We start from the raw sequence: 57,130 nt of genomic DNA on the forward strand, positions 1-57,130 counted from the left end.
AGCGCACGTAGGTCTCCTGCACGACGTCCTCGGCGTCGGCCAGCGTGCCGGTCATCCGGTAGGCGAGCGCCAGCAGGCGCCGCCGCTCCTGCGCCACCTCGGCGAGCGTCTCCTCGGCCACGGGTCCCCCTTCGTCATCGGGCATCTTCCTCCGTACGACGACGCAGCGCCCCGAGACGTGAGGTCGTCCGGCGGTTTGCGCCCCCCGCACGACGGGCACGGGGCTGCGCATGGCTTCCCACGCGCGCAACGAGTTCGACGTCCCCGCCGCTCCCGCCGCCGTCGCCGACGCGGTGCAGCGCGTCGTGCACGACCAGGGCCACCGCCCGGTGGGCCAGAGCCCCGACGGGCGGCAGCTGTCGTTCGTCACCAAGAAGACGGCCCTCAACTGGGAGCTCGACACGACCGTGCTCATCACCCCGACGCCCCAGGGCTCGCACGTGACCATCGACCTCGACGTGCAGCAGGGCCGCCCGAAGGCGCTCCTCGACGGCCGCAAGAACAAGAAGGCCGCGCAGCGGCTCGCCGACCAGATCCAGGCCGCGATCGCCTGACCGCTTGGCCGCCTCGCCCATGCTGGCGTCATGGTGACCGAGTCCGACGTCGTCGTGGTGGGTGCCGGCCTGGCCGGCCTGCGGTGTGCGCACGAGCTGGAGCGCGCCGGGCTCGACGTCGTCGTGCTCGAGCGTTCCGACGCGCCCGGCGGCCGGATCCGCACGGAGTCCGTCGACGGCCACCTCCTCGACCGCGGCTTCCAGCTGCTCAACCCGGGCTACCCCGCCGTACGGCGCTGGGTCGACACCGACGGCCTCGACCTCCACGCGTTCGACGCGGGCGTCGCCCTGCGGGACGCGACCGGGACGCGGCGGCTCGGCCACCCCTGGCACGCGCCGCACCTGCTCGGCGCGTCGGCCGCGGCGGTGGCGGGCGACGTGCCGTCGGGCCTGCGGCTCGCCCGCTGGCTCGCGCCGGTCCTGCGCCCGTCGCGCCGGACGCTGACCGAGCGCCTGCTGGTGAAGCCCGACGGCGACCTGGCGGGCAGCCTCGACGCCGCCGGGGTGCGCGGCGTGCCGCGCACGGTGCTCGACCGGTTCCTCGCGGGCGTGGTGCTCGACGACACGGGCGCGTCGTCGGCGCAGTTCGCGCGGCTGCTCATCAGCTCGTTCGTCGCCGCCACCCCGGCCCTGCCGCGTGAGGGGATGGAGGCGCTCCCCCGCCAGCTCGCGGCGCGCCTGGCCGCACCCGTGCGCACGGGCGTCGAGGTCGACGGGGTCGTGCGGGGTCGCACCCCCGTCGTACGGACCTCCGGTGGCGAGCACCACGCCCGCGCCGTCGTCGTCGCGACGGCCGCCCCGGCGGCGGAGGACCTGCTGGGCACGCCGGCGCCGCCGCAACGCGGGGTCGTGACGGAGTGGTACACCACCGACGAGCCGCCCGCGCCTCCCGAGCGGGCGCGGCTGCTCCACGTCGACGGCCACGACCGCCCGACCGGTCCGCTCGTCAACACGGCGGTGATGTCGACGGCGGCGCCGAGCTACGCGCCGCCCGGGAAGCACCTGGTCGCGGCCTCGGCGCTCCTCGGGCCCGACCGGCCCGTCCCGTCGTCCGCGGCGATGCGGGCCCACGCCGGCGCGCTGCTCGGCACGGACCCCGGGTCGTGGCAGCTGCTCCGACGCGACGACGTGCCCCACGCGCTACCCGCCCAGCTGCCGCCGCTGACCCACCGGCGTCGTACGGACCTCGGCGACGGGATCTTCGTCGCCGGCGACCACCGCGACACCGCCTCCATCCAGGGCGCGCTCGTCAGCGGACACCGCGCCGCGGCGGCCGTGCTCACGGCGCTCGGGGTGGCCCGGTGAACCCCGTGCTCGTCGTCGGCGCCGGCATCGCGGGCGTCGCCTGCGGCCGCGCGCTCACCGACGCCGGCGTGCCGGTACGGGTCGTCGACCGCGGCCACCGCGTCGGCGGGCGGATGGCGTCGCGGACGATCGCGGAGCGGCCGGTGGACCTGGGCGCGTCGTACTTCACCGTCCCCCGCGACGACGCCGAGTTCGCCGCGGTGGTCGAGCGGTGGCGCACGACGGGGCTCGCGCGGGAGTGGACGGACACCTTCCACACCACCGCCGACGGCGCCCTCACGACGAAGCCCGGGCCCGTGCGCTGGGGTGCCCCCGGCGGGCTGCGCTCCCTGGTCGAGGACCTGGCGGCTCCCCTCGACGTACGCCGCGGGACCGTCACCTCCGTCGACGTCGGTTCGGAGGGGCCGGTGGTCGACGGCGAGCCGGTGCGCGCGGTCGTGCTGGCGATGCCGGACCCGCAGGCCCACCGCCTGCTGGCCGATCCGCTCGCGGACGTCGCGGCCCGGTTGGACCGGGAGTTCGAGCCGGTGCTGGCGCTCGTGGCGTCGTTCGCGGAGCGCACCTGGGCCGTCGACGGCGTCTTCGTCGACGGTCCGGAGCTGTCGTTCGTGGCCGACGACGGACGGCGTCGCGGCGACGATGCCCCCGTGCTCGTCGCCCACTCGACCCCGGAGCTCGCGCGGTCGCACCTCGACGAGCCCGACGGGGCCGCGCCCGCGATGGTGGCGGCGCTGCGTCGTCTGCTCGACCTGCCCGAACCCGCGGACACCATCGTCCACCGCTGGTCGTTCGCGCGGCCGACGGGGGACCGCGACGCGCCGTACCTCCTCGACGACCGCGGCATCGGCGTCTGCGGCGACGGGTGGGGTCCGACCCCACGCGTCGCGACCGCGTGGCGGTCGGGGCACGAGCTCGGGACGGCGATGGCGGAGCGCCTCGGCTGACCCCCGGTCCGGCGGGAACGACGCCGGCTGGTAGCAACGTCCCGTGCCCGACCCCGTGCCCTTCGCCGACTCGCCGAACCGTCTCGTCGCGGTGACGGTCGCGCGCCGGGAGCAGCTGTCGCCGGCCTTCGTGCGGCTCGGCCTCACCGGTCCCGGTCTCGCCGCCTTCGCGCCGGCGGGCCGCGACCTGCGCGTCAAGATCCTGCTGCCGGGACCGGACGGCCACCCGGTGTGCCTCGCCGACGGCCTCACCGAGGCCGCGTGGCGCGCGGCCTGGCGCGCGCTCCCGCTGGCGGAGCGACCGGTGATGCGCAGCTACACCGCGCCGCGCGTCGACCCCGCCGCCCGGTGGCTCGACCTCGACGTCTACCTCCACGAGCCCGCCGGCCCGGCGAGCGCGTGGGCGGCGAGGGCCGCGCTCGGCGATCCCCTGCTCGTCTCGGGACCGGCCCAGGGGGCGGGCGACCCGGACCACGGCGTGCAGTGGCACCCCGGCGCCGCCACCCGTGTCGTCATCGGCGCCGACGAGACGGCGTTCCCCGCCGTCGCCGGCATCCTCGCCACGCTCGGGCCCGACACGCGCGCGACGCTGCTGCTCGAGGCCGCCGACCCGGCCGACACTGCTCCGTTCGTCGACGCCGCCGACCCCCGCCTCGAGGTGCACCACGTCGCGCGGGACGGGCGACCCGGCGGCGTACCGCTCCTGGAGGCGGGGGGCGCCTGGGCGCGACGGTACGGCGCGGGTGCCGCCGCCGCGGGCGCGGCGTTCTACGGGTGGTTCGCCACGGAGAGCGCGCGGGTGGCGGAGCTGCGGCGGTCGCTGCTGGAGGTCGGGCTCGGCGCGGAGCGGGTGCACACGCAGGGCTACTGGATCGACCGGGCCGGGCGCGCCCGCGACTGACGTGGGGGCGGGCGCGGGGCGCGGGTCGCCGCGAACTTAGGTATTGCTAACCTTCCCTGCCGTCCGCTCGTCCCACCCGAAAGGGTCCCCGTGAACCTGCACCGCCGCGCGACCGCGCTCACCGTCTCCGCCCTCACCTGCCTGGCCCTCGCCGGCTGCGGCAACCCCGCCGACGCGGGCGACGACGCCACGGACGAGAAGCGCGCGGTCACCCACGCGCGCGGCGAGACGGAGGTGCCGGCCGACCCGCAGCGCGTCGTCGTGCTGGAGCCGGTGCAGCTCGACACCGCCGTCGCGCTCGGCGCGACCCCGGTGGGCGCCGCGGTGCTCAACGAGGCGGCGGGCGTGCCGGCATACCTCGGCGACGAGGCCGCCGACATCGAGACCGTCGGCACCGTCACCGAGCCCGACGTGGACCGGATCGCGGCGCTCCGCCCCGACCTCATCATCGGCACGGAGTCGCGGCACTCGGCGCTCTACGACCAGCTGAGCGACGTGGCGCCGACCGTCTTCATGGCGTCGCAGGCCGACCCCTGGCAGGACAACGTGCGCTTCGTCGCCGAGGCGCTGGGCGACACCGACGGCGCCGACGAGCTGCTCGACGGCTACCAGGAGCGCTGCGACGAGATCGCCGATGAGTTCACGACCGAGGGGCAGACCGCGCAGCTCGTGCGGCCGCGGGACGGGCTCGTGACGCTCTACGGCCCGACGTCGTTCGCGGGCAGCACGCTCGAGTGCGCCGGCTTCACGACCCCCGACCGTCCGGAGTGGGCCGACGAGATCTCCGCCGACCTGTCGCCGGAGCGGGTGCTCGAGGCGCAGGCCGACCTCGTGCTCGTCACGACGACGGACGTCGACGACCCGTCGACGCTGCCGACCGCCTTCACGGCAAACGCCGACGCGTTCCCCGACCTCCACCTCGTCGACCAGTCGTTCTGGATCACCGGCGTCGGCCCCCTCGGCGGCCAGGCCGTGCTCGACGACCTCGAGCGGATCCTGTCCGGCTCGTGACCCGTCGGCGGTTCCCGCTGCTGCTGCTGCTGCTCGTCGCCGCGATCCCGGCGGCGGTGGCGCTGTCCCTGTTCGTCGGCTCCAACCCGGTGCCGCCGGGCGACGTCTGGGCGGCACTTACGGGCGGCGGGGACCCCACCGCGGCGTACGTCGTCGACCACCAGCGGCTCCCGCGCACCGTCGCGGGGGTCGTCGTCGGCCTCGCGCTCGGCGTCGCGGGGGCGCTCATGCAGGCCTACACGCGGAACCCGTTCGCCGACCCCGGCCTGCTCGGCGTCAGCGCGGGGGCGTCGTTCGCGGTCGCGATCGCGGTGGCGTACGTCGGCGTGACGCAGCCAGCGGCGTACGTCTGGTTCGCCGTCGTCGGCGCCCTTCTCGCGAGCCTGCTCGTGGTGCTGCTCGGGCGGCCGACGGACCCGCGCGTGCCGCCCACCCGGCTCGTGCTCACCGGCGTCGCCGTCGGCGCCGTGCTCGCGGGCCTCACCACGGGCATCTCGCTGAGTGACCCCGACGCGTTCGAGCGGATGCTGACGTGGCACGCGGGGAGCCTGATCGACCGGGGGTACGACGTCACGCTCGCCGTCCTCCCGCTCCTCGTGCTCGGCGGGATCGCCGCCGCCCTCACCTCGCCGGCGCTCAACGCGGTCGCCCTCGGGCGAGACGTGGCCCAGGCGCAGGGCGTGGACCTGCGCCGGGCCGACGCGCTGACCTTGGTCGCGGTCACGCTGCTGGCGGCCGGGGCAGCGGCGGTCGCGGGACCGGTCGCGTTCGTCGGCCTCGTGGTGCCGCACGTCGTGCGGTGGTGCGTGGGCGTCGACCAGCGGACGATCCTCGCGGTCTCGGCCGTGGCCGGGATCGTGCTGGTGCTCGTCGCCGACGTCGTCGGGCGGGTCGCGGTGCTGCCCGGGGAGATGCCGGCGGGGATCGTGACGGCGTTCCTCGGGGCGCCCGTGCTCGTGCTGCTCGCGCGTCGGTCGAAGGCGACGGGGCTGTGAGCGGCCCCCTGCTCCTGGGGAGCGAGCGCGTCCACGTCGGTCTCGTCCGGCGGGAGCTCGTGGTGTGCGCGGTGCTGCTCGTCGCGGCGCTCGGGCTCGGGTTCGTCGGGCTGTGGGCGGGTGACTTCCCGCTGACCCCGGCCGAGGTGGGCGGCGCGCTGCTCGGTGCGCCGTTCCCGGCGGTCGAGCCGATCGTCTACACGGTCGTCGTCGAGTGGCACCTGCCCCGCGTGGTCGCGGCCCTCGTGTTCGGGGCGGCGCTGGCGGCGTCGGGCGCGATCTTCCAGACGATCACCCGCAACCCGCTGGCGAGCCCCGACGTCATGGGCCTGGCGAACGGGTCGTTCACCGGGATGCTGCTCGGGCTCGTGCTCCTCGGCGGCGCGTGGGCCGGGATCATGGCGGGCGCGCTGGTGGGCGGGCTGCTGACGGCGGCCCTCATCTACGTGCTGGCGTTGCGGGACGGGTTGCGCGACTTCCGGTTCATCGTGGTCGGGATCGGCGTCTCCGCGTTCCTGGCAGCGCTGAACTCGTGGATCCTCCTGCGGATCGACGTCGAGACCGCGCTGTTCGCCTCGGCGTGGGGCGCGGGGACGCTCAACAACGCGACGGCGGGGGCGGTGTGGCCGGCCGCGGCCTTCCTGGTCGTCCTCCTGCTCCTCCTGCCGTGGGGCGTCGCCTCGCTGCGCCAGCTGGAGCTCGGCGACGACCTGGCCCGGTCGACCGGCCTCGCGCTCGACCGCCACCGCGCGGCGCTGCTGCTGCTCGCCGTCGCGCTCGTGAGCGCGGTGACGACGGTGGCCGGCCCGATCGCGTTCGTGGCGCTGGCGGCGCCGCAGATCGCGCGGCGGCTCGTGCGCTCGCCGGGCATCCCGCTGGCGGCGAGCTGCTGCACCGGGGCCGTGCTGCTGCTGGGGGCCGACCTCGTGGCCCAGCACGTCGTCCCCCTGACCGTGCCCGTCGGCGTCGTCACCGTGGTGATCGGCGGGGCATACCTGACCTGGCTCCTGCGACGAGAGATGCGGACCGACCGATGACCCCTGCTCCTTCCCGTCTGGTGGCCGAGGGCCTGACGCTGCGGTACGACGAGCGCACCGTCGCCACCGACCTGAGTGTGGTCGTGCCGGACGACCGGTTCACCGTCATCCTCGGCCCCAACGCCTGCGGCAAGTCGACCCTGCTGCGGGCGCTGTCGGGACTGCTGGCCCCGGCCGCGGGGCGGGTGCTGCTCGACGGAGCGCCGCTGTCGTCGCTGCCGGCGAAGGAGCGGGCTCGGCGGATGGCGCTGCTGCCCCAGACGATGAGCGCCCCGGAGGGGATCACCGTGCGGGAGCTGGTGCACCGCGGCCGGTTCGCCCACCAGCGCGTGCTGCGGCGCCATTCCTCTGCTGATCGCGAGGCCGTCGCGGTCGCCCTGGAGGAGACCCACGTGGCCGACCTGGCGGACCGCCGGCTCGACGAGCTGTCGGGCGGCCAGCGCCAACGGGTCTGGATCGCGATGACGCTCGCCCAGGACACCCCGCTCGTGCTGCTCGACGAGCCCACGACCTTCCTCGACCTGCCCCACCAGATCGAGGTGCTCAACGTGCTGCACCGGCTCGTGGCCCGCGGCCGCACGGTCGTCGCGGTGCTCCACGACCTCAACCTGGCCGCGCGGTACGCCGACCACGTCATCGCGATGCGCGCGGGATCGGTGGTGGCGGAGGGACCGCCTTCCCTGACCGTGACGGAGCCGCTGCTGCGGTCGGTGTTCGGGTTGGACGCCACCGTCCTCCCCGACCCCCTCACCGGCTCCCCCCTGGTCGTACCGGCCGACTCCCGCACCTGACGCCGCGTCGAGCTGGGTTGTACGGCGCGGCAGATGCGTCGAGTTGGGAGAAACGCGCACGGCGGGTCGCGGGTCCGCGCAGCATGTCTCCATGGGGGACGCATCCGAGAAGGTCCTGCGGCTCCGCCGCGACGACACGTGCCGGGTGTGCGCCGCGCCGCTCGCTGCCGGCGTCACCGCGACGTACGAATGCGCCGGCCGCACCGTCCGCTGCCTCACCTGCCCGGCGGAGGACGCCGTCGTCGACCCCGGTACGGCGGGGGCGTCCGCCCGCCGCGAGCACGAGCGGCGCCGGGACCGACGCGAGCGGCGCGTGCGGGAGAAGCACCCGCGGATCGGAGGCTTCCTGCTCGCGGTGACCGACGACCCCGCGTCGACGCGGTCCTGGGAGACCGGCGCCGCCGGGGAGGAGCGCCTCGGCGTGCGGCTCGACGGCATCGCCTCGGAGGCGGTCCGCGTGCTGCACGACCGGCGCATCCCGGGTAGCCGCGCCAACATCGACCACCTCGTCGTCACCGCGGGAGGGGTGTGGGTGGTGGACGCGAAGCGGTACGCCGGCCGCCCGACCCTCCGCATCGAGGGCGGCCTGCTGCGCCCCCGCGTCGAGAAGCTCGTCGTCGCGGGCCGCGACCGGACGAAGCTCGTCGACGGCGTGCTCCGGCAGGTCGAGGTGGTCACCGACGTGCTGGGCGATGCCACGCCCGTGCGCGGGGCACTCTGCTTCGTCGAGGCCGACTGGCCCTTGATCGGCGGCGCGTTCACGACCCGCGGCGTCGAGGTGCTGTGGCCGAAGAAGCTGGCGGCGACGGTGACCGCGCCGGCCGCGGCAGTGCTCGACGTCGCTGCGGTTCACCAACGGCTCGCGATCGCGCTCCGACCGGCTTGACGGGGCCACGAGGTTCTGCGGAACGGATGCAGTTCTGGCCTCTCCAGAACGGCATCCGTTCCGCAGAACTCGTCGCCGAGCTGGTCTGGGCGTCGGCCGTACCGGCCGACCTCCCCCACAGGGTCACGAACGACAGCCGCCCGCCCCTGCTCGCCGTCGTACGTGACCCCTTCCGGAGCCGCGTAGCGCGCCACCGCCCGACCCTCCCCGGACGTCATACGCACCGGTCGCCCCGCGCGCCGCTTCGCATGACGTCCTGCGGCACCCCTCGCGGACGTCATACACGCCGACCACCCCGACGACCGCTTCGCATGACGTCCCGGGCCACCGCGACCACCCCAGAAAAACTTTCTTGTCAATCTGACCCAAACCCCTTGCCTCCCAATTAATTGTCACGCAGACTATTAGTCATGAGCACCGACACGGACCTCCTCCAGAAGGTCGAGGCGGCCACCACCCCGGCGGACCTCTTCGGCCCGCAGGACGGCTCGGACCAGGTGCGGCGGCGCGCGCGTCGTACCCACCGCGTCATCGCCACCGCCCTCCACCCCGACCGCCGCGACCCGGCGATCGACGCCGCCCGCGGGGACGCCGCCTTCGCCAAGGCCACGACCTTCTTCGAGCAGTGGAGCAACGGCGTCGAGGCAGTGGACGACGCGACGATCATCGGCACGCGCGGCATCTGGACGATCGGCGCCCAGGTGGGCCGCGGCACGGTCGCGAACCTCTACGCCGTCTCCGGCGGCGACGCGGTCGTCAAGATCGCCCGTCGGCGCTCGTCGTCGCGGTACCTCCGCAACGAGCGGACGGCCCTGACCCGGCTGGCTGAGCTCACCGACGACGAGCGCTGGCTCGCGCCGTACCTCCCCCGCCTCCTCGACACCGCGACCCTGCGCAGCCCCGACGGGAGCACGAGCGAGCAGCGCGAGGCCAACGTGCTCGGCTCGCTGACCCGCGCCGACGGGTTCGTCCCGCTGACCGCCGTGCAGGCGGCGGCCCCCGGCGGGCTCGACGGCCGCGACTGGGCCTGGATGCAGCGGCGGATCATCCGCGCGCTCGCCGCGGTCCACGCGATCGGGATCGTCCACGGCGCCCTGCTGCCGGAGAACGTCCTCATCCATCCCGAGGAGCACGGGGTCGTCCTCGCGGGCTGGTCGTTCGCGACCCGGCCCGGCCGCCCGGCCGAGGGGGTCGTCGCGTCGCAGGCCGCGGCGTACCCGCCCGAGGTCACCGGCGGCGTCGTCACCCCGGCGACGGACGTCGCGATGCTCGGCGCGCTCGGGCTGGCGATGCTGCGGCCCGACCAGCGGGTGCAGCGGCGGTTCTCCGCCGGCCTGCGGCAGGACGCCCCGGGCATGCGGCCGCGGGCCGCTGACCTGCAGGGGGAGTACGACGAGCTGCTCGACCGGCTCTACGGGCCGCGGCGGTTCCGCCCCCTCGACCTGGCCGTCTGAACGGCCCCCACCCACCCACACCGAAGCGACAGACACGAGAGGAACAGGACAATGGGCAACGGAGCATGGAGCGACCGGACCTTCGCCGCATCGGCGGGCGCGCGCCGGCGCAGCGGTCAGGCGGCGTTCGGCTACAGCGACGACGTACGCCGCAAGCCGACCTCGCAGTGGAAGGCACACCCGACGCTCGACCCCAACGGCGTCACCCTCCGCGAGTCGCGCGACTCGGCGGAGCACCCCAACAGCACCCCGATCGCCGTCTTCTTCGACGTGACGGGCTCGATGGGCACGGTCCCGCAGCAGATGCAGGGCGAGCTGTCGAAGCTGCACGGGCTGCTGCAGCGGAAGGGCTACGTCGACGACCCGCAGATCATGTTCGGCGCGATCGGTGACGCGGACACGGACTACGTGCCGCTGCAGGTCGGCCAGTTCGAGTCGGACAACCGCATGGACGAGCAGCTGCGCTCGATCTTCCTCGAGGGCAACGGCGGCGGCCAGATGAGCGAGTCCTACGAGCTCGCGGCCTACTTCATGGCCCGCCACACCGCGACCGACGCGTGGGAGAAGCGCGGCAAGAAGGGCTACCTGTTCGTCATCGGCGACGAGATGGGCAAGCGCAAGATCCGGGCGCGGCAGCTGCGCGACATCCTCGGCGTGAAGACGCGGGAGGACGTGCGCTCGGAGGACCTGTGGCGCGAGGTCGAGGAGCGCTGGGAGGTGTTCTTCATCCTGCCGCGGCAGACGGCGCACTACGACAACCCGCAGGTCAACGGCTACTGGCGCGACATGCTCGGCGAGCGCCTGCTGCGCCTCGACGACCCGCGCGCGGTCTGCGACCTGATCGCCCTGACGGTCGGCCTGCTCGAGGACGCCATCGACCTCGACGAGGGCCTCGAGGACCTGCGCGACGTCGGCAGCACGAGCGGCGGCGCGGTCTCGCGGGCGCTCGCCACGGTCGGTACGGCGCGGGGCACCGCCACGCTCCCCGCTCGGGTCGCGCGCGACCTGGGCACGGAGCCGGACGACCTGGCCTGAGCCGGGCCCGACCACTCGAACGAGAGGAGGAGCGAGATGACCACCCAGCCGCACCGCATCGTCATTGGCCTCGGCTTCGGCGACGAGGCCAAGGGCGCGACCGTCGACCGGCTCTGCGCGGAGGGCGGTGTGGCGGCGGTCGTCCGCTTCTCCGGCGGGCCGCAGGCGGCGCACAACGTCGTCGTGGGCGGGGTCCACCACACGTTCCGGCAGTTCGGGAGCGGGACGCTCGCGGGGGTGGCGTCCTACCTGAGCCGGTACGTGTTGGTGAGCCCCGAGGCGCTGGGGGCCGAGGCGGACGAGCTGGCCGCGTGCGGCGTACCGGATCCCCTCGCCATGATCGCCGTCAGCCCGGACGCCCTGGTCGTCACGCCGGTGCACCGCGCCGCGAACCGCACACGGGAGGACCTGCGCGGCGATGCGCGCCACGGGTCGTGCGGCCTGGGGGTCGGGGAGACGCAGCTCTACGCGCTGCCCGAGAACGGGGGTGCGGCGGCGATCCGCGTGCGGGACTGCCTCACGCCGGACGTGCTGCGGGTGAAGCTGGCGGCGCTGCTGGAGCACTACGCGCCGCTCCTCGCGCAGGGCACGCACGAGGTGCCGTCCCTGCGGGAGATGGCGGTGGACCTGCTGGAGTTCGGGGCGGCGGTGGAGATCGTCCCCGACGTCGCCTACCTGACGGCGGCGGCCGCCGCCGGGTCGCTCGTGTTCGAGGGCTCGCAGGGCGTGCTGCTCGACGAGTGGCGCGGGTTCCACCCGCACACGACGTGGTCGACGGTGACGCCGGCGCCGGCGCAGGCCCTGCTGGCGGAGGCGGGCCTCGGCCGGGGCGAGGTCTGGGGTGCCGTGCGGTCCTACGCCACGCGCCACGGCGCCGGGCCATTCCCGACGGAGGACCGCACGCTGGAGCTGCCGGAGGAGCACAACGGCTACGGCGCCTACCAGGGCGACTGGCGCACCGGGCACCTCGACCTCGTGCTGCTCGACTACGCGGCGCGGGTGTGCCGTTCAGCCGGCGGGCTCGACCTCCTCGCCGTGAGCCACCTCGATGCGGCGCCGGTGGGGGTGGCGGCGGGGTACGCCTCGCTGCCGCTGGGGGACTTCACCGACCTCGACCACCAGTCGCGGTTGACGGCCGCCCTCGCGGCGTCCCGGCCGCAGGTCACGCCGTTGGAGGGCCCGGTCGACGAGGTCATCGCACGGTGCGTCGGGGTGCCGGTGGGCATGCGGGCGTACGGCGCGGCGCGGGCCGACCGGGTGCTGGAGGTCGGTCGCGAGGCGGCGGGGCTTGCTGCATAACCGTCAGCGACCTCGGCCTTGGTGATGGTTAGTGCTATAAACATCACCAAGGAGAGATCAACTGTGGGAGGGGAGGGACCACATGACTCCGCCGTCGCCTCCCGCCGCGACGTGGCCGTCGGTCATCCGCGAGACGCGCTCGTGGCGGACGAATCCTGACCAGCGCGGACCGAACGGGCTGCGTCCCAACCGACTCGACCGCATGTTCACGGAGACGACGGTCGAGATCCCCGCCCGCATCGCAGCGCTCCCGGTCCCGGCCGCCACCCCCGACGTCCTCGCCCGCAACGACGCGGCGGTCGCCGCCATCGCGAGCCTGGAGGGTCGTGCCGACCACCTGGCCGGACTGGACGGCCTGCTGGTGCGCACCGAGGCCGTCGCGTCGTCACGGATCGAGCGCGTGTACGCCGACCTCGACGACGTCGCGCGCGCGTCCATCGGCGAGGAGGCCGGGGAGACGGCTCGGTCGACCGTGGCGGCCATGCGTGCCCTCCGCGCGCTGAGCGAGGCGTGCGGGCTGACCAGCCCGCTCGACGAGCCGAAGATCCTGGCTGCGCATGCGGCGCTGATGGGCCAGGATCGGCTCGAGTCGGAGTTCGCTGGCCGCTGGCGCACCCAGCAGAACTGGATCGGGGGCAGCGACACCTCACCCCGCGGCGCCGTCCACGTCCCACCGCCCCCCGAGCTCGTTCCCGAGCTGGTGAAGGACCTCGTGCGCTTCGCCGAGCGCCGCGACCTTCCCGCACTCGTCCACGCCGCGATCGCCCATGCCCAGTTCGAGGCGATCCACCCGTTCACGGACGGCAACGGCCGCATCGGCCGCGCCATCATCGGCGCGATCCTCCGCTACCGGGGGCTCACCGTCGGCGCCACGGTTCCCGTCGCCGCAGCGATGCTCGCCGATGTCGACACCTACTTCGACGCGCTCGCGGACTACCGGAGCGGGGACATCGGACCCATCGTCGATCTCACGGTCGCGGCAGCAGCCACCGCCGCGGCCTGCGCGGCGGAGAGCGCGGATCGCCTCGCTGCGCTGCCCGAGCAGTGGCGCACCGCGGCGGGCGTACGGCGCGGAGCGTCCGCGCTGTCGATCATCGACGGCCTGCTCCGCCAGCCCATCCTCGACGTGTCACGCGCCGTGGAGCTCACAGGCGCCACACCGCGACGGACCTACGTTGCCCTGGACCTGCTGGTCGAAGCCGGGGTGCTCGACGAGATCACCGGTGGACGCCGCAACCGCATCTGGGTCGCAGCCGACGTGATGGCGGAGCTGGAGCAGCTCGAGCGGCAGATCGGAGTGCGGCAGCGGCCGTCCCAGCGCTACCGCTGATCCCTCAGTGCAGCCCCGCGTCCGCCTCCGTCACGCGCCACGCGTGGAACCGCACGGCGAGCCCCGCCCGCGTCGGTGAGCAGAGGTAGGGCCCGGCCTCGGCGGAGAGCGCTCCGTCGAACGGCGTCACCCTGACGAACTGCCGCTCCTCCCCCTCGAGCCCCGCCCGCACGACGAGCGCGTCGGCGGACCGGCTGACCCGCACCGTCACGCGCCGTCCCGACCAGTCGTCGACCGGCGCGACGGACCAGTCCGACCACCCGCGGGTCACGACGGCGCCGAGCTGCAGCCGTCCGTCGGAGCGCTCGAGCCCCGCCTTCACCCAGGTCTCCTCGTCGACGGCGACGAACACGCCCGCCTGGTCGAACTGCTCGGGCAGGTCGGCCGTGAAGGTCACCTCCAGCGCCGTACCCACCGCGAACGGCGCCACCAGCGCGTGCGCGGAGTCGTGGACGAAGCCGTACGAGGTGCGTCGCCACGCGTCCGAGCCCTCCGCCGCCGTGACGACGAGGTCGTCGCTGTCGGGGGTGGCCGCGACCGGGGCGTGGGTCCAGCGGCCGGTGGTCCAGGGCTGGTGCGTCATGGCTCCATCGTGTCGGTTCCGACCCTCGTGCAACCGTCCGGACCCGCCGAGCGTCCTCAGGGCAGAACGATCTCGGGCACGACGGCTCCCCGTCGCGGCCTCGTCGCCGCGCCCACACCGGGGCCGTCGACCTCCCACCTCTGCACAGGAGAACCGTCATGCGCGCACGCCTCGTCCCCACCCTCGTCGCCCTCGCCCTCGGCACCCTGGCCGTCGGCGGCACGGGCCTCGGAGCCAGCGCCGGAGTCGCGCCGAGCGCGAGCACGCCGTCGTACGACGCGGGGCCGATCACCCTCGACCCCGACGCCCCGCAGGGCGCCGCCCCCGGCATCGTGTGGGCGGACGGCACCACGATCCACCTCGAGGACGGCACGTCGTTCGTGCTGCCGGACGACGGCTTCGACACGGTGCTCGACGTGGAAGCGATCGGCGACCGCGTCGCCGTCACCCGCCACGACCCGTCCGTCGTGGCCTGGGCGCCACGCCTCTCGATCTTCGATCGCGCCGGCACCCAGCTCGGGTGGACCGGTCTCGGTGGGGCCTCCGACGGCGACCTCGTGGCGGACGACGCCCACGAGAAGGTGGCCGTGCTGCAGCGCGGTCAGGTCTCCGTGATCGAGGCCGGCCGCCCGACCTGGACCCGCCTCGACCTCCCGGCGGCCGACCCCGTCGGGGACACCCGGCGCATCGGCGCGGTCACCGGCACCTCCTGCGCCGAGGGTGACTGCCGGGTCTACGTCTCGAACGGCGACGTGAGCCACCGGCTCTCCCCGGGCCAGGCGCCGCGGTGGATGTGGACGCCTCAGACCCTCGTCGACGCCCGCGAGACGGCCGGCAACGACCAGCTGCTGGGCCTGCTCGACCGGGACGAGGAGGTCGACCCCGAGTTGCTCTTCTGGGGCATCACCGACGAGGACAACGCCCTCGCGTGGGGCCAGCAGGACTACGGCGTGCTGTCGTTCTCGCCCGACGGCAGCCTGGTGCTCGGCGACGACGCCTACCGCGACGGCGCCGGCTCCGGCACGCTCGCCTTCCTCGACAGCGCCACGGGCGAGCCGGTCACCGCGTTCGAGCCCGCGGACGGCTGGTGGGTCGCCGGCACCGCGTGGGAGGACGACGACCACGTGCTCGCGCAGCTCACCGACGCCGCCGACACGCTGGTGACGGTGCGCGTCGGCACCGACGGCTCGGTCGAGCACGTGCACACCGGTGGCTGGGACGTCGTGCTGGGCAGCTGACGCGGAGCCCGACTGGCATGGGGGCCGCCGACGCGGTGTGACCTTCGATAAGGTAAGCCTCACCTAAACTCGAATCCCTCGCGGGACCGAAGAACGAGGTTCAGCCCCCATGCCTGCTCCATCCCACTCCCTCGCACGTCGCGCCCGTGCCGCGGTCCTCACGATGATCGCCGTCGCCGGACTCGCCGGGTGCGGCGGCGATCCAGCCGACGCCCGTCAGGACTCCGCGGCGACCCGGACGGTCACGGACTACTTCGGCGAGGTCGAGGTTCCCGCCGAGCCGCGACGGGTCGTCGCCGCCGACCCGATCTCGCTGTCGCTCATGCTCTCGCTCGGCGTGGAGCCGGTCGCTGCTTCCTTCAACCCGCTCTCCCTGCCCGCGCACCTGAGCGGGGACGACACGGAGATCGAGAACATCGCGGGCGAGGAGGGCGGCTTCGACCCGAGCCTCGAAGGCATCCTCGCCCAGGAACCCGACCTCGTGATCGTCGCTGCCGGCTACGACGGCGAGGGCGACGACGCGTGGAACAAGGAGACCTACGACCGCATCGCCGCCACCGGCATCCCGACCTTCGGCTACGCCTACAACGACGGCGTCTCCCTCGAGGACGTCGACCACGGCCTCTCGGCGGTGGCCACGGCCCTCAACGAGGAGGCGACCGCCGCGACCGTGATGGGCGAGCTGACCGACCGGATGGAGGAGCTGCGCGAGCGGGTCGCCGCGGCGGGTCTCGCGGACGACCCTGTCTCCGCCGTGCGCCTCAGCGCCGACGGGCAGTACTCGGTCCGGGTCGGCACCGGCGAGAGCATCGCGTTCCGTGCGCTCGGCATGACGCAGCCCGAGGGTCAGCAGGACCCGAGCGCCTTCCGCATCGACCTGTCCGAGGAGAACCTGGGCGAGCTCGCCTCCGCGGACGCGCTGTTCGTCTACACCGACGAGGGCGCCGAGGCGGAGCGGGACGCCATCAGCTCCTCCCCGCTCTGGCCCACCCTGCCCGCCGTCCGGGACGACCGCGTCCACTGGGTGCTGGCCAGCGTCTGGAACGCGTCGGACCCGATCGGTCTCGGCATGATCCTCGACGACATCGAGATGCTCTTCATCGAGCCGGCCGAGCGCTGATCGCATGCCGACCACAACCTCGACGACCGGCTACCTCACCGCCCGGGTGCTGGAGGCCGCGCGACTCTCGCCGTCGTTTATCCGTGTCGTCCTCGCGGACACCGGCGACGGGCGCCCCGCGACGAGCGGGGTGCCCGACGAGATCGTGCACCTCTACTTCCCCGCCGCCGGGGAGAGCGCGCCGCCGCCGATGACGGAGGTCGACGGCGTGCTCGCCCACCACGACCCCGACGACGCCCGCGTCGCCCGGAACTACACGGTGCGCCGGTGGGAGCAGGGCCGCATCACCATCAACTTCGTCGACCACGGCACCGGGACCGCCGTCGAGTGGGCGCGGAGCGCACGTCCGGGCATGCAGCTCGGCGTCTGGGGCACGCGCGCCTGGTACCAGCCCCCCGCCGACACCCGGTGGATGCTGCTCGTCGCCGACCTCACCGGTGTGCCGGCGATGCTGCGGATCCTCGAGCAACTGCCGCTCGGTGTCGAGGCACGCGCGATCGCGGAGGTCGCCCACCCGGCCGACCGGCTCCCGACGGAGGGGCCGCACCAGGTCGACTGGCGCATCGCCGGCAATGGCCGCGCACCCTCCGTGCTCCCCACTGCGGCGGCGGAGTGGGACGCGCCGGACGGGCCCGGCTACGTGTGGTTCGCCGGTGAGGCCTCCGCCGGCCGGGCCATCCGCAAGCAGGTCCGCGGCCTCATCCCCTCCAGCCGCCAGGCCATCGTCGGCTACTGGCGGGACGACAAGGAGGCGTGGCTCGATCGCTACCAGCTCGTCTCCGACGACCTCATCGCCCGCTACGACGAGCTGTCGGGCGAGGGCCTGAGCGATGCCGAGGCCGAGCTCCGCTGGGACGAGATCCTCGAGCAGGCCGGGCTCTGAGGCGAGCTGCTCAGATCACGACGCCCACGTCGTCGCGCACGATCCGCTTCATCGCGCGCTCGGCCACCGCGGCGATCGTCATCGAGGGATTGCACGCCGCGGCCGTCCCCGGCAGCAGTGCACCGTCCAGCACGTACAGCCCCTTCTGCCCCAGCACCCGCCCCTCCAGGTCGCACGCCTCGCCCATGTTGACCCCACCGAGCGGGTGCCACGTCGAGGGCACGAGCGCGTTGGTGTCCACCAGCACCGACCCCAGCCCGGCGATCTGGTGCGCGCGGGGCGCGATCGCGCCGTACTGCACCGCGTGGTCGCCCTCGGGCAGCCAGCGGAGGTTGGCGGAGTCGGTGAGGCCGTCGTAGGCGAAGTGCCCGCGCGCGGCGCTCACCCCGTAGCCGACCATCATCGTGCTGCGCGGGTCGAGGTCGAGCCCGGCGATGCCGATGGGCGGGATCGACGCCTGGATGATCGTGGTGGCGCGCGCCGGGTCCGACCAGTCCTTGCTGCCGAAGACGACGGGGCCGCCCTGCGGCGTACCGAACCCGCGCAGCGGGTCCGACCACACGTAGATTCGGTCGGCGTTGGTGCCCCAGCCGCGGCCCACGGCGTCGGGGAGGTCGGGAATCGCGCCGGTCGCGGCGGCGCGCACGAGCATCTTGGTCGTACCGACGCTGCCGGCACCCATGACGAGCGTGGGCGCGGTGAGCACGACGGTCTCCTGGCGGGTGCCGCGGAGATCGGTGCGCGCGGCGGTCACCTCCCACTCCCCCGCCGCGGTCCGCGCGACGTCGGTGACGCGGTGGAGGAGGCGTACCTCGAGCAGGCCCGTCTCCTCGGCGGCCTTGAGGTAGGTGACGTCGAGGCTGTGCTTGCCGCCGTTGTTGGCGCCGAGCGCGCAGTCGCCGTTGGTGAACGACGGCGGCAGCTCGCCGCGCAGCTCCCGCAGCGCGAAGCTCCAATCGATCGGCATCGGGATCTTCTCGACGCTCTGGCCGGCGGCGAGGGCGCGCTCGCGGAAGGTGCGGGAGGCGCGGTACGGCGCGGAGGCGATCAGCTCGTCGGGCGCGGTGGCCAGGCGAAGCATGCGGGCGACCTCCGCGTAGTGCTCCGTCGCGAGCTCGTCGTAGTCCAGCCCCGCCGGGAACTCGTGCTCGAACACGGCACGGTCCGGCACGAGGCTCATCCCCTGGTAGGTGAGCGACCCGCCGCCGTACCCCACCCCGCTCATCACCGTCATCGTCGGGCTGGGGGTGGCGTTGAAGATGCCGGCGTACGGCGCGGGGCTGAGCGGCCGGCCGAACAGCTCGGGGGCCGAGCCGTAGAAGAGCGCCCGCTCGTCGAGCGTGGCGACGGTCGGGAAGGTGTTGCTGCCCGGGGCGACGGCCCAGCGGCGGCCCTGCTCGAGGAGGGTGACGGGTACGCCGGCCTGCGTCAACCGGAGCGCGGCGACCGCGCCGCCGAAGCCCGAGCCGATGATGACGACACGGCGGCGGTCGCGGCGGACGGGGACGGTGGCCCAGGCGGGGCGGGCGAGACCGGCGACGGCAGCCGCCGCGGTGGCGCCGCCGATGAGGGCGCGACGGGACAGAGCAGGCATGGAGGACCTCCCGAGAAGGGGCTCAGAGCACGCTTGTGCACCAGAAACCTGACAGGTGTCTCACTTGTCCGTCAAGGGTTCCCGGTCGATAAGGTCGCGTCATGAGTCGCCCGGAGGCCCAGCGCGCCGACGGACGACGGAGCCGCGAGGCGATCCTGAAAGCGGCCGAACGGCTGCTGCTGGCCGGCGAGGGGCTGAGCGTCAGCAGCCTCGCCCGGGAGGCGGGCCTGACCCGGGCGACGTTCTACCGCCACTTCCGCGGCACCGACGCCGTCCTCGACGCCCTCACCCGCTCCATCGCCGACACCGTGCTGCCGCAGCTGCTGGACGGCCTCGCCGAACTGCCCCTGTACGCCGCGCTCGACCGCCTCGCGCAGGAGGTCGTGGCGGTGGCGGAGGCGTATCGACACGTGCTCGCGAGTCAGCCGCATTCGATCGAGGACCTGGCGCGGTTGGTGGTGCCGGATGAGCCGATCGCTTCGTTCTTGGCTGAGCGGCGGGCGGCGGGGGAGCTCGATTCGTCGTTGACCGATGGGTGGTTGGCGCGGTGTGTGCGGGCGTTGTGCCTGGTGGCGATCGCCGATGGGCGGGCGGGGGAGGTCGTGGCTGTGGAGCTGGGTGGAGCGTTGCGGCGGTTGGTGGGGTGAGGGACGAACCTAACCCACGGGGCCTCTGTAGCTGACATGATCTGGCGATGGCCCCGACCAATCGGATGCGCGAACTTGCGATCCGTCATGCCGCGTTTGCCTGGCTCGATCAACAGCGGGCCGCCGGCAAGGAGACCTTCACGCAGGAGGACACCAGCGGGCTGCAGCTCGCTGGCGAGACCGTCCGCCTGATGCCGACGCAGCAGGGGATCTGGAAGCCGAGCAGTCTCGACGCTGCACTACGATGAGCGGTCGCGCGGTCGATCTCAGTCCTGAAAGCCCGCATCTGCCGAGCTTGGCGTCGAGCTTCAAGGACGGCCTTCTGCTTGCCTTCCGCCTCGGCTTGCGTGATCGAGTTGATCCGCAGCCTCCCCTCACTCGTCCATGACTTCATCAGGTTCTTGATCTCCTCCAGATTCTGGTAGATCTGGTGGAGATCGTCGCGCTCGATCAGGGAGTGCTTGTAGGGAAGTAGATCCAGTACGAGCGGAGGGTCCTCGTACTTCTTCGTCCATGCGACGTCCTCGTATGTAACGCAGGCGGTATATCCCAGCGGCGGGCCAGCAGTGGCATCCTTCGGGGAGAAGGACAGTCCCTCACCAAACGGGATCGACATGGTCCGGCCCGGCGCCAACATCGGAATTCCGCTCGCGTAGACGGCGAGTTCGTCGGGATCGGATGCGGGGATCCTGCAGTGGCTGATCGAAATGGATCCGCACGTTCATTGCCGGGCTGGCGCTGATGCTCCAGAGCGCGAACACAACCTCCCGGCCCTCGAACTCGAAGTCACTGAGCATATGGGACCGGTTCTGTTCTTTGCGAACCTTCTTCGCGTGCTGGACCTGCGCCCAGACCAATATGCCCGCGACGACCGCGACCAACAGCGCGCCCACCTGACCGAACGCGCCCCACTCCGCTGCGTGCCATGTCCGAGAATTCATTACGCGAACGTAACTGGCGGGTCCGACTCATTGGCCGATCACTCGTCGGTCGTCCCGCCGACTGCCGCAACCCCATCCTCAGCGTCGACGCCAACGCGGCCGAGGGCGATGCGGAAGCCATAGGCGCTCAACTGCCTGCCGTGCTGCATCAAGTTCAACTTGCTGAAGAACGGCAGCCACTCTCTTCCCGGACGATTCGAGTTCGCGACAACCGCATAGGTGACGCAGTAGCGAGACCGGTCCACTTCATCCGATCCCTTCGGCACAAGCTCGAGCCACTTCGCGCGCGCATCCACGTCGTCGAACTTGTCGATCGTCGTCCTGACCTCGTCGCGGAACGTGCCATCGCTGAAGAACGTGGCCGCGGAAACGCTGCCTTGGGCGAACAGGTGGCTCAAGGTTGCTGAGCGGGACTTGCGCTTGACGTGAATGAACTCTCCGTCCTGCGACAGCAGATCACAGAGTTCGATGCCGCTGGCAGCACCGCCGGGCCGCTTTATCTTGGCATCGAGACTGACCAACACTCCGCCCGATTCCTCGGCAACGCGCTTGTTGTAGACGCCCTCCTTCTCTCCGGCCTTTGACGGGGGCAGGGTGACGGTTGGCTCTGCAATCCGCTCGACGAAAAGATCGACATCCTCAACAAGTGATCCGCTCACTACAAACCACCTGCCCTCGATCAAGACGTAGAGCGCTTCCTCGACACGTTGTTCCGAGACGAGACACTTGTAGAGGCTCCACTTCGACTCGAATCTGTCGCTCCTCGCGTACCTGACTGAGACGCGCCGGTCCTTGATGCGTTCCAGGGTGAGCTCCGAACGCTCGTCACCGAGATCTGCCAGGTAGGCATGCAAGTCGAGGTCGTCGTACTCCTTCCTTCCGGCACCGGCGATCTTGAAGGCGTCGATGTCCTCCCAGTTGATGGGTTCCGGCACTGCCGTGTGAGTACTGACAGCACCCGCGCCGGAGAGTTCTTTGACCAACGCTTCGTCGAGCGATTCCAGGACTTTCGCGTCCTTGACGAGCATCAGCTGGTCAATCCATTCGAAGTCAGCCTTGTAGCCATCCTCCGCATACGCGATCAGCAGTTCCTCGCAAAGCGCCCCAAGGTCAGCGGCCTCGGTCTCGAGATTCAGTACCAGGCCGTCGGATCCCGACACCCGTTTGGCGAACGACTTGTCACGGGGCTCACCAGTGGCCGCGCGCAGGATGTCTCGACTCACGTCGACTCCGAAGGCAGGGAGTTCAGCGTTCTTGCTCACCTGCGTGGTCGTGGTGACGACCAGGTCCTCGAAGGCCTTGGTGTCCAGGCTTCGCAACTGTGTTGGATCAACTCGGTTGAGCGCGACCTTCAGGCCGAATCGGTGCTCAATCCGAGAAAGGTCTAGGAGGGACCGCCCAAAGCCGAAGGTGAATGCGAAGATCCGCCCTTCAACGCGGATGAGCAGCAGACCCGACGCGGAGGAAGAACGGACGTCACCAAGCGATCCGGTCACGATTGGCTCGATGAAGCCGACCCAAGGGGGCGTCCTGGGGACACTGGGCGCCCTGTAGAACCGACCATCAATACCGTGCTCCGCGGCCAACTCGAACTCCTCGGCATGCTTCTCGTCCGAGCGAGCCTCACTGAACTCCTGCACGCCCGCCTGCATGAGGTAGACGGTCAATCTTCTCGTCGCCACGCGGCCCTCCCTTCGCCTAGACCGGATCTCAAACCCCCCGGCGAGAATCTCCCACAGGCTGTGGCCTACGTCTCGGGAACCTGCCGTGACCCGTCCTAATGGTGGGCAAGGTTGTGAGTTGCTCCTTTGTGACGCCGCTTTTATTATGAGTGTCGCTGGCCTCAGTGAGACAGCAGCCGAACGATCACGTGCGGCCCGCCGAAGGGGTGCCCCGCTTCGCCTCGCTGACGGCCGCGACCGACGTCGCGTGCCCCCGATACCGGTCGACGGTCGGCGAGACCTACTGCGTGCGGTACGGTCACAAGTCGTTCTTCCCACACCCCGAGCGAGCCGCAATTTCTAGCCACTGAGCTGCGCGGCGCTGACCCGCCGGAACCACACGCGGCCGGTCGGGCGGGGGTTTCTTAGCTCGCGTCCGCGGCGATGAGTTCGGCCTGCTCAAGAACAAGCTCGATGGCCTTCTCCTCGAGGTCGGGCGGGTAGCCGTTGATGGCGAGCAGGCGCCGGACCTTCGATCGCATCCCAGCCTTGACCGACTCCTTGTAGTTCCAGTCGATCGTCACGGAATTGCGCACCGACCAGACGAGGTCGACGGAGATCTTCTTGAGTTTGTCATCACCGAGTTCGAGCACAGCAGCCTCGTTCTGAACGATGGCGTCATAAAACGCGGCTTCGGCCTCGCTCAGGCCGAGCTGCTCGTGCCGGTTGGACTGATCGCGCATCTCCTTGGCGAGCTTGACCAGCTCCGCGATGATCTCGGCCGTCGTGAGCGAGCGGTTGGTGTACTTGTTGATCGCCTCTTCCAGCTGCTCGGAGAACTTCCGCGACTGGACGAGGTTCGACCGCGAGACCGTCTTGATCCGGTCGTTGAGTATTCTCCGCAGCAGTCCGAGCTGGAGGTTGGGCTTGTCCTTATGCGCCAACGAGTCGAGGAACTCGTCGGAGAGGATCGAGATCTCAGGTGTCTCGACTCCGGCGAGCTTATAGATGTCGACGACCTCGTCGGCGGCGACTGCCTCGTTGACGAGCTGCCCGATCGCCGTGTCCACCTCGACGGCCCCGGAGCCGCCGCGACCCGAGTCGGGATTCAGGATCTTCATGATCGCTGCCCGCACGTCGGTGAAGAGCCGGACGTCATTGCGGATCGCACCGGCTTCCTCTCTCGCGCCAGCAAGCGCATAGACCTTCGCAAGAGCAAGAACCTGATCGAGGAAACGGCTCTGCCGGTCCAGGTCGGCCATCACGAAGTCGAGCACCTTGGCGTGCTCGGCGAGCCGCTGGCCCGCCGAGAGATCGGGTGAGGAGTCGTAGTCGCACCCATGCAGTAGCCCGCGCACGATGTCGTGCTTCTCGAGCATCGCGTCAACAAGCTCTTCGATGGGGACGCCGGCCTGGTCGCGGTCGGAGGGCGAGTACTCCACGAGCGCCTTCTGGAGGTTGGCGAAGACGCCGATGTAGTCGACGATCAGGCCGCCGGGCTTGTCGCGGAAGGTGCGGTTGACGCGGGCGATCGCCTGCATCAGTCCGGCGCCCTGCATGGTCTTATCAACGTACATGGTGTGCATCGACGGGGCGTCGAAGCCGGTGAGCCACATGTCGCGGACGATGACGATCTCGAGGGGGTCGTCAGGGTTCTTCGCGCGCGCCTTGAGATCGCGTCGCACGTCCTTGGACTGCAGGTGCGGCTGGAATGCCGGCGGGTCTGCGGCGGAACCGGTCATGACGACCTTGATCCGGCCGGCCATCGGGTCGTCGGAGTGCCAGTCGGGACGCAGGGCGACGATCTTCTCGTAGAGTCGTACGGCGATACGACGCGACATCGTCACGATCATCGCCTTGCCGAGCATCGCCTTGCGGCGCTCCTCCCAGTGCTGCACGATGTCGGCGGCGATGAGGTCGAGTCGGTCCTCGGCCCCGACGATGGCCTCGAGCCGGGCCCACTTGGACCTGGCCTTTCGCGCCTCTTCCTCCTCGACCTCGCTCGTGATCTCGTCGGCGAGCTCGTCGAGTGCACCCATGTCGGCCTCCGAAAGGGCGACCTTCGCGAGCCTGGACTCGTAGTAGATCTTGACCGTGGCCCCGTCTTCTACGGCACGGGTGAGGTCATAAACATCGATGTAGTCGCCGAAGACCGAGCGGGTGGATTTGTCGCCGGACTCGATAGGCGTGCCGGTGAACCCGAGGAAGGTCGCTCCCGGCAGCGCGTCGCGCATGTGCTTGGCGAGCCCGGCCTTGAGGGTGCCGTCGGCCGCCAGCGTCTCACCGAAGCCGTACTGCGAGCGGTGAGCCTCATCGGCGACCACCACCACGTTGCGCCGGTCGGTGAGGACGGGGTTGACGTCATCGCCGGCCAGCGGCGCGAACTTCTGCAGAGTGGTGAAGACGATGCCACCCGAGGCTCGCTGCAGCAGCGAGCGCAGGTCTGCTCGCGAGACGGCCTGAACCGGCTTCTCCGGAAGGATCGCTGCGGGCGCGAAGACCTCGCCGAACAGCTGGTCGTCCAGGTCGTTCCGGTCGGTGAGAAACACCAGGGTCGGGTTGCCCATCCGCGGGTCTCGCATCACCTTCGCGGCATAGAGGAGCATCTCGATGCTCTTGCCGGAGCCCTGCGTGTGCCAGACGACGCCGCCGCGGCGATCGCCGGTCGGCCCGGCGGCCTCGACGGTGGACTCGACGGCAGCATTGACGGCCCAGTACTGGTGGTACTTCGCGACCCGCTTCACCAGTCCGCCCGCCTCGTCGGAGAACACGACGAAGCTCTTCAGCAGGTCGAGGAACCTGGCCCGCTCGAACACACCCTTGAGCAACACCTCCAAGGCGGGCTTGTCGGTGACGACGTCACGGCCGTCGATGGTCTTCCACGGTGCGTAGTGCTCGAATGCGCCGGTGAAGGAGCTCATCGCGGCCGAGGTCCCGTCGGAGATGACCGTAACGGCGTTGGGCGTGAACACCGCGGGGATGTCGGTGCGGTAGGTCTGCACCTGGTTCCACGCGGTTCGGAGCGTCGCGTGCTCGGCTGCGGAGCTCTTCAGCTCGAGCAAGCCCAGGGGGATGCCGTTGACGTACACGAGTACGTCGGGTCGGCGGTTCCTGTTGCCGACGACGGTGACCTGGTTGACCGCGAGCCAGTCGTTGGCGTCAGGCTGGTCGAAGTCGACGAGCCGGACGTACGCCGTCCGGACCTGGCCGTCGGCGCCGCGGTGCTCGACTGGCACCCCGTCGACGAGCAGCCGGTGGACGCGGAGGTTCTCGGCAAGCTCGGATTGCGACTCGGCCCGGCGCAGGCGCTTGATGGCCTCATCCACCAGGTCGGTGTGATCGGGGTTGAGCCGTCGCCCGGCGGCACGGAGCCGGTCGAGCAGGTAGACCTCTTCCCACGAGGCCCGCTCCTCGGCCATGCCGCCGGGCCCGATGTTCGGGCCGAACTCGGTGACGTATCCGACCTCGCGGAGGTAGTCGAGGGCGGCGGCCTCGATCACCGCCTCGTCGAACCCGCTCACTGGCTCTCCGCGGTAGCGAGGAACTCGTTGAGTCGGGCGGCGATCAGCTCACGGCGTTGGGTGACGAACTTCTCGAAGCCCTCGGGCACGGCGTTCGTGTCATCGAAGACCACGAGCTGCTTTGCCAGCTGCTCCTTGGAGTACTTCGGGGCGTAGTCGGCCGGAGCCTTGGCGCTGATGTCCTTATTGGTCTTGGAGCTGATGAAGGCGAGGTTGGCGATGTCGTCGACGTCGCGGCCGTCGACGTCGGGCCGGGCCTTCTTCATGTACGCCTTGGGGAAGACGTGGTGGAACTCGATCTTGTCAGCGTGCCCGGCGAGCTTGGGGCTGATGAGCAGGTTGGTCGCCCAGTCCTTCGCGCCGTCGGCGCGGAACGCGAGGAACATGGTCTTGAAGGCTCCGCTGCGTGCGGTGCGACCGACCAGGTCTGCGGCGGTGAAGTCGAGGCGCCCGACCTGCTGGACGAGCCGCTGGTTGAGTGCGCCGATCCTGTCCTCCGACCGCAGGGCGGCGAGGTCCTGGTCGAGCAGCGTCTCGGTCGATCCCCGTGAGTAGTGCCCCTTTGCGTTGGCCAGGAGGAACCACTTTCGGAACGCCGCGGCGTCGTTGTCGGAGATCTTGTAGTCCAGCTGGGCGCCCCAGTAGGCGGTGGCGATCATCAGGAACGGCGACGAGAGTAGGGCGGGGCTGTCGACGCCGACGTTCTGCTGGGCGAAATTGACCGCGAAGTCCATCGCGCGCTTGGTGCGCTTCCAGCCGTCCTCCAGCGCCTGCTGGGTCAGCGATGCGACGGTGAGGAACCGGGACTGGCCGGTGATGATCGCGATGAGCGTCTTGAGGTGTACACCAAGGTCCAGATCGAAGCCCCTGTGCGCGACCTCGGCCTGGTAGGCGTTGAAGAGGGCGAGAGACCCGTTCCACTTCGCGGTGATCTGGGCGAGGGCCAGGTCGGAGCTGCGGAGCTTGGCGCCGAGGGAGTTGACCCGTACGAAGATCTCGGTCACTTCCTCATAGGACTTCGACGGTTCGAGGATGTCGACGCGGTAGGAGTAGTCGGCGATCGAGCGGAGCTGCTTGAGCCGTGCCGAGTAGCGCTCGTAGTTGGGGTCGTCGAAGCCGGTGACGCCGGCCGCCTTGAGCAGCTCTGAGTCGGACTTCTTGAACACGTCGGTCACCTTGACCCAGTTGGGCAGGGCGGCGACCTGGTTGCTGGCGACGACGAACGCCCGGCGGTTGACGCGCGTGATCAGGTCGGAGTCGACGTCGTCGGCGTCGTCGGCGTCCTCGTGGCTGTCGTTGTCCTCGGCCACCTCGGTGATGAAGGTGAGCTCGTCGGGGTGGTCGAGGTTGAAGAGGATCTCGACCGGGCGCTTGCGGTTCTTGACCGTCACCGGCTCACCACGCAGCACCGCCGAGAGCGAGGTGAGGCGCTGCTGGCCGTCGAGGAGGAGGAGTGGCGCAGCTGCGCCGTCAGTGGTGGTGTCGACAGCGAATGCGCGGGTCTCGACCTTGGCGGCGGGCTGCCAGGTCAGGATCACGCCGGAGGGGTACTCGCGGTAGAGCGAGTCCAGGAGGTCGCGCACCTTGGTGGAGGTCCAGACGTACTTGCGCTGCATCTCGGGCAGCTGCAGCTCGCCGCGCTCGATCTTGGCGACCAGTTCCCTGACCGGGTAGTCCGACTTCCCCACTCTGCCTCCCTCTACTCGGTCCCATCCTGTACGACGGCAGCGGTCTCCGGCTCGCGAATGCGACCAGAGAGCAGCTCCGGCAGGAGGGCATCGCGCAGCCCGCTAAGCCGCATGCTTTCTCCTCCGATCTGAAGCATGCAAACGAGCATCGGCTCAAGCGTTGCGTTGAGGTGCCGCGCAGAGTCGCCGTCGAGCGCGGGCCACGGCAGGTCGCGGAAGTTCGTGCTGTTGAGCCCGGGGATGGCGACGCCCGTGCCGCGCTTCCGCATCTCTAGGTCCATCCAAGGCGAGCGCAGAACCCAGTAGAGCAGCCCCTGAGAGATCCCCTCCGCTGCACGCACTCGATAGACATGCTCGTTGATCGTAGCGATAGCCGCCGGGAAGCCCTGACCGAAAGCGCTCACGTGGGGGATGAAGTTTCCCGGTCTTCCGCCGTCCTTGTAGACGAGCACGTCACCATCTTGGAGCCGTCCTCGCCTCATAGTTTCAACGAATTCCTCTGACACGCGCTTGAACGCAGTCGTGGCTATGACGCCCGCCGATTGGATGCTTTCTGCGCCCAAACTGATCACGCCAGTGTCGGAGGCTGCCACGCCACCCTTCGGGCGCGAGCCAGTCTCCAAGACTGCAGCAACGTCGCCCATACGCCGGTTGAGGACGTACTCGGGCGTTCCGGTCGCGTCCATGACGAGAGCTGATTCGAGGATTGTCGCTCCAAGCGCCTCCAACAAGGAAGTCGCCCGGCGGTTGGAATCGATCTTGTCGTTGATCGCTTCGAGAACGTTGACGATCATGTTTCGCTCGGGGGTCAGCGTCGGCACTGGATAGGAGAGGAAGTCCGCGCGACTCAGCGCTACGACCGCGCTGCCCGTCGCGCGGCCGGCGCAGTAGGCGCGATACGCAGGCGTCCTGAGCAACCAGTAGATGTACCGCTCAAAGGGAAGGTCGCGCTCGCGAAACACCAGGCGCACGGTGTCCTGGGTCAGCCGTCCCGCTGGCACGGACTCGGGCAGGCGAGCGATCGAGCCGATCATCTCCCCGTCCTTCGTTGCCCCTTTCAGCGAGACGAACAGATCTCCCGGCGCGAGCATCAGATCCGGCGGGCACTCGCCGCCATAGGTCTTGAAGTCATTGCGAAACCCGCCGCCTGGAACGATGGAGCCCAACCCGAGCAGAGCGGGTCCGGGTTGACCGACGAGCGCACCCTTGTAGGTCTTGCCGCGGATCAGATCGACGTAGTCGCCGAGAACGGCCACGTCACTCAACTCCAAGGTTCGACATGCCACGGCGGATCTCTTCCTCCAGGTCCCGCCCGCGGTCGAACTCCGCGTACAGCTCCTTAGTGAGCCGGAGGATCTTGTCGGCGATCGGCTCGTCGTCGGCTACGGCCTCCTCGACGCCGACGTATCGACCGGGAGTGAGGACGAAGTCGTGGGCCTTGATCTCCTCCAGGCTGGCGGCCTTTGCGAAACCCGGGACGTCCTCGTAGGTCTCGACGGGCTCGACCACCGGGGAGGAGGGCTTGTTGCGCCAGCGGTGGTAAGTGTCGGCGATCCGTGCGATGTCGGTTTCGTCGAGGACGCGGAGGCGTCGGGTCTCCATCCGGCCGAGCTTGCGGGCGTCGATGAACAGCACCTCGCCGTGGCGGTCGCGGTGGCCGTTGCCGTGGCGCTCCTTGGAGACGAACCAGAGGCTGACCGGGATGCCGGTGTTGAAGAAGAGCCGGTCGGGCATCGCGACGATGCAGTCGACCAGGTCGGCCTCGACCAGTTTGCGCCGGATGTCGCCCTCCCCTCCGGACTTCGACGACAGCGACCCGTTGGCGAGGACGAACCCGGCGGTGCCCTTCGGGGAGAGGTGGTGCACGAAGTGCTGGACCCAGGCGAAGTTCGCGTTGCCGGCCGGCGGGGTGCCGTACTTCCAGCGGGGGTCGTCGGCGAGCTTGGCGTCCCACCAGTTCGAGACGTTGAACGGCGGGTTGGCGAGGATGAAGTCGGCACGCAGGTCGGGGTGGAGGTCGGCGGTGAAAGTGTCAGCGGAGCGTTCGCCGAGGTCGGCCTCGATGCCGCGCAGGGCGAGGTTCATCTTGGCCAGTCGCCAGGTGGCGTCGGTGTACTCCTGGCCGTAGACGGAGATCTTGTCGGTGCTGCCGCCGTGGGCCTTCACGAACTCGGCCGACTGGACAAACATGCCGCCCGATCCGCAGGCGGGGTCGTAGACGCGGCCCTCGAACGGCTCGAGCATCTCGACGAGCGTCTTGACCACGCTGCGGGGGGTGTAGAACGCGCCGGCGTCCTTGCCCGTCTCCTTGCCGGCGAACTGGCCGAGGAAGTATTCGTAGACCCGCCCCAGGACGTCGTCGGAGCCGTGGTCGTCGGTCTCGGTGAAACCGATGGAGCCGATCAGGTCGACGAGCTGGCCGAGGCGGCCCTTGTCGAGCCCTTCGCGTCCGTAGTTGCGCGGGAGGACGCCGCGGATGACGGGGTTCTCCTTCTCGATCAGGTCCATCGCGGCGTCGATGTCGGTGCCAATGGTCGGCAGCTTCGCCCGGTCCTGGATCGCTTTCCAGCGAGCCTCCTCCGGCACCCAGAAGACGTTCTTGGACCGGTACTCGTCGCGCACCTCGAGGAAGTCCGCGATGCGGTTCTCGGGCATCCTGTCTGCGACGAGCTCCGCTTCCAGTTCGCGACGGCGGGCCTCGAACCGGTCGGAGATGTACTTCAGGAAGACCAGGCCGAGGACGACGTGCTTGTACTCGCTCGGTTCCTGGTTGCCGCGCAGCGCGTCGGCCGCATCCCACAGCCGCTGCTCAAGCGACTTGGTCGGCTTCGCCGGCTTGCTCTTCGCCGCCGGCTTCGGCCTGGCGGCTGGGGGCGCGGCCTCGGCGCGTGCTGCCTTCGGCTGAGACGGAGCGTCCGCCTTGCCCGCGTCGACCTGCCGCCGGACGGCTCCACCCCGCCCACGCCCGAGTGCGATCTCATCCGTCGCGAGCAGCAGCGCCTTCGCGGCGTCGTACCGCTTCTCGCTCTTCCAGCCGAACTCGGTGCGGGCGCGTTGGTTGCCCATGGTCGAGCCGTCGTCCGGGAGGACTTCCCACAGCGCCTCGGCATCGAGGGAGACCTTGGTCCGGCTGACCCGCCCGCCCTCGACCACCAGATGACCGCTCTCGACCAAGAGCTCGAGGTTCTCCTCGCCCAGCCTCGAGGCCAGTGGCCCTCGGTTCTTCAGCTCCCCCGGTTGCATCTCGATCAGCTCGTTCCACACGTCGTCCGGGATGGGCATGATCCACATCTTCGGCCATGGCTCCGGCGGAAATCACGGGACCCGGGAATCCCCGTTGAGTCTTTCCCCCGCCAGTCCCCCACAGGAGCCGATCAGGGAAACGTTCCATCGGCCTCGAAATGACAGAAACCGCAGGCTGACCTGCGGTTTCAGTGAGTGGAGCCTAGGGGACTCGAACCCCTAACCCCCTGCTTGCAAAGCAGGTGCGCTACCAATTGCGCCAAGGCCCCTTCACGCGTCGTACCGACGCGCTCACACCGCAGCTGCGGCGCGAAACAACAAACTACTTGGACACCGGGTCCGTCGCCTCAGCCCACAGCGCCTGCTCGGCCTTGCTCTCGTCCATCTTCTTCTTGGCCAGGAGCACCCCGCCGACGGCGAGCAGCGTGACGATGATCTTCTTCATGGACTCCAGGCCTCCTGAGCAGGTCGAACGACGTCCGAGGCTACCCCACCCGACTGACCGGTGACGCACCACCCGTTCGGGCCTACGCTGCGTGTGCCACGTCACATGCCACTGGCAAAGGCCACGCCCCAGAACCGCCTCGGGAGAACACGATGAAGAAGCTCCTCCGCGCCGCATGCGCGCTCACCCTCGGCCTCGCGACCGTCGCGGCCGGCTCCGGGACGACCGCGCAGGCCGCGGCCCCGACGTACCGCGAGGGCAACCTCGCCACTGCCGTCGCCAACTTCTTCGCGAGCCCGGCCTACCTGCCCGGCGTGAACAATTGGAATTGCGCGCCAAGCCCGGAGCACCCCGAGCCCGTCATCCTGCAGCACGCGACCTTCGTCAACTTCGGCTCCAACTTCGTGAAGCTCGCGCCGCGGCTGCTCAACGAGGGGTACTGCGTCTACGCCCAGAACTACGGCATGACCCTCTCCTCCTTCGGCCGCGTCGGCGGCCTCGGCGCGGTCGAGAAGTCGGTCGCCTCCTTCGGCGCGTTCGTCGACCAGGTGCGCACCCGCACGGGCTCCGCGAAGGTCGACGTCGTCGGCCACAGCCAGGGCGGGCTGATCGCCTACGCCTACATCAAGTCCGGCGGCGCGCAGAAGATCGACGACTACATCGCATGGGGCGGCAGCCAGAACGGCACCACCCTCAACGGCATCGCCACCCTCGGCCAGTCGCTCCGCCTCCTCGGCTTCGCGGAGGGCTTCGCCGGCCTCCTCCAGGCACCCGGCGTCACCGACCAGGCCCGCGGCAGCCGCTTCATGAACCAGTTCCTCGCCGACCCGACCGTCCCCGCGGGTCCGGACTACCTGACGATCCAGACGCGGTACGACACCGTCGTCACGCCCTACGCCACGCAGTCCATCCCGGGCGCCGAGAACGTCGTGCTCCAGGACCTGTGCGCCGACGACCGTGTCGGCCACGTCGGGCTGTTCCTCGACGAGCCCACCCTGCAGCTCACCGTCAACGCGCTCAACGACGGCCCCGAGGGCTTCCAGCCCGAGTGCCGCGGCTACGGCCCCGCGCTCTGAGCTGAGACCACAGTCGGCGAGGGCGCTCAGCGCTCCCTGAGCGCCTTCGCCGGCAGGTCCTCCACCGCGACGTACCCCTCGTCCACCAGCCGCCGCAGGAACCGGGCCACCGTGAAGCGTCGACGCTTAGGGTCCCGCACCTCGACCGTCGGCACCTCGTCCCGTGTCACCAGCCGCGGCCACCACGGCACCCCGAGCACGCGCCGCCGCTCCCGCAGCTCGATCCGGTAGCGGAACACCTGCGCCGGCGTCCCCGGGGGCGAGTGCGCGTAGACCTGCAGGAAGTACGGCGCCGGCAGCTCCGGCAGGTCGAACTCCCGCGACGGCACCACGCTCACCCGACGCAGCCTAGGGCGTGTCACGCGATTCCGGCAGGATGGCCGCATGACCGAATGGGACGCCTTCACCGACGATCTCCTCGCCGCGCTGCGCACCGTCGGCGACCGCGTCTTCCTCATCGTCTCCGCGCGGGGCGACGACCTCGCCTACGTCCAGTTCGCCGGCGGTCCCGACGACATCGCTGCCGAGGCCTCCGGCGCCCACCCCGGCGCCCGCACCGGTCTCCTCGCCGACCACGGCTGGCAGCCGCCGCGCCGCGGCGAGACCAACTGGCTGTCGCCGCTCCTCGTGCCCGCCACCACCGCCGACCTCCACACCCTCGCCGCGCGCTGCGTCGCCGCGCTCCGCGTGACCTACGGCGTGAAGTCCCCCGCCGACCTCAGCTACCGCGCCTGGCGCGAGCCCCAGCCCGCGCCCCGGGGCGTCACGTGGCCGGAGAAGCGCTTCGACGACCTCGATCCCGGCGAGGACCCCCTGCGGTTCCCCGACCTCGAGCCCGACCGCGCGGTGCCCTCGGCCCCCACCGAGGCGGAGCGCGCGTCCTGGAAGGCCATGGATCCCGCCGACGTGGTCCGCGTGCTCGACCACTGGGCGACGCAGGCGTGGCCGCTCGCGGAGGACGCGGCGTACGACGTCGCCACCCAGCTCGGCTGGGACATCGAGGTGGAGGACGGCGGGCGGTACGTCGTCAACCGGGCCGACGGCCTCACCCTCCCCGACGTGTCGATCGAGAAGCGCCGGGGCCAGCTCAGCCGCGTGCGGCTGTGGACCACCGACGCCCTCCGCACCGTCTCCCGCGAGTCCGTCGCCTTCCTCGGGGACGCGTTCGCGGCATCCGCCGCAGCCGGTACGACGCGCTGGGGCCCCGCGACGGACGCCGAGGCCCGCCGGGACGACCCCGTGAGCCGCAAGCGGCACTGGACCCTGCCGAACGGAGCCCGCATCGGGCTCAGCCTGTCCGCGAAGAGCGTCACCGCCGAGGTCATGAGCCCGCAGGGCGTCGCGTGGCAGGAGCAGGACGACGACAACTACTACGCCGGCTACTGACGCATCCCGCGCCGTACCCCCGGACTGGCCCGGGAACTGTGCAGCTGGGACAGCCCGCACGCGATCCGGGACGCACCAGGCGCACATTTCGGCCCCCCCCCGCGCCGTACCCCGGGTCGCACGAGAAATCACGAACGCCCCGCGGAGATCCGCGGGGCGTTCGTCGTGGGTGGGCCTAACAGGACTTGAACCTGTGACCTCTTCCTTATCAGGGAAGCGCTCTAACCGTCTGAGCTATAGGCCCGTGGCTGGTGCCGGGGGAACACTACTAGAGCCCCACGGCACCGCCAAAACCGGGTGAACTCGCTGCTCAGCGCTCCTCGGCGAGGGTCACGTCGATGCCGCCGAGCAGCGCCGCCGCGAGGTTGTAGAGGAACGCGCCGAGGGTCGCCATGGCGGTGATGAGCACGACGTCGACGGCCGCGATGAGCAGCGTCAGGCCCATGACGCGGGACATGCCCACGTAGCCCTCGATGTCGAAGCTGTCCGCGTCGGAGCCCACCACGTCGGCGATCGTCGAGTTGATGGAGTCCCACACACCGGCGGCGTCGAGGACGGTCCAGACGATGAAGACGGAGACGACCGTGACGATCGCGAACGCGATCGACAGCAGGAACGCCGTCTTCATCACCGACCACGGGTCGATGTGGGTCAGGCGCAGCCGCGCCCGGCGAACGCGCCGCTTCTGCCGCGCCGCCGCAGCCGTGCCGGCAGCCGTCGAGCCGCCGGTCGAGGTTGCGGTCGAGCCTGCGCCCTGGCCGGAGCCGGAGCCGGCAGCGCCAGCACCCGGGCCGACCGGGTTCGGCCGCACGGCCGTCCCGGTGCGGGAGTCGTCGGTCATCACGCCTCGCCTTCAGTTGCGTCCACGTCGGGCTCGTCGGTGCCCTCGCTGGTAGCGATTGTTGCATCCGCCGCCCCGTCGGCCACCGGCTCCGCCGTCGCGGCGCTCTCCACCGGGTCGTCGGTGACCGGCTCGCCGGCCTCCGGCGCCTCGATGCCGCTCTCCTCGAGGACCTCCTCGGCGCGGGCCTCGACCGACCGCGCGACCACGGCCACGGCGTCGCCCGACTTCGGCGTCACGAACTTCACGCCCATCGTCGAGCGGCCCGTCACGCGGAAGTCGTCGTTGATGGGGCTGCGCACGACCTGGCCGGTCTGGGTGATCGAGAGGACCTCGTCGCCCTCCTCCACGATGAACGCGCCGACGAGGCCGCCGCGGTCCTCGTTGGCCAGCGCCATCGCCTTGATGCCGAGGCCGCCACGGGACTGCGTGCGGTACTCGCTGATGCGCGTGCGCTTCGCGAAGCCGCCGTCGGTGATCGTGAAGACGTACTGCTCCTTCACGCCCGGCAGCGCCCCCGGCTCGGTCGACTCGCCGGCGGCCTCCGCGGCAGCGGCCGCGGCCTCCTCCGCCTCGACCTGCGAGGAGCGGATGACCGACATCGACAGCGTCTGGTCGCCCTCACGGAACTTCATGCCCGTCACGCCCGACGTCGCGCGCCCCATCGGCCGCAGCTGGCTGTCGTCGGCCGGGAAGCGGATCGCCTGGCCCTTGCGGGACACGAGCAGGATCTCGTCACGGTCGTCCACCAGCTCGGCGCCGATGAGCTCGTCGTCGTCCTCGCGGAAGTTGATCGCGATGACGCCGGCCTGCCGCGGGGAGTTGTAGTCGCCGAGCCGCGTCTTCTTCACAAGCCCGTTCCGCGTGGCCAGCACGAGGTACGGCGCCTGGTCGTAGTCGCGGATCGCCAGCACCTGGGCGATCTCCTCGTCGGGCTGGAAGCTCAGGAGTCCGGCCACGTGGCCGCCCTTCGCGTCGCGGCTCGCCTCGGGCAGGTTGTAGACCTTCGTGCGGTAGACCCGACCGGCCGTCGTGAAGAACAGCAGCCAGTGGTGGCTCGTCGTCGCGATGAAGTGCTCCACGACGTCGTCGCCCCGCAGGGACGCGCCGCGCACGCCCTTGCCGCCGCGCTTCTGCAGCCGGTACTGGTCCGCCCGCGTGCGCTTGGCGTACCCGCCGCGCGTGATCGTGACGACCTGGTCCTCGTCGGGGATCAGGTCCTCCATCGACATGTCGCCGGCGGCCGCGATGATCTGCGTGCGGCGGTCGTCGCCGTACTTCTCCACCAGCGCCGCGACCTCCTCGGCGATGATCTCGCGCTGCCGCAGCTCGCTCGCGAGGATCGCCTCGAGCTCGGCGATGATCCGCTCGAGCTCGGCCAGGCGGTCGATGATCCGCTGGCGCTGCAGCGCGGCCAGCTGGCGCAGCTGCATCGCGAGGATGTGGTCGGCCTGGATCTCGTCGACGTCGAGCAGCTCGATGAGCCCCTGCCGCGCCTCCGCCACGTCGGGGGAGCGCCGGATGAGGGCGATGACCTCGTCGAGCGCGTCGAGCGCCTTGACGAGACCACGCTGCAGGTGCGCGTCCTCCTCCGCCTTGCGGAGGCGATACCGCGTACGCCGCTGGATGACCTCGATCTGGTGGGCCACCCAGTTCGAGATGAACGCGTCGAGGCTCAGCGTGCGGGGCACGCCGTCGACGAGCGCCAGCATGTTGGCGCTGAAGTTGGTCTGCAGCTCGGTGTGCTTGAGCAGGTTGTTGAGGACCACCCGCGCCACGGCATCGCGCTTCAGCACGACGACGATGCGCTGGCCCACGCGGGACGACGTCTCGTTGCGGACGTCCGCGATGCCCTGGACCTTGCCGGCGTCGGCCAGCTCGGCCATCTTCATGAGCAGGTTGTCGGGGTTCACCATGTAGGGCAGGTCGGTGATGACCAGCACGGTGCGGCCCGACTTGTCCTCGTCGACCTCGATGATCGCCCGCTGGGTGATCGAGCCGCGGCCCGTGCGGTAGGCCTGCTCGATGCCCTCCTTGCCGACGATGAGCGCGCCGTTGGGGAAGTCGGGGCCCTTGATCCGGTCGAGGAGCGCGTCGAGCAGCTCCTCGCGGGTCGCGTCGGGGTGGTCGAGCGCCCACTTCGCGCCCTCGGCCACCTCGCGGAGGTTGTGGGGCGGGATGTTGGTCGCCATGCCGACCGCGATGCCGGCCGAGCCGTTGACCAGCAGGTTGGGGAACCGCGACGGGAGGATGGAGGGCTCCATCGTCTTGCCGTCGTAGTTCGGCACCATGTCGACGGTGTCCTCGTCGATGCCGCGCACCATCTCCATGGCGAGCGGCGCCATCCGGCACTCCGTGTACCGCATCGCGGCCGCGGGGTCGTTGCCCGGCGAGCCGAAGTTGCCCTGGCCGTTGACGAGCGGGTTGCGCATGACCCACGGCTGCGCGAGGCGCACGAGGGTGTCGTAGATCGCCGAGTCGCCGTGGGGGTGGTAGTTACCCATGACGTCACCGACGACGCGCGCGCACTTGTTGAAGCCGCGGTCGGGACGGTAGCCCCCGTCGTACATCGCGTAGAGCACGCGGCGGTGCACCGGCTTGAGGCCGTCGCGCACGTCGGGCAGCGCGCGCCCGACGATGACCGCCATCGCGTAGTCGATGTAGGACCGCTTCATCGACTCCTGCAGGTCGATGGGCCGCACCCGCGGGTCGGACCCGTCGGGGCCCTCGGGGCCACCGGTCAGGTCCGTGGGGATCTCGGTCACGATTGCTCTCTCTCCGTGTTGCTGGCGATGTCCAGGACTGGTGCGGCGCGGCCCGATGCGGGCCGGTCACGCCGACCAGGGCCTAGATGTCGAGGAAGCGGACGTCCTTGGCGTTGCGCTGGATGAACGAGCGGCGCTGCTCGACGTCCTCGCCCATGAGGATCGAGAAGATCTCGTCCGCCTGGGCCGCGTCCTCCAGCGTCACCTGCAGCAGCACCCGGTTGTCGGGGTCGAGCGTCGTCTCCCACAGCTCGTCGGCGTTCATCTCGCCGAGACCCTTGTAGCGCTGGATGGCCGACTCCTTGGGCAGCTTCTTGCCGCTGGCCTGGCCGTCGCGCAGCACGGCGTCGCGCTCGGCGTCGGAGTAGACGTACTCGTGCTCGTGGGGCTTGTTCCACTTGATCCGGTAGAGCGGCGGCTGCGCCAGGTAGACGTACCCACCCTCGATCAGCGGCCGCATGAACCGGAACAGCAGCGTCAGCAGCAGCGTGTTGATGTGGTGGCCGTCGACGTCGGCGTCGGCCATCAGCACGATCTTGTGGTAGCGCAGCTTGGCCGGGTCGAACTCGTCGTTCACGCCCGTGCCGAGCGCCGAGATGATCGCCTGGACCTCCTGGTTGGCCAGGACCTTGTCGATGCGCGCCTTCTCGACGTTGAGGATCTTGCCGCGGATCGGGAGGATCGCCTGGATGCGGTTCTCCCGGCCCATGACGGCCGAGCCGCCGGCGGAGTCGCCCTCGACGATGAAGACCTCGCACTCCTCGGGGTTGCGCGAGCTGCAGTCACGCAGCTTGCCCGGGAGACCGCCGCCGCCCAGCAGGCCCTTGCGGTTGCGGGCCAGGTCGCGGGCCTTGCGGGCCGCGACGCGGGCGGACGCCGCCGCCATGGCCTTGCGGACGATGTCCTTGCCCTGCGCCGGGTTCTGCTCCAGCCAGGCCCCGAGCTGGTCGTTGACGACCGACTGCACGAAGCCCTTGGCCTCGGTGTTGCCGAGCTTGGCCTTCGTCTGGCCCTCGAACTGCGGGTTGGAGATCTTGAGGCTGATGATGGCGGTCAGGCCCTCGCGGATGTCGTCACCCGTGAGCCGGTCCTCCGGCTTCTTGATGAGGCCCCACTCGGCGCCCCAGCGGTTGACCAGCGTGGTGAGCGCCGCCCGGAAGCCCTCCTCGTGCGTGCCGCCCTCGGGGGTGTTGATCGTGTTGGCGAACGTGTGGACGGACTCGTTGTACGACGAGACCTGCCACTGCATCGCGAGCTCGAGGCTCATCGGGTTGGGCGCGTCGTCCCCGGTCTCCGCCTCGGCGGCGATGATCGGGCTGACGGGGGTCTTCCGCCGGTTGAGGAAGTCGACGTAGTCGGCCAGGCCGCGGTCGTACTGGAACACCTGCTCCAGCGCCTTCACCCCGTCGACCTCGGCCACGTGCAGGTCGGCCGCGCTCGTCTCCGCGAGGTCGTCCTCGGCGCCCGTGCCGCCCGCGACCGCCTCGGCCAGCTCGTCGGCCTGGGGGCGGGCGTCGCGCAGCTCGATGCGCAGGCCCTTGTTGAGGAACGCGGTCTCCCGGAAGCGGGTGGTGATCGTCTCGAGCCGGTACTCCGTCGTCTCGAACACGTCGGGGGAGGCGAACCAGGTGACGGTCGTGCCCGTCGCCTCACCCTCCTCCAGCGGCCGCACCTGGCGCAGCGGGTAGTCCGGCACACCGGCCGAGAACTCCTGCTCCCAGACGTGGCCCCGGTTTTTGATCTCGAGGCGCAGCGACGAGGACAGCGCGTTGACCACCGACGAGCCGACGCCGTGCAGACCGCCCGACACCTTGTAGCCGCCGCCGCCGAACTTGCCGCCCGCGTGGAGCACGGTGAGCGCGAGCGTCGCCGCCGGGAGGTCCTGGCCCGGTGCCGTGTCGGTCGGGATGCCGCGGCCGTTGTCGGAGACGCTGACCGAGCCGTCGGCGTTGAGCGTCACCTTGATGGTGTCGCAGTATCCCGCGAGGGCCTCGTCGACCGCGTTGTCCACGATCTCCCAGATGAGGTGGTGCAGGCCGCGCTCACCGGTCGACCCGATGTACATGCCCGGGCGCTTGCGGACCGCCTCGAGGCCCTCGAGCACCTGGATGGCGGAGGCGTCGTAGGCCCCCTCCTCCACCAGGGAGGAGGAGACCTTCTCGGCCGGGGGCTGCTGCGCGGCGGCCTCCTCCAGCGCCTCGTCCTGCGACTGCGGCTCCTGGGGCTCCTGCGGCTGCTCGACCTGCTCGTCGCTCAAGGCGACTCCTCTTCTCTCGACCCGGGCGCCTCCGGTCACTTCCCACGGACGCGCGCGTGGCCGCCGGTCGCGGCGGCCACTCCAGGATCGATTCTAGCGCCGCTGAGGGCCGTAGACACGCACCGGGCGGCCAGGATGGGGATGAATCTGCCCTGAGAAATGCCGATAGGAGTCCGGGGAGGGCCTCCGAGACGGGCGAGGAGGGTGGTCGCTGGGTCCCCCTACGTCCTCCGGGGCCTCGATACGTCTCCCGGCGAATCCGGCGACCCGGACGGAGGTCAGCCGTAGGTGTCGCGCGGACCCCGACCGCGCACGCTCCGCCGGCCCTTCGACCAGGACGGCGCCTGCGGCCCCCTCACCTCGATCGCCGCCACGCTCCCGTGCCCGAGCTCGTCGTTGAGCCGCTTCACCAGCGACGGCGCGAGGAGGCGCAGCTGGGTCGCCCACGCCGTGGCGTCGGTGCGCACGACGAGGCGCCCGTCGACGTACGACTCCGGCCGGCAGTGCTCCCCGATCTCGTCGCCGACGATCTCGGCCCACCGGGCGAACACAGCGTGGACCCGCAGGTCCGCGTCCCAGCCGCGCTGGGCGACCAGGCGGCGTACGTCGGCCTCCACCGTCCGCGGATCCCGCCGGTCCGGACCGGGCCCGGACAGCGTCGTCTCCCCGCGACGCCCGCCCCGACGCGCGGTGTCGGCGAACCCGCCGGAGTCGCCGGACCGCCGCTTGGCCTTGCGTGGTGTCGCGACCGGACCGCCCGCGGCCGCCGCCGCACGCGCCGCGGCCCGGGCCAGGTCGAGGCCCGAGGCGTCGTGCGGCTCGTCCGGCTCCGTGCCCGCGGCCACCTCGTCGACGGCGTCGGGCTGCTCCGCGTCGTACGGCTGCTCGGGGGTCTCAGGCGTCACGCCGCACCTCGCCCTCGGTGACGTGGAAGCGCGCGCCGGCGAGCGCCGGCGGCACGTCGTCGGCGACCGCCGCCGTGACGAGCACCTGCTCGGCGCCGGCCACGAGCCCGGCCAGCTGGTCGCGGCGACCCGCGTCCAGCTCGGCGAAGACGTCGTCCAGCACGAGGATGGGGTCGTCGCCGTCGTCACGGAGGAGGTCGTACGACGCGAGCCGCAGCGCCAACGAGAACGACCAGGACTCGCCGTGCGAGGCGTAGCCCTTGACCGGCAGCCGGGTCGTCGCGGAGGCGAGCGAGCAGTCGAGGTCGTCGCGGTGGGGGCCGACGAGCGTGTGGCCACGGTCCAGCTCGTCCTTGCGGCGCTCCTCGAGGCCGATCCGGAACGGCTCGACGAGCTCGGCGGCCACGGGGGTCGGTCCGGCGGCGGGCGTGGGCAGCTCGACGGAGCTGCGGTACTCGGCGTCCGCCGCGTCCCGGCCCACCCCGCGGGCGACCGCCGCGTAGGCCTTCGCGAGGTAGGGCCGCAGGTCGTGGACGAGCGCGAGGCGGGCGGCGAGGAGCTCGGCCCCGACGCTGACGAGGTGCGCGTCCCAGGCGTCCAGGGTCGCCAGCGCGCCCTCGGCCGCGCTGCGCCGCGCCGACCCCGCGGTCTTCAGCAGGGTGTTGCGCTGGCGGAGGATCCGCTCGTAGTCGGCCTTCACCCCCGCGAAGCGCGGGGCACGCAGCACGAGGAGGTCGTCCAGCATCCGGCGGCGATCGGTCGGGTCGCCCTTGACGAGCGCCAGGTCGTCGGGGGCGAACACCACGGTGCGCACCAGGCCGACGAGCTCCCGGGCCCGGGGGAGCGCCGACCGGTTGACCCGCGCGCGGTTCGCCTTGCCCGGGTTGATCTCCACCTCGAGCGTCGCCGTGCGCCCGTCGCGCACCACCGCGGCGCGCACGACGGCGCGCTCCGCGCCGTGCCGCACCAGCGGGGCGTCGGAGGCGACCCGGTGGGACGAGAGGCGCGACAGGTAGTCGACGGCCTCCACCAGGTTCGTCTTGCCCTGGCCGTTGCGGCCCACGAACGCGGTCACGCCGGGCTCGAGCGGGAGCTCGAGGGTCGCGTAGGACCGGAAGTCGTGGAGCGAGAGGTGGGAGACGTGCACGAGCGGGACGGCCTCGCTTGGACGGGGGTGGACGATGGACCTCGAGCCTAGGCGGTCGGCGCGGCGTCGGGTGTGGCGCGGCCGCCGCAGACGCGTGTGCCCGAACGGGTTTGAGCACGCCCTCCGGGGCCTAGGCTGCTCGCCATGAGCTACCAGCAGCCCCCCGCGTACGGCGCCCCCTCCGGCGGCGGCCTCTACTTCATCTCCATCATGGGCCAGGAGCAGGGCCCCCTCGACGTCAACCAGCTCCGCCAGATGGCCACCGCCGGCCAGCTGAAGGGCGACACCCCGGTGCGGTCGACGGACAACCCCAACATCTTCCCGGCGAAGCAGATCCCCGGCCTGTTCTCCGACAAGGAGTGGCTGACCACGCTGCTGCTGTCGCTGTTCCTCGGCGGCCTCGGCGTCGACCGTTTCTACCTCGGCCAGAACGGCCTCGGCATCGCCAAGCTGCTGACCTGCGGCGGCTGCGGCATCTGGTCGCTCATCGACCTGGTGCTCATCGCGATGCGCAAGCTGCCCGACTCGCAGGGCCGTCCGCTGCCCTGACCCGTCATGATGGGTGCGTGAGCACCGCACCGACCACCACGACCCCGCGGGTCGCGTCCACCGAGTGGATCGCGGCCGGCGGGGTCGTCGCGTTGGGCGTCGCGGTCGCCATGGATCCCGCGGGCATCGAGGACGGGCCGATCATCTGCCCCTTCCGCCTGCTCACCGGGCTGCCCTGCCCCGGCTGCGGCCTGACCCGCTCCTGGGTCTACGGGGTGCACGGCCAGTGGGGGGACTCGTTCGCGTCGCACCCGTTCGGCCTGCCGCTGCTCTTCGCCGTGCTCGTGCTGGCCGTCGTCGCGGTCACCCGCCGCGTGCGCCGCGACCCGCCCCCGTCGATCGACCGGATCGTCGGGCACCCGGTCACGAAGATCGTGATCGCCGCCTGGCTGGCGTTCTCCGCCGTGCGGCTGGCGCTCGCGCTCTGAGGAACCCCCAGGGGCGCCGGCGAGCGCCAGCCCGACGGATCAGCGCTGGGCGGGGTGCGCCTCGCCCGACGACTCGCCCGACTCGGGCGCGTCGCCGCCGGCGGGCGCCGCGGTGTGCACCGCGTGGCCGCCGAACTGGTTGCGCATGGCCGCGATCGCCTTCATCGCGGGCGAGTCGTCCTGGCGGGAGACGAAGCGGGCGTAGAGCGCGGCGGTGATCGCCGGCGTCGCCACGGCGTTCTCGATGCCGGCCTCGACGGTCCAGCGGCCCTCGCCGGAGTCGTCGGCGTAGCCCCGGATGCTGCTCAGGTTCTCGTCCTCGTCGAGCGCCGCGACGAGGAGGTCGAGCAGCCACGAGCGGATGACGGTGCCCTCGCGCCACGAGCGGAAGACCTCGGTGACGTTGTCGACCATGTCGACCTTCTCGAGGAGCTCCCAGCCCTCGGCGTACGACTGCATGATCGCGTACTCGATGCCGTTGTGGACCATCTTCGAGAAGTGGCCGGCGCCCACCTTGCCCGCGTGGACGGAGCCGAACTCGCCCTCCGGCTTGAGCGCGTCGAAGACCGGCTGCACCTTGGCGACGTCGTCGGCCGAGCCGCCGTACATCAGCGCGTAGCCGTTCTCCAGGCCCCACACACCTCCGGAGACGCCGCAGTCGACGAAGCCGATGCCCTTCGCGCCGAGCTGCTCGGCGTGGGCCTGGTCGTCGGTCCAGCGCGAGTTGCCGCCGTCGACGACGAGGTCGCCCTCGCCCAGCAGCTCACCGAGGGCGGTGATGGTGTCGTGGGTCGGCCCACCGGCCGGCACCATCACCCACACGACGCGCGGCGAGGGCAGCGCCTCGACGAGCGCCTCCAGGCTGTCGACGTCGGCGAGGTCCGGGTTGCGGTCGTACCCCACCACCGTGTGGCCCGCGCGGCGGATGCGCTCGCGCATGTTGCCGCCCATCTTGCCGAGCCCGATCAGGCCGATCTCCATGACGCACTCCCTCGATTCACACGCTGGTCCGATGAGGCCGGCCGATCCGACCGGCTCGCGCTGCCGACGTTACGCGCCCGCTCCAGCGCCGTACGACGGGAGCGGGGGCGCTCAGGACAGGAGGCGACGCGGCATCAGCAGGTAGCGGAAGCCGGGGTCGGTGCCGTCGTCGACGATCCCGCTCATGACGACGGGCTTCGTCGCCTGCGTGAACGCGAGCTGCACCGTCGGCTGGTCGATGGCGCCGAGGCCGTCGAGCAGGAACTGGGGGTTGAAGCCCGTCACGATGTCGCCGCCCGTGACGTCCGCCTCGACGGACTCCGAGGCCTGCGCCTCGTCACCGGAACCGGCGTCGAGGGTCAGCACGCCGTCGGCGAAGGCGAGCTGCACCGCCGTGTTGCGCTCGGCGACGAGGGAGACGCGCTTCACCGACTCGACGAGCGCCGCCTTGCTGAGCGTCGCGACCGTCTGGTGCTCGGTCGGGAACAGGCTGCGGACCTTGGGGAACTCGCCGTCGAGGAGGCGGGTGGTCGTGCGGCGCACGCCGCCGTTGGCCGCGCCCTCGAAGCCGATGATGCCCTCGCCCGAGCCGCTCGCGGCGAGCGCGATCGTGACCTCCGTGCCGGCCGTCAGCGACTTGGCCGTCTCGGCGAGGACCTTCGCGGGCACGAGGGCCGCGAAGGACTCGTCGGGGCTGCGGGGGTCCCACTCGAGCTCGCGCTGGGAGAGGCGGAAGCGGTCGGTGGCGAGCAGCGAGATCGTCGAGCCCTCGATCTCGAGCCGCACGCCGGTGAGCACCGGGAGCATGTCGTCGCGGCCCGCGGCCGTGACGGCCTGGGCGACGGCGTGGGCGAACACGTCGCTGCGGACCGTGCCGGTGGCGGTCGGCATCTCGGGGAGCGAGGGGTACTCCTCCACCGGGAGCGTCTGGAGCGTGAAGCGGGCCGAGCCGCAGACGAGCGACACGCGCGCGCCGTCGAGGGTCATCTCGACCGGCTTGCTCGGGAGGCTGCGGGTGATGTCGGCCAGCAGACGGCCGCTGACGAGCACGGTGCCCTCGTCGATGACGTCGGCCGACAGCGTGGCGCGGGCGGAGGTCTCGTAGTCGAACGTCGACAGCACGAGGCCGTCCTCGGCCGCCCTGATGAGCAGGCCGGACAGGACGGGGACGCTCGGCCGCACCGGAAGGCTGCGCGCAGCCCAGGCGACGGCGTCGGCGAGGACGTCGCGTTCGACGCGGAACTTCACTGGAGGTCCTCCTGGATGCGGTGTCCGATCAGCCGCCACGGGCGGCACACGGGTGGGAATCGCATCCTGCCATGCGCGGGCAACGGACCGCACCGGGTGGGGCGGATCGTGTCATTCATCCCCAGGTCGGGGCCGTGGACGACGTTCGCGGTCATCGGTCCTCGTGGGGTTACCAGGAGAAGTCATAGCGGTTGTGGACTCTGTGGACAGACGTCGTCCGCCCAGGTGAGCCCGGTCGGAGGGGTGTGGACGAGCGGTGGACGACGGTCGGGGTGAATCACACGGTCGTTGTGGACGCGATCCGGTCGTCCGCGTGCGCTCCCCAGGTGTCCACAGGGGGTGTGAATGACACAGGGGGTTCGTGGACAGGTCGCTCCACATCTGACAGCGATGTCATTCGCCCCCGCGAGCCGTTCGTGGGGACGGGTGCTCAGCCGCCCTGGCGGGCGTGCATCTTGATGCGGTTGGTGAGCTCGCTGACCTGGTTGTAGACGGAGCGTCGCTCGGCGAGCAGCTGGTTGATCTTGTTGTTGGCGTACATGACCGTCGTGTGGTCGCGGTTGCCGAACTGCTGGCCGATCTTCGGCAGCGACAGGTCGGTGAGCTCGCGGCACAGGTACATGGCGATCTGACGGCCCTGCACGAGGTGGCGGCCGCGGCTCGGACCGGTCAGCTCGTCGATGGGCACCCCGAAGTACGCCGCGGTCTGCGCGATGATCGCGGCCGGGGTGATCTCGGGCTCGCCGCCCTCCGGGATGAGGTCCTTGAGCACGATCTCGGCGAGGGAGAGGTCGACGCCCTGGCGGTTGAGGTTGGCGAACGCCGTGACGCGGATGAGCGCACCCTCGAGCTCGCGGATGTTGGTCTGGATCTTCGAGGCGATGAACTCGAGGACGTCCGGCGGTGCCGTGAGCCGGTCCATCGCGGCCTTCTTGCGGAGGATCGCGATGCGGGTCTCGAGGTCGGGTGCCTGCACGTCCGTGATGAGGCCCCACTCGAACCGGCTGCGCAGCCGGTCCTCGAGCGCCTCGAGCCGCTTGGGAGCGCGGTCGGAGGTGAGGACGATCTGCTTGTTGGCGTTGTGGAGCGTGTTGAAGGTGTGGAAGAACTCCTCCTGCGTCTGGGTCTTCCCCTCCAGGAACTGGATGTCGTCGATGAGGAGCACGTCGACGTCGCGGTACTTCCGCTTGAACCGGTCGAGCCGGTCGTCGCGGACCGCGTTGATGAACTCGTTGGTGAACTCCTCCGAGGAGACGTAGCGGACCTTCGCCCCGGCGTACAGGCTGCGCACGTAGTGACCGATCGCGTGCAGCAGGTGGGTCTTCCCGAGGCCGGAGTCGCCGTAGACCATCAGCGGGTTGTACGCCTTGCCGGGCGCCTCGGCGACGGCGACGGCCGCCGCGTGCGGGAAGCGGTTGGACGAGCCGATGACGAACGTCTCGAACGTGTACTTGGGGTTGAGCCGCGTCTCCGCGCCGGAGGACGCGGAGCTGGTGCGGGTCGCGTCCACGGCGGGCGGCTCGGGCTCGGCGCTCGACGGACCGGCGAAGGTCTCGGCGCCGGCGGTCGCGGCGGCCGGGGCGTCCTCGTCCTCGGGGGCCAGGTCGACGGGGAGGCTCGGATCGATCGTGACGGCGATGCGCACGTCGTGGCCGAACGCGTCGCTCAGGCCGCCCTCGAGCTGGGAGCGGAGGCGCCCCTCGAGCTGGGCGCGCGTGAACTCGTTCGGGACCGCGATGATCGCGGTCGTCTCGTGGAGCGTGACCGGCTGGCTGGCGCGCAGCCACGCCCGCTGGTGCACCTGGAGGTCCGCGAGGACCGATCGCCACGCCTTCGCGAGCTCGGCCGCTCCGTTCTCCATCAGGGCTCCTCCCGATCACTGCCGAGCGCCGGTCGGGCTCGGGGTCGGGGTCGATCCTGCCGCATCCCCGACCAATTTCCACAGTCTTCTCCACAGGCTGTGCAGAACGGTGGGGAGGGGTCAGGCCCGGCGCGCCGCGGTGGTCCGCGGCCGCCGTCACGGCCGTCGCCGCTGGTCAGCGGACGGTGTCGCGGAGTCGTGCCCGGTGTTGCGGGGCCCTGCTCTCGGCGACCTCCGTCACCCTACGGCTTTCCACAGCGGTGGAGAGGCCTGTGGACAGAAGAACATCGTTGTAGTTTGTCCACAGCCTGTGAGGGTTTGACCCCCTTCCTCCCCAGCGCGTACCGTTCCTAGGTCGCCGGGGCTGTCTCGACCGGTGCCGCATGTCCACGGAGGGGTCGACGTGACCCGAGCCGTGGGCGGGCGGTGCCAGCCGATGGCTGAGACCCCCGTCCCGGTGATGGACATCGTCGAATCCAGCTGACCCCCGGAGAGTCTCGTGAGCAAGCGCACGTTCCAGCCGAACAACCGCCGTCGTCACAAGGTGCACGGCTTCCGCCTGCGGATGCGCACCCGCGCCGGCCGCGCGATCATCACCGCGCGCCGCCGCAAGGGCCGCAAGAGCCTGACCGTCTGAGTCTCCCCCGCGGAGACGGCGTCGTGCTCGCGCGCGACCAGCGCATGCGTCGTGGGCACGACTTCGCCACGGCGGTGCGTTCTGGGCGCCGTGCGGGCTCCCGCACGTTGGTGTGTCACTGGGCCGACGCGGAGGATTCCCTCCGCGTCGGTTTCGTCGTCAGCAAGGCAGTCGGGAACGCCGTGGTGCGCAACCGGGTGAAGCGTCGGCTGCGCCACGACGTCGACGCACTGGTACGCCGCGGGGCGACCCCCCGCAGCGGTCTCCTGGTGGTGCGAGCGCTCCCGGCCGCGGCAGACGCGAGCTCGGGGGACCTGATGGCCGACCTGGAGCGGGGACTGCAGCGCGTCGCCCGCCCCCGGGAACGCGCATGAAGTACGTGCTGATCGGCTTCCTCAAGCTGTACCGGCTGCTCATCAGCCCGCTGTACGGCCAGGTGTGCCGCTACCACCCGTCGTGCTCGGCGTACGCGCTCGAGGCGGTGACCCAGCACGGCAGCGTGCGCGGGTCCTGGCTCGCGGTCCGGCGCCTGTCACGCTGTCATCCGTGGGCTGCCGGGGGTTACGACCCGGTTCCCGAGCGCCGGCCGGCGTCACGTCACTGATAACGAGGAGCATTCCCCGTGTTCGAATTCTTCGGCACCATCGGCGGTCTGATCATGACGCCGCTCTACTACGTGGTGTCCGCGGTCATGCTGGCGTGGCACAAGCTGTTCTCGCTCTTCCTCGACCCCAACGGCGGCCTCTCCTGGCTGCTGTCCATCGTGGGTCTGACCCTCGTCATCCGTGCGGCCCTGATCCCGCTGTTCGTCAAGCAGATCAAGTCGAGCCGCAACATGGCGCTGCTGCAGCCCCAGGTGCGCGAGCTGCAGAAGAAGTACAAGCACGACCGGGAGCGTCTCGCCCAGGAGACGATGAAGCTCTACAAGGAGGCGGGCACCAACCCGTTCGCCTCCTGCCTGCCGATCCTGCTGCAGATGCCGATCTTCTTCGCCCTGTTCCGCATGATCGACCAGGCGGCGAAGAAGGGCACGGCGCACGGCTTCCTGACCGAGGACCTGGCCGACCAGTTCGGCCAGTCGCGCCTCTTCGGCGACGCCGGCACCAACGAGGGCATCCCGATCTCGGGCACGTTCCTGAGCGGTGACGGCACGGCCGTCATGATCCTCGCGGCGGTCCTCGTGGTCGCGATGACGGCGACGACGTTCCTCACGCAGCGTCAGCTGATGGCCAAGAACATGCCGCCGGAGGCTCTGACGGGGCCCTACGCGCAGCAGCAGAAGATGCTCCTCTACGTGCTCCCGGTCGTCTTCGCGGTCGGTGGTGTGGCATTCCCGATCGGCGTCCTCATGTACTGGACGACGTCGAACCTGTGGACCATGAGCCAGCAGTTCTACGTGATCCGCCGCAACCCGGCGCCGGGCACCCCGGCCGCCAAGGCGAAGGCGGAGCGCGACGCGGAGAAGGCGAAGCGCAAGGGCATCTCCAGCGGCGACGTCTCGCTCGACAAGGGCGCGGGCGGCGCGACCGTCGTCGAGGACGCGCCGGAGGCGCCCCGTCCGCGGGTGCAGCCCCAGCGGCAGACCAAGGCGCAGCGCTCGAAGCAGCAGGGCGGCGGTTCGCGGCCGTCGAACGGCGCGAAGAGCGTCCCCACCAAGTCCAAGAAGAAGCGCTGAGAGCGCTCGGAGGAGATCGGTGAACGAGATGTCTGACGTGGCGGAGACGACCGACCAGGTGGCAACGAGCGAGGGCACGCCCGCGGGATCCGGCGACGACCGGGTGGCCCGGCTGGAGCGCGAGGGTGACATCGCGGCGGACTACCTCGAGGAGCTTCTCGACATTGCCGACCTGGACGGCGACATCGACATGGATGTCGAGGGCGACCGCGCCGCGGTGTCCATCGTCGGTGGTGACCTGGACCAGCTCGTCGGCAACCGGGGCGAGGTGCTCGAGGCTCTCCAGGAGCTGACGCGCCTGGCGGTGTACCGCGAGACCGGCGAGCGGTCGCGCCTGATGCTCGACGTCGCCGGCTACCGCGCGGACCGGCGCTCGCAGCTGGAGAAGGTGGCCGCCGAAGCGATCGAGGAGGTGAAGGCGTCGGGTGAGCGGGTGTCGCTCAAGCCGATGTCCCCGTTCGAGCGCAAGGTCGTCCACGACGCCGTTGCGGCCGCCGGCCTGACCTCCGAGTCGGAGGGTGCGGAGTCGCGTCGCCACGTGGTCGTGCTGCCCGCGTGAGGAACTGATGGACGACGTTTCACGTGAAACACCCCTCGTGCCCGCGTCGGCGCGGGGGGTGTTCTCGCCTGAGCGGTTGCCGCTCGCCGAGGCGTATGCCCGCTCGCTCGCGACGGCGGGTGTCGAGCGCGGGCTGATCGGCCCCCGTGAGGTGCCGCGGCTCTGGGAGCGACACCTCTTGAACTGTGCCGTGGTCACGGATGCGGTGGCGGAGGGGGTATCGGTCGCGGACGTCGGTTCGGGCGCGGGGCTGCCCGGGATCGTGATGGCCATCCGTCGCCCCGACCTTCGGCTGACACTGATCGAGCCCTTGCTTCGGCGCGCGACGTACCTCGACGAGGTCGCCGCGGAGCTCGGCCTGGAGAACGTCACGGTGGTGCGTGCTCGCGCCGAAGACGCATCCGCCGGCGACGGCTTCGACGTCGTCACCTCGCGTGCCGTGGCCGCCCTCGACAAGTTGGCGCGGTGGTGCATGCCTCTCGTCGCCGTTGGCGGCCAGATGCTGGCGATGAAGGGCGAGCGGGCTTCCGACGAGATCGTCGAGGCGCGGAAGGCGCTGCGACGGTGGTCCTCGGGCGATGCTGAGGTTGTGACCGTCGGTGCGGATGTTGTTTCTCCACAGACCACGCTGGTTCGAGTGGTGCGGACGAAGTGACCCGGATAGGTTGGGCCGCTGGTTCGGTCCTTTCTGCACGCCTCCTCGGGTCTTGCAACGTCGTGGCCGCGGCGGCTTTGTGCACAGGTCAGATCCGCGTGGTTGAGCGGGCTTAGCACGCGTTCTCCACAGATTGATGCAGTTCTTCCACAGGCAGTGACGAAAGGTCGACAACGTGGTTTCACGTGAAACGGCGGAGGGTGCTGCGGCGCCGTACCGCCCCCGCACGGCGGCCGACCTCGCGGAGACCACGCCGCCGAGCGACGACACCACGACACCCCTCGCGCGGGCGGTCGAGGCGTCGCTCCTGGTGCGTGACGGCGCGCGCCGCATGGCGATGCCCCGTCCCGCGCGGACCCGCGTCATGGTGGTGGCGAACCAGAAGGGCGGCGTCGGCAAGACGACCTCCACGGTGAACCTGGGGGCTGCGCTGGCGCAGCTTGGTCAGCGGGTCCTCATCGTGGACCTCGACCCGCAGGGCAATGCCTCCACGGCTCTCAACATCGAGCACCACCGAGGCACCCCCTCGACGTACGACCTCCTGGTGGAGGGCGCGCCCCTCACGGACGTGGCGCAGCCCTGCCCCGAGGTCGAGGGTCTCGATGTCGTCCCCGCGACGATCGACCTGGCGGGCGCTGAGATCGAGCTGGTCAGCGTCGTGGCTCGTGAGAACCGGTTGAACAAGGCCATCTCGGCGCACCCGCGCGTCGGGGGCGTCGAGGCCGGCGAGGAGCGGTACGACTACGTGCTGGTGGACTGCCCGCCGTCCCTGGGACTGCTGACGCTCAATGCGCTTGTTGCTGCGCACGAGATGCTCATCCCGATCCAGGCGGAGTACTACGCGCTCGAGGGCCTCGGGCAGCTGCTCGAGACGGTGGAGATGGTGAAGAAGCACCTGAACCCCGTGCTCAGCATCTCCACGATCCTGGTGACGATGTACGACGGCCGCACACGTCTTGCTGCCGGCGTGGCGGAGGAAGTCCGCTCGCACTTCGGTGACCAGGTGCTGAAGACCATGATCCCGAGGTCGGTGCGGGTGAGCGAGGCGCCGTCGTATGCGCAGACGGTCATGACGTACGACCCGGGCTCCCCCGGTGCGATGGCGTACCTCGAGGCGGCTCGCGAGATCACCCAGCGGGCGGTGCGCTGATGAGCAAGCCGCAGCGCAAGCCGAAGCCCGGCCTCGGCCGCGGACTGGGCTCGCTCATCCCGACAGCTCCGCCGGCATCTGACGACACCGGGGCGGCGGGCTCCGACACGTCGGTGTGGTCGGTTCGTGGCGAAGCCGGGTCCTCTTCCGCGCCGGCGTCGGCCTCTGTTTCACGTGAAACGGCGCGGGGAGGAGCGAGCGTTGCTGGCGGCGGCGAGGTCGGAGACGGACTGGCGCCTGTCGCCGGTGCCTACTTCGCGGAGCTGCCGGTCGGTGCGATCGCACCGAACGCACGCCAGCCCCGGCAGGTCTTCGACGAGGACGCCATGGCCGAGCTCGTCCACTCCATCCGCGAGATCGGGCTGCTACAGCCCGTGGTGGTACGTGAGTCGGGCCCCGGGACCTACGAGCTCATCATGGGCGAGCGTCGGTGGAGGGCGACGCAGGAGGCCGGCCTCGATGTCATTCCGGCGATCGTGCGGCAGACCGACGACACGGACATGCTCCGTGACGCTCTGCTCGAGAACCTCCACCGCTCGCAGCTCAACCCGCTCGAGGAGGCCGCGGCCTACCAGCAGCTCCTCGAGGACTTCGCCTGCACCCACGAGGAGCTGGCACAGCGCATCGGACGTTCGCGGCCGCAGATCAGCAACACGCTCCGCCTGCTGCGCCTGAGCCCTGCCGTGCAGCGTCGGGTAGCGGCGGGCGTGCTTTCGGCGGGCCACGCCCGTTCCCTGCTCGCGGTGCCCGACAGCGACGCCCAGGACCGTCTCGCGGCCCGCGTGGTGGCGGAGGGCATCAGTGTGCGTGCCCTGGAGGAGATCGTGGCGCTCGGTGACGCCACGGACGATGCTCTGCCGCGACGCCGCCCCCTGAAGCGCACGGACCCGGCCACCAGCGAGTTCGCAGCCCGTCTTTCGGACCGCTTCGAGACCCGGGTCAAGGTCGACGTCGGCAAGTCCAAGGGCCGCATCACTGTCGAGTTCGCGACGCTTGAAGACCTGCAGCGCATCGTCGACATCATGGACCCGCGGAATCGCACCGACCGCGTCATCTGACGAGTCTGGATGTGCTTGTCTTCCGGCGTACTGCTCGAGCCTCGTGCGGTCGTCCCGATGTCGCTCTTGGTGTGTGGGCCGGGTCCGTCGGCCCCTGATCAGTTCGACCCTGCCGGGGCCGGGGCCGGGGCCGGGGCTTTGGGCGCTGGGAGGTCGCTACGCCGAGCTCGCTTGCCCGCTACCGGTGAAGCAGCACGTTTCACGTGAAACGACAGCCGCTGACAAGGGCCGGCGACGGTGGGGCGTGATGCCGGCCTGGTGCGACCGACGGAGAGCGGGCTGTGGGGCCGCTGCCTGACGGGGGCCGACAGAAGGCGTGAGCTCGGCGTCCTGCGTCGATGCGGCGCGTCTCTCGCTCTGCGCCGCCTCCTCGCTCATCCGTGGCGGCCGGGGTGGGATCGCCGGAGGTGGTGCAGGACGCCCGGACGTACAGCGACCGCGACACGATGGACCAGCATCGATGCAGAAGTGTGCGGCTGGGGTGCCTCTGTCGATGCGCGACCTGTCGTAGCCGCACACCTCCGCGACCGCCCAGCACCGACAGGGGTGGCCGCCTGTTCAGCCGGTCCGGGCGTCGAGGCCGAGCTGTGAGCTCCACGCGGCGGCGCGCGGCGACAGCGCGCCGAGGACGGCACCCACGCCGGCGTACCGGTGCGCGCCAGGGCCGCTGAGCTCCCCGCCGTGTACCGCGGCACAGAACGTCGCCAGCGGTGGTGCAAGGTAGGGCGCGTCCGAAGGCGGCTGGTGCAGCGACGTGGGGCCTGGCGGGCGCAGCAAGCAAGGACTGTGCGGTTGGCACCCACGCGTCGCCCGGACTTCAGCCGTCGCCGAACAGTTCGGCGCTCTCCACGGTGCCAGCCGATCTCGACGCAGTTCGGCCGGCGCGTGGCGCCGCACGGGCCCAGGCTGAACGGAGCGCCGGTGGGGTGAGGTCCGGCGGGCCCGCGCCCGTGACGCCCGCGACGTCCGTCAATCCCACGCCCGCCACGGCCAGGACGCCGACCAATCTGTCGTCGACACGCACGGCTCAACGGGTCCCGTACGACAAAACGACAAAGCGACAAGTTGCTTTGTCGACAAACCTACTTCTTGGCGCCAGCCCGCTTGGCCGCGCGCTTCGCAGCCCGGGCCCGCTTCTCCTCGGCGTCGAGGCGCGCAGCCTCCTCAGGCGTGGGCGCCGAGCCGCCGAACCGTGCGGGGATCCACCACGAGCCGGGCTTCTTCTCGTCGGCCGGGTAGAGGTCGACGGCCTTGTCCAGCAGCCCGCACAGCGACGCGCGCAGCTCGGCCGTCTCACCGACGGGGTCGTCACCGCTCGGGTGCAGGGCCTCGCCCACGTGGATCCCGATGGTGGTGCCACGCGAGAAGTCGCGCGGGTGGTCCTTGGTCCAGATGCGCTGGGTGCCGAAGACGACGACGGGCAGCAGCGGGACACCGGCGGCGGCCGCGATGCGCACGGCGCCGGTCTTGATCTCCTTGATCTCGAACGAGCGAGAGATCGTCGCCTCGGGGAAGATGCCGACGGCCTCCCCGCGACGCAGGTAGTCGACCGCCACGTCGGCGGAACCGGCACCGTCGCCCCGGTCCACCTCGATGTGGTGGAACGAGCGCATGACCGGCCCGCCCACGGGGTTGTCGAAGATCTCCTTCTTCGCCATGAACCGCACGTACCGGCCGGAGGGGTTGGCGGCGAGGCCGCCGTAGATGTAGTCGACGTAACCGACGTGGTTGACCGCCAGCATGACGCCACCGGTGCGCGGGACGCGCTCCGTGCCGGTCATCTGGAAGTTCTGCCCCAGCACGCGAAACGCGGTCTTCGCGGTGGCGATGACGACGGGGTAGGTCAGGTCGATCACGGCGGACTCCCGGGCTGCTTGGAACGGACGACGGACGACGGACGCCACACCCTAGCGCGCGGAAATGCGAACGGGGCCGGCCCCCGCAGAGGGTGCCGGCCCCGTCCGGGGGCGCAACGGATCAGGCGATGAAGTCGCCCAGCTCGCGCAGGAGCGCGGCCTTCGGCTTGGCGCCGACGATCGTCTTCACGACCTCGCCGCCCTGGTAGACGTTGAGGGTCGGGATGCCCGTGACGCGGTACGTGGAGGGGGTCACCGGGTTCTCGTCCACGTTCATCTTCACGAACGTGATCTTGTCGCCGTGCTCCTTCGCGATCTCGTCGAGGATCGGCGAGACCTGGCGGCACGGACCGCACCACTCGGCCCAGAAGTCGACCAGGACGGGCTTCTCGGACTTCAGGACCTGCGCCTCGAACTCGGCGTCGGTCACGGCGGCGATGTCAGCCACGGTGGTACCTCTCTCTCGTCATCGGAACGTCTGGGGGTGGAACGTCGGGCCGGGTCGGAAACTTCCCGGCCCGTTGCGCGAGCCGAGCGGTCAGAGACCCGCGGTCTGCACGACCTCGGACACGGCCGCCTCGGCCGCGACGGCGTCCTGCGCCTGCTGCGCCGTGGCCGCGGTGTGGTCGAGGTCCGCGATGTAGCGCTCCGCGTCGAGGGCGGCGGCGCAGCCGGTGCCGGCCGCCGTGATCGCCTGCCGGTAGTGGTGGTCCACCAGGTCACCCGCGGCGAAGACGCCGGGCACGTTGGTCGCGGTCGACGGGTGCTGAACGAGCACGTAGCCCTCGTCGTCCAGGTCGACCTGGCCGCCCAGCAGCTCCGAGCGCGGGTCGTGACCGATCGCGACGAACAGGCCGGTGACCGCGAGCGGGCGGGTGTCGCCCGTGACGGTGTCGCGCAGGGTCACGCTCTCCAGCTTGTCGCTGCCGTTGATCTCGGCGACCTCGGAGTTCCAGACGATCTCGAGCTTCGGGTCGGCCATCGCGCGCTCCGCCATGATCGCGGAGGCGCGGAGCTCGTCACGGCGGTGGATCAGGTAGACCTTCGACGCGAACCGGGTGAGGAACGTGGCCTCCTCGACGGCGGAGTCACCGCCGCCGACGACCGCGATCTCCTGGTTGCGGAAGAAGAACCCGTCGCACGTCGCACACCACGAGACACCCTTGCCGGAGAACAGGTCCTCCTTGTCGAGGCCCAGCTTGCGGTAGCCCGAGCCCATCGCGAGCACGACCGAGCGGGCCGTGTACGTCGCGGTCTCGGTGCGCACGACCTTGATGTCGCCGGTCAGGTCGACCTCGACGACGTCGTCCGGGATCAGCTCGGCACCGAAGCGTTCGGCCTGCGCACGCATCTCGTCCATCAGCGCGGGACCCATGATGCCGTCGCGGAACCCCGGGAAGTTCTCCACCTCGGTGGTGTTCATGAGCGCGCCACCGGCGGTCACCGAGCCCTCGAAGACGAGCGGGCTGAGGTTGGCCCGCGCGGCGTAGACCGCCGCGGTGTAGCCCGAGGGACCGGAGCCGATCACGATGACGTTGCGCGGCTCGGACGCGGTGCTGGCGGTCGAGGTGGACTGGTCGGTCATGGAAATGCGACTCCTGGGATGGATGCGGTTGCGGGGGCGTGCCCTCCACGGTGCTCAACCGATGGTAGGGCAGGGAGATTCCCGAGCCACGCCCCAGCGAGAACCGGCGCGGGGGTCACTCCGCGCCGTACTGCCGCTCCTGCCGCGGCTCGCCGTCGCAGCCGAGCACCCGTACGTCGGCGCCGCCGGTGGTCGGGGTGACCTCCACGACGACGTTCTCGCCGTCGAGCTCGGTGACCACGCCGACGGCACCGTCCGCGGGCTCGCCGTCGCAGGCGGTGGGGCTGGCTGGCTCCGGACCCGCGGCGACGGAGGTCAGGAGGGCGGCGAGGTCGGCGTCGAACGAGGAGCTGCTCAGCCCGCGGCCGTCGGCGGCGAGCAGGAGGCCCTCGTACGTCGCGAGCGCGGCCGCCGCGTCGACGATGCGGTCCTCGGGGGTCTGCGCCGGCAGCAGGGGCGAGCCCTCGTCGGACGGCTCCTCCTCGGCGTTGCCGTCCGGGGCGGGCTGGGGAGCGGAACCGGCCCCGGAGTCGCTCTCGGACTGGCCCCCGGAGTCGAACGACGTCGCGTCGTCGCCGGAGCCCCCGAGCTGCGGCACGACGACCCCGCCGACACCGACCACCACGACGGCGGCCGCCGCGGCGAGGAGCACCGACCCGCGGCGCCGACGGCGCCGGGCGGCGAGGTCGATCGGGGCGTCGTCGCCACCCGGGCGTGGGGGCAGCGGAGGCATGGGCGACGGGGCCGCCGACGTGCGCTCGGCCCGCAGGCCGGCCAGCGTCGCGTCGAGCCGCGCCGCCACCGCGGGCGGGACGGGCTCGTCGTGACGCGCCTCGGCGAGGAGGCGACGCACGGCCGCCGCCGTCGCCGGGTCGAGGACAGGGTCGGGACCGGTCTCGTCGGGCGTCTCGGGGGGCATGTCACCTCCTCGTCGGGTCATCGGGATCGGGTCATCGGGATCTGGGCGTCGAGATCCGGGTCAGGGCCGCGCGGTCGGTGGGCCACGGGGATCGCCCGGAGATGGGACGTCCCGCGACACGGTCCGGTTCCCCGACGGCGGGAGGACCGATGGATCGGCGGTGGCGACCAGGTCGGCCAGCAGCTCGGCGAGACGGGCACGACCCCGCGCGCAGCGGGACTTCACCGTGCCGACCGCGCAGTCAAGGATCGCGGCGGCCTCGGCCACCGGGTAGCCCTCCATGTCGACCAGCACCAGCGCCGCCCGCTGCTCGGGGCCGAGCTGTCCGAGCGCGGTCAGCACCCGGGAGCGGCGGTCCCCGGCGAGCGCGAGGTCCGCCGGGTCGTCGGGCGGGCGGGGGACGATCGTCGGTGCGGCGTCGGAGCGCACCACGGCACCGCGGCGGGCGGAGTCGTCGAGGTCGTCGGGCAGCGGGTCCGCCGCGCG

General features: G+C 71.1%; 54 protein-coding genes and 2 tRNA genes (2 of these 56 running past the window's edge). 30 read left to right on the forward strand and 26 right to left on the reverse strand.

Annotation, left to right across the window (positions count from 1 at the left end; translation table 11 throughout):
• Positions 1–121 carry the 5' portion of an RNA polymerase sigma factor SigJ gene (gene sigJ, locus PIR53_16240; GenBank protein ID WZH51559.1) on the reverse strand. Its footprint begins 773 nt before the window's first position, so only the first 121 of its 894 coding nucleotides appear in the window; its start codon is at positions 119–121; its stop codon lies beyond the left edge, outside the window.
• A 109-nt stretch (positions 122–230) separates the two neighbouring features.
• Here sigJ and PIR53_16245 point away from each other — a divergent pair, with 109 nt between their 5' ends.
• The 13 genes from PIR53_16245 (at position 231) to PIR53_16305 (ending at position 13,542) form a co-directional block, all read left to right on the forward strand.
• A complete protein-coding gene (locus PIR53_16245; protein WZH51560.1) occupies positions 231–554 on the forward strand; it encodes a hypothetical protein in 324 nt (107 codons plus the stop codon).
• 30 nt (positions 555–584) lie between these two features.
• The gene (locus PIR53_16250; protein ID WZH51561.1) at positions 585–1,859 is read left to right on the forward strand and encodes an FAD-dependent oxidoreductase; all 1,275 of its coding nucleotides are present in this window, start codon (positions 585–587) and stop codon (positions 1,857–1,859) included.
• On the forward strand, positions 1,856–2,803 hold the full coding sequence (locus PIR53_16255) for an FAD-dependent oxidoreductase (GenBank protein WZH51562.1): 948 nt from the start codon (positions 1,856–1,858) through the stop codon (positions 2,801–2,803). Before PIR53_16250 ends, PIR53_16255 begins: the two co-directional genes overlap by 4 nt.
• A 43-nt stretch (positions 2,804–2,846) precedes the next feature.
• A complete protein-coding gene (locus PIR53_16260; GenBank protein WZH51563.1) occupies positions 2,847–3,704 on the forward strand; it encodes a siderophore-interacting protein in 858 nt (285 codons plus the stop codon).
• Positions 3,705–3,794: 90 nt separating this feature from the next.
• Entirely contained in the window at positions 3,795–4,715 is a 921-nt protein-coding gene (locus tag PIR53_16265) for an iron-siderophore ABC transporter substrate-binding protein (GenBank protein ID WZH51564.1), read from the forward strand.
• Positions 4,712–5,710 carry an iron chelate uptake ABC transporter family permease subunit gene (locus PIR53_16270; protein WZH51565.1) on the forward strand — a complete coding sequence of 333 codons (999 nt, stop codon included), beginning with the start codon at positions 4,712–4,714 and terminating at the stop codon, positions 5,708–5,710. The genes PIR53_16265 and PIR53_16270 overlap by 4 nt, the downstream gene beginning before the upstream one ends.
• A complete protein-coding gene (locus PIR53_16275) occupies positions 5,707–6,747 on the forward strand; it encodes an iron chelate uptake ABC transporter family permease subunit (protein WZH51566.1) in 1,041 nt (346 codons plus the stop codon). The genes PIR53_16270 and PIR53_16275 overlap by 4 nt, the downstream gene beginning before the upstream one ends.
• Positions 6,744–7,538, forward strand: coding sequence for an ABC transporter ATP-binding protein (locus PIR53_16280; protein ID WZH51567.1), 795 nt, complete (start codon positions 6,744–6,746; stop codon positions 7,536–7,538). Before PIR53_16275 ends, PIR53_16280 begins: the two co-directional genes overlap by 4 nt.
• 91 nt (positions 7,539–7,629) lie before the next feature.
• Entirely contained in the window at positions 7,630–8,424 is a 795-nt protein-coding gene (locus PIR53_16285) for a nuclease-related domain-containing protein (GenBank protein ID WZH51568.1), read from the forward strand.
• Between the two features lie 410 nt (positions 8,425–8,834).
• On the forward strand, positions 8,835–9,878 hold the full coding sequence (locus PIR53_16290; GenBank protein ID WZH51569.1) for a hypothetical protein: 1,044 nt from the start codon (positions 8,835–8,837) through the stop codon (positions 9,876–9,878).
• Between the two features lie 51 nt (positions 9,879–9,929).
• Positions 9,930–10,913 carry a hypothetical protein gene (locus PIR53_16295; protein ID WZH51570.1) on the forward strand — a complete coding sequence of 328 codons (984 nt, stop codon included), beginning with the start codon at positions 9,930–9,932 and terminating at the stop codon, positions 10,911–10,913.
• A 36-nt stretch (positions 10,914–10,949) separates the two neighbouring features.
• A complete protein-coding gene (locus PIR53_16300; protein ID WZH51571.1) occupies positions 10,950–12,212 on the forward strand; it encodes an adenylosuccinate synthetase in 1,263 nt (420 codons plus the stop codon).
• A gap of 82 nt (positions 12,213–12,294) precedes the next feature.
• The gene (locus PIR53_16305; protein WZH51572.1) at positions 12,295–13,542 is read left to right on the forward strand and encodes a Fic family protein; all 1,248 of its coding nucleotides are present in this window, start codon (positions 12,295–12,297) and stop codon (positions 13,540–13,542) included.
• Positions 13,543–13,546: 4 nt separating this feature from the next.
• On the opposite strand, the gene PIR53_16310 is transcribed toward PIR53_16305, so the two are convergent.
• Positions 13,547–14,125, reverse strand: coding sequence for a DUF1349 domain-containing protein (locus tag PIR53_16310; GenBank protein WZH51573.1), 579 nt, complete (start codon positions 14,123–14,125; stop codon positions 13,547–13,549).
• 158 nt (positions 14,126–14,283) lie between these two features.
• On the opposite strand from PIR53_16310, the gene PIR53_16315 reads away from it, so the two are divergent.
• From PIR53_16315 to PIR53_16325, 3 genes are all read left to right on the forward strand, one after another.
• Positions 14,284–15,363, forward strand: a complete 1,080-nt coding sequence (locus PIR53_16315) for a hypothetical protein (GenBank protein ID WZH51574.1) — start codon at positions 14,284–14,286, stop codon at positions 15,361–15,363.
• 109 nt (positions 15,364–15,472) lie between these two features.
• On the forward strand, positions 15,473–16,483 hold the full coding sequence (locus PIR53_16320) for an ABC transporter substrate-binding protein (GenBank protein WZH51575.1): 1,011 nt from the start codon (positions 15,473–15,475) through the stop codon (positions 16,481–16,483).
• A 4-nt stretch (positions 16,484–16,487) separates the two neighbouring features.
• Positions 16,488–17,366 carry a siderophore-interacting protein gene (locus PIR53_16325; protein ID WZH51576.1) on the forward strand — a complete coding sequence of 293 codons (879 nt, stop codon included), beginning with the start codon at positions 16,488–16,490 and terminating at the stop codon, positions 17,364–17,366.
• A gap of 10 nt (positions 17,367–17,376) precedes the next feature.
• Here the strand turns inward: PIR53_16325 and PIR53_16330 are convergent, their stop codons facing one another.
• On the reverse strand, positions 17,377–18,960 hold the full coding sequence (locus PIR53_16330) for a GMC oxidoreductase (protein ID WZH51577.1): 1,584 nt from the start codon (positions 18,958–18,960) through the stop codon (positions 17,377–17,379).
• A 101-nt stretch (positions 18,961–19,061) separates the two neighbouring features.
• On the opposite strand from PIR53_16330, the gene PIR53_16335 reads away from it, so the two are divergent.
• Entirely contained in the window at positions 19,062–19,607 is a 546-nt protein-coding gene (locus tag PIR53_16335) for a helix-turn-helix domain containing protein (GenBank protein ID WZH51578.1), read from the forward strand.
• 47 nt (positions 19,608–19,654) lie between these two features.
• Entirely contained in the window at positions 19,655–19,855 is a 201-nt protein-coding gene (locus tag PIR53_16340; GenBank protein WZH51579.1) for a hypothetical protein, read from the forward strand.
• A gap of 348 nt (positions 19,856–20,203) precedes the next feature.
• On the opposite strand, the gene PIR53_16345 is transcribed toward PIR53_16340, so the two are convergent.
• From PIR53_16345 to PIR53_16380, 8 genes are all read right to left on the reverse strand, one after another.
• The gene (locus tag PIR53_16345) at positions 20,204–20,500 is read right to left on the reverse strand and encodes a hypothetical protein (protein WZH51580.1); all 297 of its coding nucleotides are present in this window, start codon (positions 20,498–20,500) and stop codon (positions 20,204–20,206) included.
• Between the two features lie 86 nt (positions 20,501–20,586).
• Positions 20,587–22,215, reverse strand: a complete 1,629-nt coding sequence (locus tag PIR53_16350; protein WZH51581.1) for a TIGR04141 family sporadically distributed protein — start codon at positions 22,213–22,215, stop codon at positions 20,587–20,589.
• 419 nt (positions 22,216–22,634) lie between these two features.
• A complete protein-coding gene (locus tag PIR53_16355; GenBank protein WZH51582.1) occupies positions 22,635–25,730 on the reverse strand; it encodes a type I restriction endonuclease subunit R in 3,096 nt (1,031 codons plus the stop codon).
• On the reverse strand, positions 25,727–27,418 hold the full coding sequence (locus PIR53_16360; GenBank protein WZH51583.1) for a DUF262 domain-containing protein: 1,692 nt from the start codon (positions 27,416–27,418) through the stop codon (positions 25,727–25,729). The genes PIR53_16355 and PIR53_16360 overlap by 4 nt, the downstream gene beginning before the upstream one ends.
• Before the next feature lie 11 nt (positions 27,419–27,429).
• Positions 27,430–28,674 carry a hypothetical protein gene (locus PIR53_16365; protein WZH51584.1) on the reverse strand — a complete coding sequence of 415 codons (1,245 nt, stop codon included), beginning with the start codon at positions 28,672–28,674 and terminating at the stop codon, positions 27,430–27,432.
• A gap of 1 nt (position 28,675) precedes the next feature.
• Positions 28,676–30,700 carry a class I SAM-dependent DNA methyltransferase gene (locus PIR53_16370; protein ID WZH51585.1) on the reverse strand — a complete coding sequence of 675 codons (2,025 nt, stop codon included), beginning with the start codon at positions 30,698–30,700 and terminating at the stop codon, positions 28,676–28,678.
• Positions 30,701–30,857: 157 nt separating this feature from the next.
• Positions 30,858–30,930: transfer RNA gene (locus PIR53_16375), tRNA-Ala, on the reverse strand.
• A 53-nt stretch (positions 30,931–30,983) separates the two neighbouring features.
• Positions 30,984–31,106, reverse strand: a complete 123-nt coding sequence (locus PIR53_16380; protein WZH51586.1) for a DLW-39 family protein — start codon at positions 31,104–31,106, stop codon at positions 30,984–30,986.
• Positions 31,107–31,258: 152 nt separating this feature from the next.
• Between PIR53_16380 and PIR53_16385 the strand changes: the two genes are divergently transcribed.
• A complete protein-coding gene (locus PIR53_16385) occupies positions 31,259–32,182 on the forward strand; it encodes an alpha/beta fold hydrolase (protein WZH51587.1) in 924 nt (307 codons plus the stop codon).
• A gap of 26 nt (positions 32,183–32,208) precedes the next feature.
• Here the strand turns inward: PIR53_16385 and PIR53_16390 are convergent, their stop codons facing one another.
• Positions 32,209–32,520 carry a hypothetical protein gene (locus PIR53_16390; GenBank protein WZH51588.1) on the reverse strand — a complete coding sequence of 104 codons (312 nt, stop codon included), beginning with the start codon at positions 32,518–32,520 and terminating at the stop codon, positions 32,209–32,211.
• 46 nt (positions 32,521–32,566) lie between these two features.
• Between PIR53_16390 and PIR53_16395 the strand changes: the two genes are divergently transcribed.
• Positions 32,567–33,568, forward strand: a complete 1,002-nt coding sequence (locus tag PIR53_16395; protein ID WZH51589.1) for a DUF6301 family protein — start codon at positions 32,567–32,569, stop codon at positions 33,566–33,568.
• Positions 33,569–33,738: 170 nt separating this feature from the next.
• On the opposite strand, the gene PIR53_16400 is transcribed toward PIR53_16395, so the two are convergent.
• From PIR53_16400 to recF, 6 genes are all read right to left on the reverse strand, one after another.
• Positions 33,739–33,812 (reverse strand) — tRNA-Ile (locus tag PIR53_16400).
• Positions 33,813–33,878: 66 nt separating this feature from the next.
• Complete coding sequence (locus tag PIR53_16405; GenBank protein ID WZH51590.1) at positions 33,879–34,409, reverse strand: DUF3566 domain-containing protein; 531 nt, start codon at positions 34,407–34,409, stop codon at positions 33,879–33,881.
• Positions 34,409–37,174 carry a DNA gyrase subunit A gene (gene gyrA / locus PIR53_16410; protein ID WZH51591.1) on the reverse strand — a complete coding sequence of 922 codons (2,766 nt, stop codon included), beginning with the start codon at positions 37,172–37,174 and terminating at the stop codon, positions 34,409–34,411. The genes PIR53_16405 and gyrA overlap by 1 nt, the downstream gene beginning before the upstream one ends.
• 82 nt (positions 37,175–37,256) lie before the next feature.
• On the reverse strand, positions 37,257–39,314 hold the full coding sequence (gene gyrB, locus PIR53_16415) for a DNA topoisomerase (ATP-hydrolyzing) subunit B (GenBank protein WZH54469.1): 2,058 nt from the start codon (positions 39,312–39,314) through the stop codon (positions 37,257–37,259).
• 395 nt (positions 39,315–39,709) lie between these two features.
• Positions 39,710–40,336: a DciA family protein gene (locus PIR53_16420; GenBank protein WZH51592.1), complete on the reverse strand. Its 627-nt coding sequence runs from the start codon at positions 40,334–40,336 to the stop codon at positions 39,710–39,712.
• The gene (recF, locus tag PIR53_16425) at positions 40,326–41,483 is read right to left on the reverse strand and encodes a DNA replication/repair protein RecF (GenBank protein WZH51593.1); all 1,158 of its coding nucleotides are present in this window, start codon (positions 41,481–41,483) and stop codon (positions 40,326–40,328) included. Before recF ends, PIR53_16420 begins: the two co-directional genes overlap by 11 nt.
• 144 nt (positions 41,484–41,627) lie before the next feature.
• On the opposite strand from recF, the gene PIR53_16430 reads away from it, so the two are divergent.
• The gene (locus PIR53_16430; GenBank protein WZH51594.1) at positions 41,628–42,032 is read left to right on the forward strand and encodes an NINE protein; all 405 of its coding nucleotides are present in this window, start codon (positions 41,628–41,630) and stop codon (positions 42,030–42,032) included.
• Positions 42,033–42,049: 17 nt separating this feature from the next.
• Positions 42,050–42,460 (forward strand): DUF2752 domain-containing protein, encoded by a 411-nt coding sequence (locus tag PIR53_16435; GenBank protein WZH51595.1) that lies wholly within the window; start codon positions 42,050–42,052, stop codon positions 42,458–42,460.
• A gap of 39 nt (positions 42,461–42,499) precedes the next feature.
• Here the strand turns inward: PIR53_16435 and gnd are convergent, their stop codons facing one another.
• From gnd to dnaA, 3 genes are all read right to left on the reverse strand, one after another.
• Complete coding sequence (gene gnd, locus PIR53_16440) at positions 42,500–43,441, reverse strand: decarboxylating 6-phosphogluconate dehydrogenase (protein WZH51596.1); 942 nt, start codon at positions 43,439–43,441, stop codon at positions 42,500–42,502.
• A gap of 111 nt (positions 43,442–43,552) precedes the next feature.
• A complete protein-coding gene (gene dnaN, locus PIR53_16445; protein WZH51597.1) occupies positions 43,553–44,689 on the reverse strand; it encodes a DNA polymerase III subunit beta in 1,137 nt (378 codons plus the stop codon).
• 430 nt (positions 44,690–45,119) lie between these two features.
• The gene (gene dnaA, locus PIR53_16450) at positions 45,120–46,550 is read right to left on the reverse strand and encodes a chromosomal replication initiator protein DnaA (protein ID WZH51598.1); all 1,431 of its coding nucleotides are present in this window, start codon (positions 46,548–46,550) and stop codon (positions 45,120–45,122) included.
• Positions 46,551–47,049: 499 nt separating this feature from the next.
• On the opposite strand from dnaA, the gene rpmH reads away from it, so the two are divergent.
• From rpmH to PIR53_16490, 8 genes are all read left to right on the forward strand, one after another.
• Positions 47,050–47,187 carry a 50S ribosomal protein L34 gene (rpmH, locus tag PIR53_16455; GenBank protein WZH51599.1) on the forward strand — a complete coding sequence of 46 codons (138 nt, stop codon included), beginning with the start codon at positions 47,050–47,052 and terminating at the stop codon, positions 47,185–47,187.
• 23 nt (positions 47,188–47,210) lie between these two features.
• Positions 47,211–47,561, forward strand: a complete 351-nt coding sequence (rnpA, locus tag PIR53_16460) for a ribonuclease P protein component (GenBank protein WZH51600.1) — start codon at positions 47,211–47,213, stop codon at positions 47,559–47,561.
• Positions 47,558–47,791 (forward strand): membrane protein insertion efficiency factor YidD, encoded by a 234-nt coding sequence (gene yidD / locus PIR53_16465; GenBank protein WZH51601.1) that lies wholly within the window; start codon positions 47,558–47,560, stop codon positions 47,789–47,791. Before rnpA ends, yidD begins: the two co-directional genes overlap by 4 nt.
• A gap of 18 nt (positions 47,792–47,809) precedes the next feature.
• Positions 47,810–48,862, forward strand: a complete 1,053-nt coding sequence (gene yidC / locus PIR53_16470; GenBank protein ID WZH51602.1) for a membrane protein insertase YidC — start codon at positions 47,810–47,812, stop codon at positions 48,860–48,862.
• Positions 48,863–48,890: 28 nt separating this feature from the next.
• The gene (locus PIR53_16475; protein ID WZH54470.1) at positions 48,891–49,421 is read left to right on the forward strand and encodes a single-stranded DNA-binding protein; all 531 of its coding nucleotides are present in this window, start codon (positions 48,891–48,893) and stop codon (positions 49,419–49,421) included.
• A 7-nt stretch (positions 49,422–49,428) separates the two neighbouring features.
• Entirely contained in the window at positions 49,429–50,076 is a 648-nt protein-coding gene (rsmG, locus tag PIR53_16480; protein ID WZH51603.1) for a 16S rRNA (guanine(527)-N(7))-methyltransferase RsmG, read from the forward strand.
• Between the two features lie 175 nt (positions 50,077–50,251).
• Positions 50,252–51,226 (forward strand): ParA family protein, encoded by a 975-nt coding sequence (locus tag PIR53_16485; GenBank protein ID WZH51604.1) that lies wholly within the window; start codon positions 50,252–50,254, stop codon positions 51,224–51,226.
• Positions 51,226–52,284 carry a ParB/RepB/Spo0J family partition protein gene (locus PIR53_16490; GenBank protein ID WZH51605.1) on the forward strand — a complete coding sequence of 353 codons (1,059 nt, stop codon included), beginning with the start codon at positions 51,226–51,228 and terminating at the stop codon, positions 52,282–52,284. Before PIR53_16485 ends, PIR53_16490 begins: the two co-directional genes overlap by 1 nt.
• Before the next feature lie 1,082 nt (positions 52,285–53,366).
• On the opposite strand, the gene PIR53_16495 is transcribed toward PIR53_16490, so the two are convergent.
• From PIR53_16495 to sigM, 5 genes are all read right to left on the reverse strand, one after another.
• On the reverse strand, positions 53,367–54,140 hold the full coding sequence (locus PIR53_16495) for a lysophospholipid acyltransferase family protein (protein ID WZH51606.1): 774 nt from the start codon (positions 54,138–54,140) through the stop codon (positions 53,367–53,369).
• A gap of 121 nt (positions 54,141–54,261) precedes the next feature.
• Positions 54,262–54,588, reverse strand: coding sequence for a thioredoxin (trxA, locus tag PIR53_16500; GenBank protein WZH51607.1), 327 nt, complete (start codon positions 54,586–54,588; stop codon positions 54,262–54,264).
• Positions 54,589–54,678: 90 nt separating this feature from the next.
• Positions 54,679–55,725 carry a thioredoxin-disulfide reductase gene (trxB, locus tag PIR53_16505; GenBank protein ID WZH51608.1) on the reverse strand — a complete coding sequence of 349 codons (1,047 nt, stop codon included), beginning with the start codon at positions 55,723–55,725 and terminating at the stop codon, positions 54,679–54,681.
• Between the two features lie 115 nt (positions 55,726–55,840).
• Positions 55,841–56,644, reverse strand: a complete 804-nt coding sequence (locus tag PIR53_16510) for a hypothetical protein (GenBank protein WZH51609.1) — start codon at positions 56,642–56,644, stop codon at positions 55,841–55,843.
• 60 nt (positions 56,645–56,704) lie between these two features.
• Positions 56,705–57,130 carry the 3' portion of an RNA polymerase sigma factor SigM gene (sigM, locus tag PIR53_16515; protein ID WZH51610.1) on the reverse strand. The gene runs 303 nt beyond the window's last position, so 426 of the gene's 729 nt are visible here — the last part of the coding sequence; its start codon lies off the right edge, out of view — the gene reads right to left on this strand; its stop codon occupies positions 56,705–56,707.

The sequence above is a fragment of the Nocardioides alkalitolerans genome (assembly GCA_038184435.1).
Lineage (GTDB): Bacteria > Actinomycetota > Actinomycetes > Propionibacteriales > Nocardioidaceae > Nocardioides > Nocardioides alkalitolerans_A.

Bases quoted from the DNA above. Each gene is read 5' to 3' on its own strand.
- PIR53_16245 (WZH51560.1), top strand. From the start codon at position 231: ATGGCTTCCCACGCGCGCAACGAGTTCGACGTCCCCGCCGCTCCCGCC.
- PIR53_16250 (WZH51561.1), top strand. From the start codon at position 585: ATGGTGACCGAGTCCGACGTCGTCGTGGTGGGTGCCGGCCTGGCCGGC.
- PIR53_16280 (WZH51567.1), top strand. From the start codon at position 6,744: ATGACCCCTGCTCCTTCCCGTCTGGTGGCCGAGGGCCTGACGCTGCGG.
- PIR53_16285 (WZH51568.1), top strand. From the start codon at position 7,630: ATGGGGGACGCATCCGAGAAGGTCCTGCGGCTCCGCCGCGACGACACG.
- PIR53_16290 (WZH51569.1), top strand. From the start codon at position 8,835: ATGAGCACCGACACGGACCTCCTCCAGAAGGTCGAGGCGGCCACCACC.
- PIR53_16295 (WZH51570.1), top strand. From the start codon at position 9,930: ATGGGCAACGGAGCATGGAGCGACCGGACCTTCGCCGCATCGGCGGGC.
- PIR53_16300 (WZH51571.1), top strand. From the start codon at position 10,950: ATGACCACCCAGCCGCACCGCATCGTCATTGGCCTCGGCTTCGGCGAC.
- PIR53_16305 (WZH51572.1), top strand. From the start codon at position 12,295: ATGACTCCGCCGTCGCCTCCCGCCGCGACGTGGCCGTCGGTCATCCGC.
- PIR53_16310 (WZH51573.1), bottom strand. From the start codon at position 14,125: ATGACGCACCAGCCCTGGACCACCGGCCGCTGGACCCACGCCCCGGTC.
- PIR53_16315 (WZH51574.1), top strand. From the start codon at position 14,284: ATGCGCGCACGCCTCGTCCCCACCCTCGTCGCCCTCGCCCTCGGCACC.
- PIR53_16320 (WZH51575.1), top strand. From the start codon at position 15,473: ATGCCTGCTCCATCCCACTCCCTCGCACGTCGCGCCCGTGCCGCGGTC.
- PIR53_16325 (WZH51576.1), top strand. From the start codon at position 16,488: ATGCCGACCACAACCTCGACGACCGGCTACCTCACCGCCCGGGTGCTG.
- PIR53_16330 (WZH51577.1), bottom strand. From the start codon at position 18,960: ATGCCTGCTCTGTCCCGTCGCGCCCTCATCGGCGGCGCCACCGCGGCG.
- PIR53_16335 (WZH51578.1), top strand. From the start codon at position 19,062: ATGAGTCGCCCGGAGGCCCAGCGCGCCGACGGACGACGGAGCCGCGAG.
- PIR53_16340 (WZH51579.1), top strand. From the start codon at position 19,655: ATGGCCCCGACCAATCGGATGCGCGAACTTGCGATCCGTCATGCCGCG.
- PIR53_16370 (WZH51585.1), bottom strand. From the start codon at position 30,700: ATGCCCATCCCGGACGACGTGTGGAACGAGCTGATCGAGATGCAACCG.
- PIR53_16380 (WZH51586.1), bottom strand. From the start codon at position 31,106: ATGAAGAAGATCATCGTCACGCTGCTCGCCGTCGGCGGGGTGCTCCTG.
- PIR53_16385 (WZH51587.1), top strand. From the start codon at position 31,259: ATGAAGAAGCTCCTCCGCGCCGCATGCGCGCTCACCCTCGGCCTCGCG.
- PIR53_16395 (WZH51589.1), top strand. From the start codon at position 32,567: ATGACCGAATGGGACGCCTTCACCGACGATCTCCTCGCCGCGCTGCGC.
- PIR53_16405 (WZH51590.1), bottom strand. From the start codon at position 34,409: ATGACCGACGACTCCCGCACCGGGACGGCCGTGCGGCCGAACCCGGTC.
- PIR53_16430 (WZH51594.1), top strand. From the start codon at position 41,628: ATGAGCTACCAGCAGCCCCCCGCGTACGGCGCCCCCTCCGGCGGCGGC.
- gnd (WZH51596.1), bottom strand. From the start codon at position 43,441: ATGGAGATCGGCCTGATCGGGCTCGGCAAGATGGGCGGCAACATGCGC.
- dnaA (WZH51598.1), bottom strand. From the start codon at position 46,550: ATGGAGAACGGAGCGGCCGAGCTCGCGAAGGCGTGGCGATCGGTCCTC.
- yidD (WZH51601.1), top strand. From the start codon at position 47,558: ATGAAGTACGTGCTGATCGGCTTCCTCAAGCTGTACCGGCTGCTCATC.
- PIR53_16475 (WZH54470.1), top strand. From the start codon at position 48,891: ATGTCTGACGTGGCGGAGACGACCGACCAGGTGGCAACGAGCGAGGGC.
- rsmG (WZH51603.1), top strand. From the start codon at position 49,429: ATGGACGACGTTTCACGTGAAACACCCCTCGTGCCCGCGTCGGCGCGG.
- PIR53_16490 (WZH51605.1), top strand. From the start codon at position 51,226: ATGAGCAAGCCGCAGCGCAAGCCGAAGCCCGGCCTCGGCCGCGGACTG.
- trxB (WZH51608.1), bottom strand. From the start codon at position 55,725: ATGACCGACCAGTCCACCTCGACCGCCAGCACCGCGTCCGAGCCGCGC.
- PIR53_16510 (WZH51609.1), bottom strand. From the start codon at position 56,644: ATGCCCCCCGAGACGCCCGACGAGACCGGTCCCGACCCTGTCCTCGAC.